The organism is Micromonospora sp. M42, assembly GCF_000568915.1.
GTDB lineage: Bacteria > Actinomycetota > Actinomycetes > Mycobacteriales > Micromonosporaceae > Micromonospora > Micromonospora chalcea.
Genome location: NZ_KK037233.1, coordinates 2,665,904 through 2,723,574 on the forward strand (window position 1 = coordinate 2,665,904; position 57,671 = coordinate 2,723,574).

Here is a 57,671-nt window from a genome sequence, read left to right on the forward strand (position 1 = left end):
CCCTCGGCCATCCGCTTGTCGGCGGCGGCGAGCCGGTCGTCGAGCCGGTAGATCTGGTACGCCTGCACGCCGCTGACCACCGCCAGCACGGCGGCCAGGGCCAGCGCCACCACCGCGAGCCGGCTGCGCCGGGGGGCGCGCTCCGGCGGACCGAGCGGCGCGCCGAAGCCGGAGACCTGCTGACCCGGGTACGCCGCCGGCTGGCCGGGATAGGACGGCGCGGACACCGGCTGGCCCGGATAGGCGGGCGCGGAGACCGGCCGGCCCGGGTAGGACGAGCCGGAGCCGGACGGGGCGCCGGAGTGCCGGTCCGCGTACGGCGACGAGGCCTGGCCCGGGAACGACTGTGACCCGGCGGGCGCCTGGCCCGGGTAGGCCGGGGCGGACTGGGCCGGTGCCGAGCCGAAGGAGGACTGCCCCGGCTGGGCCGACGGCGTGCCGTAGGAGGACTGACCCGGCTGGGCCGGCGCGCCGCCGAACGACGACGGGCCCGGCTGGGACGGCGCGGCGCCGAACGACGGCTGGGACGGCGCGGGCGGGGTCGCGACACCCGACGACGCGGAGTAGGCGGCCGACGGCGACGCCCCGGCCGCGTCGGCGCGGCCCGGGTAACCGGCGGACGGCTGCGCGGTCGCCCGCGCCGGATGACCCGCGCCCGAGGACGGGGCGGGGTAGCTCGTGCCCGAGGACGCCGGGTAGCTCCCCCCGGACGATCCCGGGTAGCTCGCGCCCGGCGACGTGGTCGGGTAGCCCGCGCCCGGCGACGTGGCCGGGTAGCCCGTGCCCGGCGCCGCGTGGCCTCCGGTGCCGGCGCCGCTCCACGACGCGCCGACACCGCCCGCGGTCGACCCGGGCACGGTCGACCCGGACAGTGGAGCCGGACCGCCGGGCGGGTCGAAGCGTGGCGGCAGCGGGCCCGGCCGATCGGCCGTCGGGTCACCGCCCTGCCCCGGCACGCCGTCGCCGGTTCCGTACCCGCCTGTCATGCTCGACCGTCCTCCCCGTCGGCTTCGCCGACGCCCCCGACCGCTGTCGTCCGGCCCTGTGCGCCGCTCGCGGCTCGATGGACCGTACCGGCGGAAACGGGCTTTGTCTCCCCCGCTGTCCGACCCTCTCACGGCCCCGCAACCCGGTTCGTTCCGGACACCTGACGGACACCGCGCCGACACGCGCCGGACCGGCTGCGCACACCGGATCGTCCGGCCTACTAGGGTTGTCAGGTGACCGACGAACCACCCCTGCGCCGTCGGGCCGCCGAAAGCCGTACGGGAGAGGTCTCCGCCGATCCGACGTCGGCCCTGCCGGAGCCGGCGGACGCGGGGACCGAGACCGAGCCGGGCGCGGCCGTCCCCCTGACCGCGCCGCGCGACGGCACGCCCGCCCCGGTGGCCACACCGGCCGAGTTGAACGAGGTCGTGGCCCGTTTCGCGGGCGGCACCGGCCCGGTGGCCCTGGACGCCGAACGCGCCTCCGGCTACCGCTACAGCCAGCGCGCCTACCTGGTGCAGTTGCGCCGCGTCGGCGCCGGCACCGCGCTCATCGACCCGCTGCCGCTGCCCGACCTGTCCGCCCTCGACGAGGCGATCGCCGAGACCGAGTGGGTGCTGCACGCGGCCAGCCAGGACCTCGCCTGCCTGGCCGAGCTGGGCCTGCGCCCGCGCCGGCTGTTCGACACCGAACTGGCCGCCCGGCTGGCGGGATTCGAGCGGGTCGGCCTGGCCGCGCTGACCGAACAGCTGCTCGGGTTCAGCCTGGAGAAGCACCACTCCGCCGCGGACTGGTCCAGCCGGCCGCTGCCGGAGTCCTGGCTGACGTACGCGGCGCTGGACGTCGAACTGCTGGTGGACCTGCGCGACGCGCTGGACGAGGAGCTGGGGCGGCAGGGCAAGTCCGGCTGGGCGGCGGAGGAGTTCGACGCGCTGGTGCGCAACGGCGCCCGTCCGCCGCGCGTGCGCGCCGAGCCGTGGCGGCGCACGTCCGGCATCCACCGGGTACGCGGCGCGCGCGCCCAGGCCCGGGTGCGGTCCCTCTGGTACGCGCGGGACCAGATCGCCGCCCGCCGGGACGCCGCGCCGGGCCGGGTGCTGCCCGACTCGGCCATCGTGGCCGCCGCCGAGCTGGACCCGAAGGACGAGAAGACGCTGCTCACGCTCCCCGTTTCGGTGGGCGCTCGGTGCGCGGCCTGGCGCGTCCCTGGCTGGCGCGCCTCGACGATGCGCGCAATTTGCCGGACGAACGCGCTGCCGATGAGCCGGACGTTGGAGGGGCCACCGCCGCCGCACCGCTGGGCGAGCGCGAACCGGTGGCGCCGCGTCGGCTGAACCGGTCCCGGGAGGTGTGGTCGTCACCGCCGGGGCGCACTGCTGCCGGCGGAGACCTGATCGCGCGGTACTCGATCCGCCGGCTGGCGTGGCAGCCACCCGCGGAGATCACCGACGACACCGTGGCGGAGGCGCTGCGCGCCTTCGGCGCCCGCGAGTGGCAAATCGGGCTTCTGCTGCCCGCTCTTACCGAGGCGCTGCGGACCCCCCAGCAGTAACGTCGGTGGCAGGTGTGAGGTGGGCCACGCGAGGGGTGGTGCCACGTTTGGTTACTGGCGAGTAGCATCCGGGGAAATGCCCGTGCCGAGGGAGGCTCCAAGTGCCCCGTGAAGTCCGGGATGTCGTCTTCGTCGACGGCGTCCGTACCCCGTTCGGCAAGGCGGGTGGGATGTACGCCAACACCCGCGCCGACGATCTGGTGATCCGCTGCATCCGCGAGCTGATGCGCCGCAACCCGCAACTGCCGCCGGAGAAGGTGGAGGAGGTGGCGATCGCCGCCACCACCCAGATCGGTGACCAGGGCCTGACCATCGGCCGTACCGCCGCCCTGCTGGCCGGCCTGCCCAAGACCGTGCCCGGCTTCGCCATCGACCGGATGTGCGCCGGCGCGATGACCGCCGTCACCACGGTGGCCAGCGGCATCGCCATGGGCGCGTACGACGTGGCAATCGCCGGCGGCGTCGAGCACATGGGCCGCCACCCGATGGGCGAGGGCGTCGACCCCAACCCGCGCATCGTCGCGGAGAAGCTCGTCGACCCGTCCGCCCTGGTGATGGGCTCCACCGCGGAGAACCTGCACGACCGCGTCCCGCACATCACCAAGGAGCGCACCGACGCGTTCGCGCTGGCGTCGCAGCAGAAGACCGCCAAGGCGTACGCCAACGGCAAGCTCCAGGGTGACCTGGTGCCGGTGGCGACCCGCGACCCGGAGGCGGGCTGGGGCCTGGCCACCGTGGACGAGGCGCCCCGCGACACCTCCATGGAGAAGCTGGCGAGCCTGAAGACCCCGTTCCGGCCGCACGGCAAGGTCACCGCCGGTAACGCGGCCGGCCTGAACGACGGCGCCACCGCCGCGCTGCTGGTGGCCGAGGAGACCGCCCGTGAGCTGGGCCTGCCGGTCGGCATGCGCCTGGTGTCGTTCGGCTTCGTCGGCGTCGAGCCCGAGGTGATGGGCGTCGGCCCGATCCCGTCGACCGAGAAGGCGCTGCGCATCGCCGGCCTGAGCATCGACGACATCGGCCTGTTCGAGCTGAACGAGGCGTTCGCGGTGCAGGTGCTCGCCTTCCTGGACCACTTCGGCATCGCCGACGACGACCCGCGGGTCAACCAGTGGGGCGGCGCGATCGCCATCGGCCACCCGCTCGCGTCCTCCGGCGTCCGGCTGATGACCCAGCTCGCCCGCCAGTTCGCCGAGCACCCCGAGGTCCGCTACGGCCTCACCGCCATGTGCATCGGCATCGGCATGGGCGGCACCGTGATCTGGGAGAACCCGCACTGGGAGGGCAACAAGTGAGCGCGCTCGCCGCACCGAACGAGGTCGTCACCAAGGCGCTGCTGCGCCAGGTGGCGGTACCCGGGCTGGACCGGCCCGCCGCCCTCATCACGCTCGACAACGGCTTCGACCACACCAAGCCGAACAGCTTCGGCCCGGGCGGTCTGACCAGCCTGGACGAGGCGATCACCGCCGCGCTCGCGGCGGAGCCGGCGTTCATCGCGGTCACCGGCAAGCCGTACATCTTCTGCGTGGGCGCGGACATCACCAGCCTGCCCGCGCTGGAGAACCGGGAGCAGGCGCTGGAGATCGGGCGGCTCGGCCACCGGGTCTTCGCCCGGCTCAAGGACAGCGCCGTCCCCACGTTCGCGTTCGTCAACGGCGCGGCGATGGGCGGCGGCCTGGAGCTGGCGCTGCACTGCCACTACCGGACGCTGTCGGCGGGCGCGGCGGCCCTGGCGCTGCCCGAGGTCTCGCTCGGCCTGATCCCCGGCTGGGGCGGTACGCAGCTGCTGCCGAACCTGATCGGCATCCCGGCCGCCACCCAGGTGATCATCCAGAACCCGCTGATGCAGAACAAGATGCTCAAGCCGAAGCAGGCTGCCGAGATGGGCATCGCGGACGTGCTGCTGGAGCCGGCCGACTTCCTGGAGCGGTCGCTGGAGTGGGCCGCCGGCGTGGTCCGGGGCGAGGTCACGGTGACCCGTCCCGAGGTCGACAAGGACATGTGGGCGGGCGTGCTCTACTTCGCCCGGCAGACCCTGGACCAGCGGCTGCACGGCGCGGTCCCGTCCGCGTACAAGGCGCTGGACCTGCTGGAAACGGCGAAGGACGCCGACTTCGCCACCGGCACCGCGGCGGAGGACGAGGCCCTCGCGGACCTGGTCTTCTCCGAGGAGCTGCGCAGCGGCCTGTACGCCTTCGACCTGGTGCAGCGACGGGCCAAGCGCCCGGCCGGCGCGCCGGACAAGGGCCTGGCCCGCCCGGTCACCAAGGTGGGCATCGTCGGCGCCGGTCTGATGGCCAGCCAGCTCGCGCTGCTGTTCGCCCGGCGGCTGCAGGTGCCGGTCGTCATGACCGACCTGGACCAGTCCCGGGTGGACAAGGGTGTCGGCTACGTGCACACCCAGATCGAGAAGGCCGTCAGCAAGGGCCGGATGGACAAGGGCACCGCCGCCAAGCTGTACGGCCTGGTCAGCGGCTCGGTCGACAAGTCCGTGTTCGCCGACGCCGACTTCGTCATCGAGGCCGTGTTCGAGGACCTGGGCGTCAAGAAGCAGGTCTGGGCCGAGCTGGAGAAGATCGTCAAGCCGGAGGCGGTGCTCGCCACCAACACCAGCTCGCTGTCCATCACCGAGATGGCCGCCGAGCTGGAGCACCCGGAGCGGGTGGTCGGCTTCCACTTCTTCAACCCGGTCGCGGTGCTGCCGCTGCTGGAGATCGTCCGCGGCGAGCGGACCGACGACGCCACGCTGGCCACCGCGTTCGCTGTCGGCAAGCAGCTCAAGAAGTCGTCGGTGCTGGTGAAGGACGCCCCGGCGTTCGTGGTGAACCGGCTGCTGACCCGCTTCCTCGGCACCGTGTTCGCGGCCGTCGACCAGGGCACCCCGCTGGACGTGGCGAACAGCGCGCTGGACCCGCTGGGCCTGCCCATGCGTCCGCTGGCGCTGCTGCAGCTCGTCGGCCCGGCCGTGGCGTACCACGTCGGCGGCACCCTGCACGAGGCGTTCCCGGACCGGTTCGGGGTCAGCGAGAACCTCAAGCGGATCGCCGACTCGGGCAAGCCGATCGTGGTCGACGACCAGATCAACGACGAGGTGGCGAAGCTGCTGGTGGTCGGCGACGAGCCGCTCACCGGCGAGCAGGTCCGGCAGAACGCGCTGGACGCGTTGGCGCAGGAGATCCGGCTCATGCTCGACGAGGGCGTCGTCGCCGAGGCGCAGGACATCGACCTGTGCATGATTCTCGGCGCCGGCTGGCCGTTCCACCTGGGCGGCGTGACGCCGTACCTGGACCGGACCGGCACCTCCGAGCGGGTGACCGGCAAGCGGTTCCTGCCGCGCGGCGTGGCCAGCCTGCGCTGACCGATACCGCATCGATCGCGGTGGTCGGGCTGTCCGAGACGGACGCCCGGCCACCGCGATCGGCGTTTCGCGGGCAGGTCACGGGTCGGATGCGGTTTCGTCCCACCGGCCTTCCACGGACAGCGGCATGTCGGTGCTCCTGGCTACGATCACGCCTTCAGTTTTCTCACAGGAGCTGCCTACATGTCCCAGCCGCCGTCCAATCCCTACCCCGGCCACTACCCGCCGCCCCAGCACCAGCCCGGCGGCTTCCAGCCGCCCCCAGCAGCCGCAGTACGGCGGTGGCTACCCGCAGGCTCCGCAGCAGCCCCAGTACGGCGCTGACTACCCGCAGATCCCGCAGCAGCCCCAGTACGGCAACCAGTTCGGCGCGCCGGTCCCGCCGAAGAAGTCCGGCGTCGGCAAGATCCTGCTGATCGTCCTCGCGGTGGTCCTGGTGCTCTGCGTCGGTGGCGGCATCGTCACCTGGCTCGTCACCAAGGACACCGTCGGCGAGGTGGTCACCGCCACCAAGACCCGGGTGGTCGAGCCGCAGACGCTCGGCGGCCGGCCGAAGGTCACCGACCCTCAGCTGCAGAACGCCGCGACGCAGATGAAGGCCTCGCTCAGCAAGGACGTGCCGGACGCGACGAGCACGGCCGGCGCCTTCTACGGCAACCCGGAGAAGAAAGACCTGGTCATGATCGTCGCCGTGTCCGGCGTCATGGCCGACCCGAAGAAGGAACTGGACGACGCCGCCACGGCGGTCACGCCGGACCTGGCCACCAAGGACTTCAAGACGGTCGACCCGGGCCCGCTTGGCGGCGACGCCAAGTGCTCCGACGGCAAGGCCTCGGGTGAGCAGGTGGCCGTCTGCATCTGGGCCGACCGGGGCAGCCTCGGCATGGTGGTCGTCTACTTCAAGTCCGCGGCCGAGCTCCAGAAGGAGTTCGTCACGATGCGCGGCGAGATCGAGAAGCAGGGCTGACACCGCTACGCACCGGGCCCCCGCCGCGACGGCGGGGGCCCGGTGTCGTTTCCGGATCAGGCGGACTCGGCCCGTTCGGCAGGGCTCCGGCAGACGCAGAACTCGTTGCCCTCGGGGTCGGCCAGCACCACCCAGCCGCTGCCGTCCGGCCGGCGCCGGTCGGCCACCAGCGTGGCGCCGAGGTCACGCAGCCGCGCCACCTCCTCGTCGCGGGTGCCCTCGGCCGCGTGCAGGTCGATGTGGAACGCGCCCTTGCCGTGCCGCTCGCCCACCCGGACGAACAACAGGTCGGGGCCGTCGCCGGCGGGCGCGGCGAGGACCGCCTCCGGGTCGTCCGGGTGGTCGTCGTCGGCGAGCCGGCGGTCGAGCACCCGGGCCCACCATCCGGCGAGGGTGTACGGGTCGTCGGACTCGACTGTCACGCAATGGAACTGTGCACTCATCGGTGCTTCCTCCTGTGGGGTACGCGCCCCGGCGGAGTGGGAACGTCAGCGGGGAACGCGGGGCGCGGGACGGTTCACGAAAGACATCGACCACACCCCCTTCCACCTCATCGGGCTGACCGGTTGATCATTCCACCGCCCTCCGGCGCCGGCAACCCCGCCCCGCCGCAAGGAAGGGCCCCTTGTTAACACCTGCGTGTTAACAAGGGGCCCTTCCTCTACCGGAGGCGTTAAGAAGGTGCCCTTCCTTACGGGCCGACGAACACCGCCTTCGCGCGCCAGTCGACGCCGTCGATCGCCGGGCCGCTGCGCACGGTGAACGTCGCGGCCGGCACGCCGTTCACCCAGTCGGTGGCGGCCAGGTCACCGGTGTTGCGGTTGACCTTGTAGAGCGTGCCGCCGGAGACGAAGACCGCGCCCGCGTCGGCGAACCCGCTCGCCCCGGACACCGTGAACCGGTCGGCGCCGACGACGCCGCTGTCCGGGGTGAACCAGCGCCAGAACAGTCCGTTCTGCCCGTTGAGCGTGTAGTAAAGCCGCCCGCCGGAGAAGAACATGCCGGTCACGTTCGGGATCTCGGCGTAGAAGCCGGTGGTCGCGCCGACGTACGTCTGCCCGGTCGGCCCGGAGTTGGTGATCACGTTGTCCCAGTACGGGTCGTGGTACGGGTCCACCAGTTCCGGCGTGCCGAACGTGGTGCCGTTGAACGTACGCCGCCACAGCGCGCCGTCGGCGCCGTAGAACACCGTCCCGCCGACCCAGAACGCGTTGCGCGCGCCCGCCCAGACGGTGCCGTCCGGGTCGGTCACCGGGTCCGGCGCGCCGACCGTGCTCTGCCCGTCGTACGAGCGCACCTGCACCGGCGAGCTGGCCGGGGCGGGCGGGGGCCCGGTCTTGACGATCTCGACGGCGTTCACCAGCGGGTTCTCCCGCACGTGGCGGAACTCCACGTCGATCGAGCCGTCGCTGACCACCGTGAACTCCCGCATGGTGCCCACGTTGTGCCCGGCGGTGGCGGACAGGTCGAGGTCGTCGAGGACGACAGCACCCTCCAGCGCCACGTCGAAGATCCGCGTGCCGGCGTTGGCGGTGCCCGCGTACCGGTTGGCCATGTAGAGCCGCACGTGCACCTCGGTGCCGTTGGGCACCGGGAACTGCCAGGTCATCTCCGCACCGCCGGACGGGTCGTACCGCTCGTGGTTGTAGAGCTCGACCGGGGTGCCGGCCGGCACCGTCGAGTCCAGGCTCGCGGCGGTGGTGTAGCTGGAGACGCTGCTGCCGGTGTTGTGGTACGGGCTGGGGCTGGAGCTGGTGTCGGCCGCCCAGTCCGGCCCGCCGTCGGTGGCGGCGACGGACGAGCCGCCGGCGTTCACCCGGTACAGCACGTTCGTCGGCTGCGGCAGGCCCGCCTGGTAGACGTTGCCGGGCAGGGTGGCCGTGGTGGTGGGGTGCACCGCCGTCCCGCCGGCCAGCGGGAAGAACGCGATCCGCTCCCGGCGGTACTGGAAGTTGCCGATCCACAGCGTGTCGCCGCCGACCCAGAGCCCGGTCGGCGTGACGAGCATCTCGGAGGCGCCGATGCCGCGCGGGTGGCGGCCGGGGTTCCAGGACAGCGGCAGGCCGTTGGCCGGGTCGAGCGCGGCGATGCTGGCCCGGCCGACCGCGCCGGCCCGGGCGTTGTCGGTGCCGGTGGTGTTGTTGAGCCAGCGGAGGTGGCCGCCGACGTAGACCGCCTCTTCGCTGATGCCGACGGACAGGAACGTGTCGCCGCCGCTGTAGTCGACCCAGGTCGGCTGGAGAGCGGAGCCGGTCGCGCCGGCCTCCCAGCGGGCCGCGGTGTCGCAGAGCGTTCCGCTGTACGGCGCGCCGGTGGTGACCACCACGAAGTAGCTGTTGTCCGGGGAGAACGCGACGTCACGGACGTACGAGTCGAAGGACTGCCACTTGCAGCGCGGCGTGTAGCGGGCCGTGTTCCAGTCCGCGACGGTGGCGGCGGTGGCACCCAGGTCGATCTTGACGATCTGGTCGTGCAGCACCCCGTCGGCCTTCTTGAAGTTGCCGATGACGACGAGCTGCGTGCCGTCCGGGGAGACGGCGAGCTTCTCCGCGCCGACGCCGGCCTTGGCGCCGCTGACCCCGTCCCAGTTGTGGTTCTCGGTCAGCGTGGTGGTGAGGTAGCTGTCCACGGCGCCGGTGGTGGCGTTGAGCGACGCCAGTCCGCCGCGCGGGTTGGGGTTGCCGGCCGTGGTGAAGATGCCGCCGACCAGCAGCCGGTTGCCGACCAGCGCGATGTCCTTGATGAGCCCGTTGAACGCGGGCGGCGCGAAGCTGGTGACGACCGCCCCGGTGTTGACGTCGAGCAGGGCCACCTTGCGCCGGGTCACGCCGTTGACGGTGTTGAACTTGCCGGCGACGAAGACCGTGTTCGCCGTGGGCCCGCCCGTGACCGCTGTCACCTCGTTGTCGAGCGTGGGCGCGAACGCGGTGTCCACCGCGCCGGTGGCCTTGTCGAACGCGAGCAGGTAGTCGCGGGGGATGTCGACGTCGGAGTTGCGGTTCTGCACACGGGTGAAGGAGCCGCCCGCGATGATCTTCGTACCGGCGTCGTGGATCGCGTCGACCGAGCCGTCCTGGACGTCGGGCGAGGCCGTGGAGGGGACGGTGTGGACCACTTTGTCGTGGCCGGGCGCGGCGGCGGCCGCGGGCGTGGCCGGAGAGAGGCCGACGACGGTGAGGGCGCCGGCGGTGAGGACCGCGAGAAGACGGCGGCGGCGCGGGGCCGAGAGGTGGGTCACGGGCAGCTCCGGTGGGTGAGCAGGGTGAGGCGTCGCTGCGCTTACTCTCCGTTGATCACCGCTCCGCGTCCAGCGTGAGCCGAGCATTCTGCCCGACCACCGTGCCGCCGGGGGCCGACCACCGCCGGGTCCGGCCAGGACAGCCGAGGCTGTCCGCACGAAAAGGTGAGGCCGCCTCACCGGCTGGACGGGTCGGGATGGGCGGTCAGGTGGCCGCGGGCGGGTCGGCCGACGGAAGCGTGACGGTCACCTCCAGGCCGCCACCGGGCTGGGCGACCGCCTTCACCGTGCCGCCGTGCGCGTCGCAGACGGCCCGCACGATCGACAGACCGAGCCCGGAGCCGCGAGCACCGGTGCGTTCCTGGCCGCCGCGCCGGAACGGCTCGAACAGCCCGGGTACGTCGGCGGGGGCGACCTCGAAGCCGGTGTTCCCCACCACCAGCCAGGACCGCTGCCCGTCGGTGCCGGTGCGCACCCAGATCCGCCCGTGCAGGTGGTTGTAGCGGACCGCGTTCTCCACCAGGTTGCCGGCCAGCCGGTCGAGCAGCCCCGGGTCACCGACCACCGGCGCCGGACGCAGCGACGTGTGCACCTTCAGGCCGATCCGCTCGACCTCCCGGGACACCGCGGACAGCGCGTTGGCGGTGCCGACGGCGAGGTCCGACTCCGCGCGCCGGGCCAGCCGCCGGCCGGTCTGGGCCTCGCTGCGGGCCAGCACCAGCAGCGCGTCGACCAGGCCGTTGGCCCGCTCCGAGGCGTCCCGCACCACCCCGGCCATGCGGCGGTACTCGGCGAGGTCGGCGTCGTCGTCGCTGAGCGTCACGTCGATTTCGGTACGCATCACCGCGAGCGGCGTCCGCAGCTCGTGCGAGGCGTTCGCGACGAACCGTTTCTGTGCCTCGAACGCGCCGCTGATCCGGTCCAGCATCGCGTCGAACGTCTCGGCCAGCTCGGCCACCTCGTCGTCGGCGCCGGACCAGCCGATCCGCTCGTCGAGCGTGGCCTCGCCGAGCCGGCGCGCGGTGGCTGTCACCTGGTGCAGCGGGCGCAGCGCCCGGCCGGCCACCAGGTACGCCCCGGCCACCCCGACGACGCTGATCGCCACGAGCGCGAGCAGCCCCTTGACCAGCAGTTCCTGCGACGCCGCGTCGACCAGTTGCCGCTGCCACTGCCCGGCGTCGAGGGTACGGCCGTCGGTGAGCACCACTGTGGTGCCGGGCAGCAGCTCGTCGGTGGGGCGCAGCGCGTCGCGGACCAGCAGCCAGGCCAGCAGCACCAGGATCGCCCCGGCGCCGACCAGCAGGACGCCGTTGAGCAGGGTCAGCCGCAGCCGCAGCGTCGGCCGCACCCGCCGGGTGCCCACGCTCACTGCGTGCGGCCGATCCGGTAGCCCGCCCCGACCACCGTGTCGATGAGCGGCGGGTCGCCCAGCTTCTTGCGCAGCGTCATCACGGTGACCCGGACGATCGTGGTGAACGGGTCGGTGTTGGCGTCCCAGACCCGTTCCAGCAGCTCCTCGCTGGACACCACCGCGCCGCGCGCCTTGAGCAGCTCGGCGAGCACGCCGAACTCCTTGTTGGTGAGGTCGAGCGGCACGCCACCACGGGTGACCACCCGCCGGGCCGGGTCGAGCACCAGGTCGGCCACCTCCAGCACCGGCGGCGCGGCCGGGGTGGCCCGGCGCCCGAGCGCCTGCACCCGCGCCACCAGCTCGTCGAACGCGAACGGCTTGGCCAGGTAGTCGTCGGCGCCGAGCTGCAGCCCCTCCACCCGGTCGGCGACGGTGCCGCTCGCGGTGAGCATCAGCACCCGGGTCAGCGCGCCGGAGGCGGCCAGATCGGCGCAGATCTGGTCGCCGTGCACACCCGGCAGGTCGCGGTCCAGGATCACCACGTCGTACCGGGTGACGAACGCCGCCTCGTGGCCGGCGTCGCCGTCGTACGCGACGTCCACCGCCATCCCGCGCTTGCGCAGCCCGCGCGCGATCGCGTCGGCGAGGTTGCGCTCGTCCTCGACCACCAGTACCCGCATCCCGGCCTCCCGCCTCGTGACCTCTGACAACCTAGTGCCGCCGGCCAAGCGTGTCGCCGGAGGAGCTGCTCCGGCGGCGCATGATCCGCCCGCCGTCCACCGGGTCGATCTTCCGCACCTGCGCGGATTTCTGTGACTGTCAGTGAGATTGGCGACGGCGCGCCGCTGCGTCACTCACTGTCACCGACGGTTGCTCCTCCACGCGAGACTGCCGCCGAGTCAGAAGCCGTTGACCTGCAGATATGCCAATTCGGCCGTCGGGATCTGCGATGCCCTTCCGTCGACTTTGCTCTGCAGCCCGATACGCACTTGTTGCGGTGAGTCACCGTTGCGTCGATGGCTGCAGAGCAAAGTCGGCGCAGGGTGAACCCCGGGAGCTCGCGTCACGGTTACCTTCGGTGACGAAAGTGCAGTCAGTTGGGCCGCCCCATCGACTCGCTACGCCCCTGATCACACCGGGCCCGGCGAGCAGGCGGACCCTCCCGCGCGGCTGGCCCGAACCCACTGGCCGACCGGTCCAGCGCGGGGCCCGCACCCACCGCCGTTGCACAAAACCTTCGGGTACGCGATGCTCAGCGGCAATGATCGACAAGCACGCGGTCGAGGCACCCGATCCACGCCGGGCGGCACCCCGATGACCGGCCGCGACATCGCGTACCGCCGGTTCCGTTTCCCGGCGGACCGGGACGTGGGCCTCGCCGACGGGCTCACCGCGGGGCCGGACGGGCTGGCGCTCGACGGCGCGCCCGGCCGCCTGACCCACACCGATCCGCACTCCGGGACCACCGCCGAGTACGCCGCCGGGAGCTGGACCTCCCCGGTGACGCCGCTCGGCTTCGCCGCCGTCGAGCTGGTGCCCTCCTGGACCGCGCACACGCCGCCCGGCTGCTGGCTGCGCGTGGAGCTGCGCGGCTGGGCCGGCGACGCGGCCTCCACCGGCTGGTACGAGCTGGGCCACTGGGCCGCCGACGACAGCGCGGTGCACCGGGCGTCCGTACCCGGGCAGGCGGACGACCGGGCGCGGGTGGCCGCCGACACGCTGCGGGTGACCGGCGCGACGGTGACCGGCTGGCAGGTGCGGGTGACGCTGCTGCGCCGCCTCGACGCGGCGGACGGCCCGGCGCTGCGCACGATCGGCGTGGTCGCCTCCACCGACCCGCCCGGCGTCGGACAACGAGCCGTCGCAAGAACCGATGCCGGCGCGGGCGGCGCGCGAGGGCGGGTGCTGGACGTGCCGCGCTACGCGCAGCGGCTGCACGCCACCGGGGAGACCCGCTGGGGCGGTGGCGGTGACTCCTGGTGCAGTCCCACCTGCGTGTCGATGGTGCTCGACTTCTGGGGCGCGGGCCCCACCCCGGACCGGTACGCCTGGGTGACGCCGCCCGGCCCCCGCCCGCGGGTGGTGCACGCCGCCCGGCACTGCTTCGACCACGCGTACGCCGGAGCGGGGAACTGGCCGTTCAACACCGCGTACGCGGCGACGCACGGGGTGGACGCGTTCGTCACCCGGCTGCGTTCGCTGGCCGAGGCGGAACTGTTCGTGGCCGCCGGCATCCCGCTGATCGTCTCGGCGGCGTTCGCCGCCGGGCAGGTGCCGGGGCTGGACTACGACACCCGGGGGCACCTCATCGTGCTGGTCGGCTTCACCGCCGACGGCGATCCGGTGCTGAACGACCCGTACGCGCCGGACGACGAGCGGGTCCGCCGCACCGTGCCGCGCGCGCCGTTCGAGCGCGCCTGGCAGGTGGGCAGCGGCGGCATCGCGTACGTGCTGCGGCCCGAGTCGACGCCCCTGCCGCCGCCACCGGCGCAGGCCAACTGGTGATCAGCGTCCGGCCGGCCAGATCGCCATGCCGCCGGTCGGGCGCAGGCACACCAGCTGCGTACCCGTGTCCGCGCACTCGGACCAGGCGCCGGGCAGGATCCCCCGGATCCGCACCTGTCCGGCCGCCACGTCCAGCGCGCCGACGAGCGTCCGGTCCTCGGTGAGCGTGCGCAGCCCGAGCAGCGGCCCGGACGGGAGGTCGTTGCCCGAGACGCGCCAGCGGCCCAGCCGGGCCAGCACCCGGCCGGTCGGCGGGTCCAGCGCCGACAGTTCCAGCTCCTCCCCGACCCCGCGCTCGGCGGCGATCAGCCGGTCGCCGACCGGTCCCATCCCGAGCCACCGCTCGTCGGTCCAGGCCGGGCGGCCGGTGGCCGGATCGAGGGCCTGCGCGCCGCCCACCTGGTTGCGCAGGCACACCATCCCGGCGCAGTCGGCGAACCAGAGTCCGGCGCGGGAGCCGACCGGCAGGCTCCACCGTTCCTCGAGCCGGTCCAGCCCGTACCCGGTGACCGAGCCCCGGGCGTCCTCGACCAGCAGCAGATCGGCCACCACCTGGGCGTACCGGTAGGCGGCACGGCCGGCCGCGGGCGCCACCCGGCCGGTGTGCGCGACGGTGCCCGCGTCCGCGTCGTACACGGTCACCCGGCCCTGCGGGGTGACCAGGACGAGCTGTGTCACCCCGTGGTCGTCGCGGCGGTACCCCACCTCCTGGCCCGGTACGGGCAGCGTCCACCGCACCGCGCCGGAGGCCGGGTCCACGGCCCGTACGGTGCCCGCGCCGGGCGGGCGGGGGTTCTCCAGCAGCAGCCCCGTAGGGTACGTAGACGTGATCCAAGTGAATCGGCCATACATACCCGAAAATCGTGATAATTCGCGTGGTTGGTTAAGAAGATAGTGTGGTCCCTGTGACGTAATTATCAAACTATGGGAAGGCTCTGAAAGTAGGTTGCTGCACCAATGATAGATATGATGGTGACCTTGTCTTTATTTGTGGGGGGGAGCGAAAAGCACATTTCGGGCGGGGGTTCTCCAGCAGCAGCCCGCCGGAGGCGGTCGGACCGGGTATCCGGGATGCCGCCAGCGCAGCGTGCCGGTCGCCGGGTCGAGCATCGCCGACACCGAGTCACCGTCCCCGGCCGGGCTGCTCGTCACCAGCAGTCCCCCGGCCACGGTGGTGAGGCCGAGCACGTGGTCGCCGTCGGTCAGCGCGAACCGCCACGCCGGTTCCCCGCCGGGCAGCCGGTACGCGGCGACCACCCGCCCGCCCCGGCCGGTCGCGCCGGGGCCGTCGGCCACCACCACCCGGTCCGGCCGGACCACGAACGCCGCGCCCTGCGGGGCGGGAATCCGGATCGGCACGGGCCGGCGCGGCGGCCCGGCGGCAGCGTGCACGACGAGCAGCACCAGTACGCCGAGCAGCGCCACCCGGACCGCCGGGCCGGGCGGCCGGCGGGGCGGCGCGGGTTCCGGCTCGTCGGCGGACTCGCCGTGCCGCATCTCGCCCAGTTCGATCACCGGGCTCACGGCAGCCGCCGCACCACGTAGTCACCTGCGGGCCTGCGGCAGACCAGCAGCGTCACGCCGGTCGTGCAGTCGGTCCCGGTGATCACTCCCCTGATCGGGGGCGGACCGCCGGACAGGTCCATCTCGGCCAGGAGCTGCCGGCCGCCGCCCAGCAGCCGGGTGGCCAGCAGCGGGCCGCCGGACCCGTGCTGCGGGGCCAGGGTCCAGCCGCCCAGCTCGGCGATCAGACGCCCGTCGGCCTGGCCGAGCACCGCCAGGCCGCCAGCGCCGATCGCGGTGTCGCCGACGAGCAGCCGGTCGTCGCGCGCCGCCACGACGCGCGCCCACCGGTCCACGCTCCAGCGCACGGCGCCGGTCGCCGGGTCGAGCGCTGTCATCCCGGCGCCCGGCCGGACGGCGCAGAGCAGGGCACCGCACCTGTCGACGTTGTCGACGAGCTTCTGTTCGACGGTCCAGCGCGGTCGCAGCGTGTCCAGGTCGTACGCCTCGATGAGCCCGCCGCCGATCTCCAGCAGCAGCCCGGCCACGGTCATCACGTGGCGCGGGCCGGGCGGTCGAACCGGGTGCAGGTCCCGGGCCGCGACCCGCGCGCCGGTGCGCGCGTCCACGACCACCACCTGCCCGGTGGCCGGCCACAACAGCATGCGTTCCGTCCCGGAGCCGTAATCGAACCCCAGCATGCCCGTCGAGGGCAGCGTCCACATCGTCCTTCCGTCGGCCGGGTCGACCCGGGTGATCGACGGGCGGGGGTCGGACGCGGCGGACTGCGACAGCAGCACCCGGCCGACCGCGAACGCGACGCCGCGCCGGCGCCAGACGTCCACGCCGGTGGCCGCGTCGTACGTCACCGTCTCCCAGTCCTCGTCGCCGCCGGCCGGGCCGGCCACCATCACCCGGCCGTCCTGCTCCCACACCGACACGGCGGTGCCGATGCCGGGCAGCGGACTGCGCCACAGTTCCCGCCCTTCGCGGTAGGCGACGATCTCCCGCCCGTCACCGCGGTTCGGCCGCACCACGTACACCACGTCGCCGGAGACGAACACGGCCGAGCCCAGGCCGCCGGGCAGCGTCCACTCCGCCGGTCCTCGCGGCGGCGCGGCGGCGGTGAGCGTGAGCAGCGCCAGCAGCAGGAGCGCCAGGGTGCGGGCCGGCCGGCCGACGCTGCGCGGCGGGCGGGGGGGCCGCCGGGGGCGGAGCGTCGTGACGCAACTCCCCCAGATCGATGACGGTCACGACCATCCTCTCCCGCGCGCCCGGCCGCCGTCCGGCCGTGACCGGCATTGCCACAATTCGCCTGTACGATGGCGCGTCGTGGCCGTGCCCGTGGTGGACCCCTCGTTGAACCCCTCGTCCGTCGAGACGGACGCCGTCGTGGCCGATCCGCCGCGCCGTGCCCGTCGCCGGCCGGCCCGCGCCGATCTGCTGGCCATCGGAGCCTATGTGCTGCTCGGTGTTCTCGTCTGCCTCAACTACTGGGGCGACGTGGAGCACCGGGTCTCCTCGCACCTGCCGACCGACCACAGCTGGTTCGAGTGGCTGTTCGCGCACGGCGCGTACTCGGTGCAGCACCTGGAGAACCCGCTGTTCACCACCCGGCAGAACGCGCCGGACGGGGTGAACATGATGGCGAACACCTCGCTGCTCGGGGTGACGCTGCCGCTTGCGCCACTGACCCTGCTGCTCGGCCCGCAGGTGATGTACGCGCTCTACCTGGGCGCGGCGCTGTCGGCGACCGCCGCCACGTCGTACTGGGTGCTGTCGCGGCACCTGGTCCGGTCCCGGGCCGCCGCGTTCGCCGGTGGCGCGTTCCTCGGCTTCGCGCCGGGCATCGTCCACCACGCGAACGGCCAGCCCAACTTCGTGTCGAACTTCCTGCTGCCGCTGATCGTGGCGCGGGTGCTGCGGCTGGGCGAGCCGGGGCGGTGGCGGCGCAACGGGCTGGCGCTCGGGCTGCTGGTGGCGTACCAGGTCTTCATCAACGAGGAGATGCTGCTGCTCACCGCGCTGGCCTGCCTGGTCGTCGTGGTGGCGTACGCGGTGCAGCGGCCCCGGGCGGCCCGCGAGCGGGCCGGGTCGTTCCTGGCCGCGCTCGGGCTCGGCGGCGGGCTGGCGCTGCTGCTGACCGCGTACCCGATCTGGTTCCAGTTCAACGGGCCGCAGTCCTACCGCGGATTGCAGGGCGGCGTCTTCCACAACTGGGGCGAGGACCTGGTGGCCTTCGTCACGTTCGCCCGGGACACGATCGCCGGTGACGAGGCGGTGGAGAAGACCATCGGGCTGACCGAGCAGAACACCTGGTTCGGCTGGCCGCTGGTGCTGGTGGCGCTGGGCGCGCTGGTGCTGCTGGTCCGCCGGTCGGTGCCGGCCCGGATCCTGGCCGTGCTGGTGGTCGTCTTCACGATCGCCTCGATCGGCCCGGTGGTGCGGTTCAACGGTGTGGAGACCGACGTCGACGGGCCGTGGGCGTACATTCCGGACGACCTGCCGCTGGTCGAGATGATGATGCCGACCCGGTTGAGCCTGGTCGTGGTGGCCGCCGTGGGTGTGCTGCTCGCCCTGGCGTGGGACGCGCTGGCCGGTGCCGGCCGTCCGCCGGTGCCCGCCCCCCGCGCCGCCGCCGACGACAGCACGGACGGCGACGGCGACGGGACGGCCGCGCGCGACACGCGCCGCCGGGTGCTGCGGCTGGCCGGGTACGCCGCGATCGTGGCCGCCCTGGTGCCGCTGATCCCGCGTCCGCTGCCGGCGGAACACATCGACCCGCCGCCGCGCTTCATCACCGCCGGTGGCTGGCGGCCGTACGTGCCGGAGGGCCGCACGCTGGTGCCGGTGCCGATCCCGAGCAACGTGCACGGGCTGCACACGCTGCGCTGGAGCGCGCTGACCGGGCACGAGTTCCCGATTCCGGGCGGCTACTTCATCGGCCCGAACGAGCGCGGTGAGGGTGTCTTCGGCGCGCCGAACCGCCCCACCAGCACGCTCATCTACTCCACGATGGACGCCAACGCGGTGCCGGAGATCACCGAGGAGAACCGCCGCCAGGCCGTGGACGACCTGCGCTTCTGGCGGGCGTCGGTGGTGGTGCTCGGGTCCGGTCCGCGCGAGGCGGTGCTGCGTGACCTGATGGCTGAGCTGCTCGGCCCGCCGCAGCGGGTGGACGACGTGTGGCTCTGGGACGTGCGCGACCGGGTCTGAGCCGGCGTCCCGGTCAGCCGGTCAGCGCCCGGACGTCCCACAGGTGCCCGCCGGGCACGTCCCGGCCGGGGCCGAGAAGTGCGTCCAGCGTGGCGCGTACCGGGTCGGCCGGCGTCGAGTCGGCCTGCACCAGCGCCGCCGCCCGCCAGTGCCGCAGGTCGGCGACCGCCTGCCGGCGTTCCGCGTCGCCGACCGGCGGCACCTGGCCGGTCTCGGCGGCCCGGCGCAGCAGCAGCGACGTGGCCGGTCCGGCGCGCCCCAGCGGGCGGCCGGGTCGTCCGCCGAGCGCGGCCGATGAAGTAGCCGCCCGCGTGTCGAACGCCAGCGCGTGCGCGCCGACCAGAACATGGCCGGGCTGACCGCCGCCCCGTTCACCGGCGGCACCGGCACCAGCGTGCGGCCCTGCGGCACGTACGCCTGCCAGCCGCCTCCGGACACGACGGCCGGGACCGGCGCGACCGGCACCGTGCGGATCGGGGTCGGCGTCAGCGGCAGCAGCGCGGCGGCGACCGCGCCGGCCCACGGCGCCCAGGCGCGCACGGCGCCGTGCCGGACCCGGTCGACTGCGAGCGCCAGCAGCACCCCGAGCACCGGTACGCACACCAGCGCGAAGCGCGCCGGCACCACCAGGTCCAGCAGCGGCGCCCCGGCGAGCAGGCGGTACGGGCCGGGCAGCCCGGTGTCGTCGCGGTTCACCACCACCGAGGCGCCGAGCGACAGCGCCGCGAACAGCAGGCCGCACGCGGCGAGCGCGCGTACCAGCGGCCGCCGCCACAGCCGTACCACGACGAGCAGCGCCAGCAGCGGCAGGAACGGGCCGAAGAACGAGTTCTGCTCGGTCGGGTTCGGCGACAGCAGCCCGGCCCGGTGGGCGTCCCCGGCGACGCTCTGCCGGGCGGAGGCGACGAACGAGACCAGGTCCAGCCGGTAGCCCCCGGTGTGGAACGGCATCCCCCGGTAGTGGCCCGGCCCGGCGAACTGGAACCACAGCGGGTACGCCAGCAGCACGCCCGCCACCAGCGCGCCGACGCCCAGCCGGCGGGCCACCACCGGCGCCAGGCGACGCGCGGCGGCCCGGTCGGCGAGCGCGTACGCCCCGGCGAACACCCCGGCGGCCAGCGCCAGGAAGACGAGCACCTCCTCGCCGAGGAACACCTGGTACGCGACGGCGAGCCCGAGCAGCACGCCGTCGCGGCGTACCCGGTCGGTGGCCGGGCGGAACACCAGCGCGAGGATCACCGGCACCAGGAACTGGGCGGCCATGTGCAGGTGCGCGCCGGCCTGCGCCACCATGCCCGGGGCGAAGCCGCAGACCAGGCCGCCCACCGCGGCGGCGGCCCGGGAGCGGACCAGCCGCCGGGCGAGCAGCGCGTACCAGGCGGTGGCGGTGCCGGCGAGGCTGATCGTCACGGCGACGAGGAACGCCGCCTGGGAGCCGAACGCGACGGTGACCGGGGTGAGCGGCACGCCCAGCCCGAGCACCGACGTGTTCGCCATCAGGTTCACCCCGTCCGGGGCGTTCAGCGCGGCGCTGTGCAGCGGGTTCTCGCCGCCGGTGACCGCGCGGGCGGCCCGGGCCAGCATCCACTCGAACAGGATCTGGTCGCCGGCCTGGTGGAACAGCCGTTCCGGGCGGCGCCACTGGTCGCTGGTGAGCAGCACCGCGAGCGCGAGGTAGCCGGCCACCACCAGCGCGTCGACCGGCCGGCGGCGGGGCGCGGGCGCGGGAGCGGGCTGCTCGGGTGCGGTCAGGCGGGCCGGCTGGTCAGTTTCCGCACGTCCCACAGCCACACGTCCAGCTCCTGCCGTCCGGGCCCGACCAGTTGCTCCACCGTGCGGCGCAGCGGCTCGGCGTTCTGCTCGGCCAGCGGCAGCACCACCACCGCCGCGTTCCAGTGCCGCAGCTCGTCCAGGTAGCGGCGGCGCTGCCGGTCGTCGAGCTTCGGCGTCCGGCCGGTGGACGACACCTCCCGCAGCATCTCGCCGATGCCGCTGGGCCGCCCGCCGAAGCGTCCCGGGTCTCCGGTGACGCCGTTGCGCGGGGCGAGGAAGTAGCCGCCGGGAATCTTGAAGTCGAGGTTGGTGCTGGCCGCCCAGCGCATCGGGTCGGTGTTGCCCATCGCCGGCACCGGCACGGACACGAGCGTCTGGTCCGGGCCGACGTACTGCCGCCACCGGTCGGCGGTGATGAACTTCGGCACCGGCTCCCGGGTGGTGACCCGCAACGGCATCGGCGCGATCGGCAGCAGCGCGAGGATCAGGCCGGCGGCGGTGAGCTTGCGGGCCGTCCGCCGGTCCACGCCCCGCAGCGCCCAGGCGCGGCGCACCGCGTACGCGAGCAGGATCGCCACCGTCACGCTGGTGATCAGGCCGAAGCGGGTGGGCACCACGGCGTCCAGCAGCGGCAGCCGCACCAGGAACTCCCACGGCCCGGTGACGAGTTCCCGGTCCCACCAGGAGATCCGCTCGCCGAGGGAGAGCACGGCGAAGAACAGCCCGGTCGCGGCCAGCGCCCGGACGATCACGTCGCGCCGCAGCCAGATCACGATGCCCACGGCAATCAGCGACAGGCTCCAGCCGAAGAACGCGTTCTCTTCCGAGTAGTTCGGGGCGAGGTTGACGTTGGCGCGCTCGTTGCCGCCGAACGTGGGCGAGCCGGGGGCGAAGTACGCGGCGATGTCGTTGCCGTAGTCGCGTACCGCGTCGCTGAGCCCGTGGTACGCCATCGGGCCGGCGAACTGCACATACAGCGGGTACGCCAGCAGCGCGCCGGCCAGCGCCGCGCAGACCGCCAGCCCGGCGCCGAGCGGACGCCACGCGGTCGTCCACCGCTCGCGCTGCTGCACCACCACGGCGATCAGGAACACGCCCAGCGCGAGCGCGGTGAAGAGCAGGATCTCCTCGTTGATGAACGCCTGCGCGGTGACCAGCAGCGCCAGCAGCACGCCGTCGCGCACCGGCCGGGTCGAGCGGGTCAGCACCAGCACCCGCCACACGATGAACGGCAGCAGGAACTGGCTGATGATGTTCGGATGCCAGTTGGCGTGCGACAGCATGGCCGGCGAGAACCCGCAGAACCAGGCCGCCACGGCGGCGGCCGGGCGGTGCCGGATCACGTGCCGGGACAGCACCCGGTACCAGGCGGCGGCGGTGCCGGCCAGGCCGAGCGTGACCAGCGTGACGAAGGAGACCGCCGGTCCGAACAGGAGGGTCAACGGCACCATCGGGATGCCCAGCGCCAGGATGGCGGTGTTCGCCATCAGGTTGACGCCGTCGGGGTAGTTGAACTGCTCGGTGAAGAACGGGAACTCGCCGTGCAGCACCACCCGTACCGAGTGGGCCAGGAAGAACTGCACCTGCGCCGGGTCGCTGCTGTAGAGCGCGGCGACCCGCCCGGCCGGGTCGGCCCAGATGCCGCTGGTCACCCAGATCGCGGCGAGCAGGAATCCGCCGTACACGATGAGGTCGATCCGGCGGCGGGTCCACCGCCACCGGCGCACGCGCCGCGCGCCCGGCGTGGCCGGCGCCTCGGGCTCGGCCGGCGGTTGCGGAGGTGTCGTGGTCGCCGGCTCCGGCTCGGCGACGGTGACCGGTGGTGGATCAAGGGTGACGGAGCGGTGGCCCGTCGGGGCGGCGGCGTCCGGCGTCGAGGCGCCGCGGGTCTCGGCAGGCGTCACAATCGGCGGAGTCTACCGGAGCCGGATATTGATACCCGAATCGCCCGTCACGTTCCGCAGTGGTCACTCGACCGAAAGGGTGAGCCGGGCGCGGCCGGGTGGCGGGCCGTCTCGTACCATGTGGGCTTCCGACCGACGACCGGCGAGGGGATCAGGGTGCTTTCAGCCCGCCGAAGCGCTACGACGGGCACCGCGCTGGCAGCTCTGCTGCTGGTCACCGCGGGTTGCGGACCGATCGCGGACCGGAAGCCGGCGGATCTGCGGGTCGGCTACGACAGCCTGGACGGCAACCTCGCGGTGTGGCCGCCGCGCGGCAGCCTGGCCGGCGACGCGGCGGCGACCGCCGCGATCACCACAGCGGTACGCGAGTGGCGCTCCCCGGTGGACGACCGGGTACACGTGCCCACCTCCGGCATCCTCTTCTCCGGTCAGGTGGCCGGCTCCGCGCTGGCGCTGGTCGCCGCCGATGTGCCCGGTGACGCCGCCTCCTGGCTGCTGCAACTCGACCGGGACGGGCAGCGCTGGCGGGTGGCCCACGCCACCGAGTACACCGATCCCGGCTACCTGGTCTACTCCGACGTGCTGCCGGTGCGCGACCCGGACGGCCGCCGCTACCTCACCTCGGCCCGCGTCGCACGCCTGCTCGGCCCCGACGGCAAGGCCGTCGCCAGCACCGACGGCGTCACCGAGCCGGTCGCCGTGCCGGACTGCCGGGCCGTCGAGCTGACCGCGGCGCTGCGGCCCACGACGTCACTGCCGCGCGGCAAGGCCGCGGACCGCGTCCTCGACCTGGGTACGGCCACCGAAGCGCCCCGCTACCCCCTGGTACGCGACGACACGGGCGCCGGGAAGCGCGCGCTGACCGGGCTGGACACCTGCGTGCTGGCCGGTGAGCGGGGCCCGTTCGGCAGTGTGCCGCGCCGCATCGGCGACCGGGACGCGCCCCGTTCCGCGCCGGAGTCCTGGCCGATGGCGAAGATCGCCACCCGTTCGCTCGGTTCGGTGGCGCTCGGCGACGGGGAGCCGGGCGAGTTGGAACAGTTGAGCTGGGACAGTCCCAGCGGGACGATGACCGCGGTGGTCTACCGGCCCGCGGACGGCGGCACGCCGGTGGTCTCCCCCGCCGACCGGTCCACCACGCTCCAGGCGTACCACCTGCCGATGCCCGGCCGGCCGCTGGCGGTGCTGAGCTGGCGTACGGGCGAGGTGTCGTTCTCCGCCCCGCCCGGCACCACCCGCCTGGTGGACCGTCCCGGCCTGGTGGTCGTCGAGCACACCGACCAGCGGCAGACGTTCAGCCTGGCCGGCACCGAGAAGACCTGGTACCGATCCCTCCCCACCCCGTAACCCCCGCTCTCCCGCCCCGCCGCCCGCCCCGTCGATCATGAACTTGACGGCGACAAACCGGACACCAATCCCCGCCAACCTCATGATCACCCGGCTGGCTCGGTGATCAAGGAGTTTGTGTCACCCGGGAGGCTCTCCACGCACCCAAACTCCTTGGTCAACAGGGCAGGCCAGGGCGGGGCCAGGGCTGGAGGGACTCGGCGATCTTGCACTGAGGGCCCCGCCGATCAGGGCAAAACCGGCAACCTCGGGGTCGGAAGTGCAAGATCGACGGGTTTAGGGCGGGCTGAGGTGAGGGTGAGGGTGAGGGCTAAGCGACGGGCTAAGGGTGGGTCAGCTGCATGCCTACGTAGGGGGTTCGGGCCGGGCCGGGGCGGGAGGTGCCGTCGGGGCGCCAACCGTGGCGGGTGTAGAACGCGCGGGCCCGGGTGTTGCGCTCCCACACCTCCAGCACGCCCAGCGCCAACCCCTCGTCCGCCAGGTGACGCACGAACAGCGCGTGCAGCGCGCCACCCACGCCTCGACCCCAGAGTCCCGGATCGACGTGGATCTGGTAGAGCTGCGCGGTCGTCCGCGGATCCAGGTCGGACGAGTGCGGCGGACCCATGGCCAGCACCCCGGCCAGGACACCGTCCACGATGGCGACTCGCACCTGCTTGCGCGCCGAGGTGATTGCCGCCGCCCAGCCCTCCCGCTGCTCCCGGGCCAGCTCCGGAGTGAGGATCTCCTCGGTCGGCAACCCACCGGCCCCGTAGTAGGCGACCCGCGCCCGGCTGTGCAACTCGACGATCCCCGAAAGATCCCCGAGCCCGGCCTCCCGAATCTCCACCGCCCCTCCCTCGACACAAGACATCCAGCGATCTTGCGGTTGCGGCCCTCCCTTATCGGGCGAAGCCGACATCAGGAGGGCAGCAAGTGCAAGATCGACGCGGGCGGGCGGGCGCGACGGAGAGCGGGGTCAGCTCTGGGCTCGGGCTCCGTTCGCGGCCGGGTCGACCGGGGCGGCGTCGAGGCTGGAGATCCAGCCGGTGACGTCGCGTGCCACGTCCTGCGCGGTCAGCCGCAGGTCGGCCAGGATCTGGGCGCGGCTGCCGTGCGGGTGCCAGTCGGCCGGTACGCCCATGTCCTTGACCGGCACCCGGACGTCCGCGTCGCGCATCGCCTGCGCCAGCGCGGAGCCGACGCCGCCGATGCGCACGCCGTCCTCCACGGTGACCACGAGCCGGTGCCCGGCGGCCAGCTCGACCAGTTCGGCCGGCACCGGGCGCACCCAGCGCGGGTCGACCACAGTCACGCCGTACCCCTGCTCGGCGACCCGGGCGGCGACCTCGACACCGAGGCCGGCGAACGAGCCGACCGCCACCAGCAGCACGTCGGTACGCGCCGACTCGGCCAGCACGTCGACCGGGCCGACCCGGCGTACGGCCGGCAGGTCGGCGGCGACGGTGCCGGTCGGGAAGCGCAGGATGGTCGGGCCGTCGTCCACGGCGATCGCCTCGCGCAGCTCCTCACGCAGCGTGGCCGAGTCGCGGGGCGCGGCGATCCGCAGGCCGGGCACCACGCCGAAGACCGACATGTCCCAGATGCCGTAGTGGCTGGGCCCGTCGGGGCCGGTGATGCCGGCGCGGTCCAGCACGAACGTGACGGGCAGCTTGTGCATCGCCACGTCCAGCAGGACCTGGTCGAACGCGCGGTTGAGGAACGTGGCGTAGACCGCCACCACCGGGTGCAACCCGCCCATGGCGAGGCCGGCGGCGGAGGTGGCCGCGTGCTGCTCGGCGATGCCCACGTCGTAGACCCGCTCCGGGTACTTGCGGGCCAACGTGGCGATGCCGGTGGGCTCGGCCATGGCGGCGGTGATGCCGACCACGTCGGGCCGCTCGTCGGCGATCGCGACCAGCTCGTCGGCGAAGACGTTGGTCCACTTCACCGACGGCACGGCGAGCAGCTTGCCGGTCTCAGCGTCGAACGCGCCGGGGCCGTGCAGGCAGTCGGCCTCGTCGTCCTCGGCGGGACGGTAGCCGTAGCCCTTGCGGGTGACCGCGTGCACGATCACCGGGCCGCCGAAGTTCTTGGCCGCGCGCAGCGCCGCCTCGACGGCCGGCACGTCGTGGCCGTCGACCGGGCCGACGTACTTGATGCCGAGGTCCTCGAACATGGCCTGCGGGGCGACCGCGTCCTTGATGCCCTTCTTGACCGCGTGCAGCACCTCGTACATCGGCTTGCCGACGAACGGGGTGTTGCCCAGCGCGTCCTTGACGGTGTCGAGCACCTTCTCGTAGCCGGGGTTGAGCCGCAGCGACGACAGGTGGTCGGCGAGGCCGCCGATGGTCGGCGAGTAGGACCGGCCGTTGTCGTTCACGACGATCACCAGCGGGTTGCCGGCGGTGGCGATGTTGTTCAGCGCCTCCCAGCACATGCCGCCGGTGAGCGCGCCGTCGCCGACCACGGCCACCACTGAGCGCTTCTCGCCGCGCAGCGCATACGCCTTGGCCAGGCCGTCGGCGTACGACAGGGCGGTGGAGGCGTGCGAGTTCTCGATCAGGTCGTGCTCGCTCTCCGCCTGGCTGGGGTAGCCGGAGAGGCCACCGCGCTGGCGGAGCTTGTCGAAGCCCTCCTGCCGGCCGGTGAGGATCTTGTGTACGTACGCCTGGTGGCCGGTGTCGAAGAGGAGCCGGTCGCGGGGGGAGTCGAAGACCCGGTGCATCGCCAGGGTCAGCTCGACCACACCCAGGTTGGGGCCGACGTGGCCGCCGGTGCGGGAGACCTTGGCGATCAGGAAGTCACGGATCTCGGCGGCGAGGATGTCCAGCTGCTCGGCGGTCATCCGCTTCACGTCCTGCGGGCCGCGGACGGTGCCCAGCAGCCGACCGTGGTTGGCCGTGCCCTCTTCAACACTCATGACCGGAGAGTCTATCGGCCGCGCGACAGTCCGCAGCCCGGCCGTGTATCGACCCAGGTCAGGCGTCGACCACCAGCCGCCGGGGCGCGGGTGGGCGCGGCGCGGCGGCGGACGGGCCGGCCGGCGTCCAGGAGCCGAGCACGGTGGCCCGGGACGCGCCGGTCACCGACGGCACCGCGCCCGGCAGGCCGTGCCAGGACAGCCAGCCGAGCAGCGCGAACGCGTACGCCTCCTTGGCCTGGGCGGGTACGCCCAGCTCGTCGGTGGTGCGCAGCCGCCAGCGTCCCGCGCCCAGCGCGGCCAGCCGCGCCCGGAGTGTGGGATTGCGCACTCCCCCGCCGGCGGCCACCACCTCGGTGACCCGGTGCCGGTCGCAGGCGTCGGCCACCGTGCGGGCGGTCAGCTCGGTGAGCGTGGCCAGCACGTCGTCGGCGGCCACCGGCTCGCCGAGCGCGGCCAGCGCCGCGTCCAGGTAGCCGCCGTGGAACAGCTCCTTGCCTGTCGACTTGGGCGGCGGCGCGGCGTAGTACGGCTCGGCGAGCAGCCGGGCCAGCAGCGCCTCGTGCACCCGCCCGGCCGCGGCCCGCGCTCCGTCGACGTCGCAGGGCCGGTCCAGGAAGCGCCGGGCGGCGGCGTCCAGCAGCGCGTTGGCCGGGCCCACGTCGTACCCGAGGACGGGCGCGCCGGGCGCGACCACGGTGAGGTTCGCGATCCCGCCGAGATTCAACGCCGCACGTGGGCCGGCAGCCGGGTCGAGCAGCAGCGCGTCGAACGCCGGGACCAGCGGCGCGCCCTGGCCGCCGGCCGCCACGTCCGCCGAGCGCAGGTCGTGCAGCACGGGTACGCCCACCCGGGCGGCCACCCGGGCCGGCGCGCCGAGCTGGAGCGTGCCGCGAACCCGGCCCGCCTCGACCCAGTGGAAGACCGTCTGCCCGGGCGACACGACCGCGTCGGCAGCGCCCCCGGCCAGCTCGACGCCGGCCGCCGCCGCCTCGGCGAACACCTCGCCGAGGCGGTTGTCCAGCCGGCAGACCGCCTCGATGGTGGTGGCCGCCGGGGGCAGCAGCGCGCCGATCTCGGCCCGCAGGTCGTCCGGGTACGCCAGTTCGCGGTGCCCGAGCGGCCGCAGCCGCAGCGTGTCGCCGTCGGCGGTGAACTCGGCGGCCACCACGTCCACGCCGTCGTAGGACGTGCCCGACATCAGCCCGACGATGCGCAAGGAAGGGCCCCTTCTTAACGGATCCGGTAGTAAAAGGGCCCCTTGTTAACGCGCGGGGCCGGGGCCGTGCGCGGGCAGGAACAGGCCGACCAGCTCCGCGTGCTGGGTCATCGGGAACAGGTCGTACCCGCGCAACTCGGCCAGCCGCCACCCCGCCTCGCGGAACGTGCGGACGTCCCGGGCGAAGGCGGCCGGGTCGCACGCCACGTACGCGACCGCGCGCGGCCCGGCGGCCACCACGTCGCGGACCACCGGCGCGCCCGCGCCGGAGCGCGGCGGGTCGAGCACCACCAGGTCGACCGGGCCGGTGATCCGGCGCCGGGCCAGCGCGGTCTCCACCCGCGCCGCGACCACCTCGACGCCGCGCAGGTCGGCGAGGTTCTCCCGGGCCGCGGCCACGCCGTCCGGCGCGGACTCGACGAGCGTCACCCGGGCCCCGTCGACCCGTTCGGCGAGCGCGGCGGCGAACAGCCCGGCGCCGCCGTACAGGTCCCAGGCCGTCTCGCCCGGTTGCGGGTCGAGCAGGTCGAGCACCGCGCCGGTCAGCGCGTCCGCCGCCGCCGGGTGGACCTGCCAGAACCCGGAGGCGGGCAGCGTGAAGGACCGCCCGGCCGCCGTCTCCCGGACCCGCTCCGGCCCGCTCACCGCCGTCGGAACCCCCTCGGCGTACGCGACCACGGCGACGTCCCCGCCGGTGCTGGCGACGGTCTCCACCGCGTCGGCGTCGGGCCAGCGGGCGCCGGTCGGCGGGAGCACCGGCAGCTCCTGGATCGCCGGGTGCGCGATCAGGCACCGCTCGATCGGCACCACCTCGTGCGAGCGGTGCTTGAGCAGCCCGGCCCGCCCGGCCGCGTCGACCGCGTACCGGACCCGGGAACGCCAGCCCAGCGGCCCGCCGGGCAGCGCCTCGACGCGTACGCCGAGCGCGTCGATCTGCTCCGCGGTGAGGCCGCCCAGCCGGGTGAGCTGCTCGCGCACCACGGCGAGCTTCCAGTCGAGCTGGGCGGCGGGGGCGACGTGCTGGAGGTCGCAGCCGCCGCACCGGCCCGGCCGGGCGTACGGGCACGGCGGGGCGACCCGGTCCGGTGCGGCGTCCAGGATCTCCACCGCGTCGGCGCGGGCGAAGCCCCGGTGCAGCTCGGTCACCTCGGCGATCACCCGCTCGCCGGGCAGCGCGTGCCGGACGAAGACCACCTGCCCGCCGACGCGGGCCACGCAGTGCCCGCCCGGCGCGACCGCGTCGACTGTCAGCTCGACCCGCTCGGCCTCCTCCAATCCGGGGCGTTCCGCCGTCGGCACCGGACCGGGACGCTCGTCGGCGCTCACGGCCGCTCCTCCCGCTCGGCGGAGGGCGCGGACGGCGTGGAGGGCGCGGACGGCGCGGACGGGGTGGACGCCACCGGCGGCGGCAGCGTGCTCTGCGGCGCCACCCGGGGGCCGCGCGCCGGACCCCGGCTGAGCGTGGCGTCCAGGCGGTCCAGGTTCTTGCTGGCGGTGGAGGCGAGCTGCCAGGGCACGCTCGTCACCATCACGCCCGGCTCGAACAGCAGCCGCCCCTTGAGCCGCAGCGCGCTCTGGTTGTGCAGCAGGTTCTCCCACCAGCGCCCCACCACGTACTCGGGAATGAAGACGGTGACCACGTCGCGCGGCGACTCCCGGCGCACCGACGCGACGAAGTTGAGGATCGGCCGGGTGATCTCCCGGTACGGGGAGTCGATCACGGTGAGCGGCACCGGCAGCTCGCGGCGCTCCCAGTCGGCCTGCAGTTCCCGGGTGTCCTGCTCGTCCACGTTCACGGTGACCGCGGTGAGCGTGTCCGGCCGGGTCGCCCGGGCGTACGCGACCGCCCGCAGCGTCGGCTTGTGCAGCTTGCTGACCAGCACGATGGCGTGGTTGCGGGCGGGCAGCACGCCCCGCTGCTCGGTCGGCTCCAGCTCCTCCGCGACCCGGTCGTAGTGCCGGCGGATGCCGAGCATCACCACGTACATCACCGCCATCGCGACGATCGCGATCCACGCCCCGAGCAGGAACTTCGTGGCCAGCACGATGACCAGCACCACGCCGGTCATCACCATGCCGAACGTGTTGATCGCCCGGGAGCGCAGCATCCGGCGGCGCGCCTCCGGGTCCCGCTCGTTGCGAAGGTGCCGGTTCCAGTGCCGGATCATGCCGGCCTGGGAGAGCGTGAACGAGACGAACACCCCGACGATGTAGAGCTGGATGAGCTTGGTCACCTCGGCCTGGAAGCCGATGATCAGCACCACCGCGAAGACGGCCAGGAACAGGATGCCGTTGGAGAACGCCAGCCGGTCGCCTCGGGTGTGCAGCTGGCGCGGCAGGTAGCGGTCCTGCGCGAGGATCGAGCCGAGCACCGGGAAGCCGTTGAAGGCGGTGTTGGCGGCCAGGAACAGGATCAGCGCGGTCATCCCGGCGACCACGTAGAGCAGCACCGAGCCGCCGCCGAACACGGTCTCCCCGAGCTGCACGGTCACCGTCTTCTGCACGTAGTCGACCGGGCCGGAGACGATCTGCGTCCTCGGGTCCTCGACGAACTGCAGGCCGGTGAGCCGGGACAGCCAGATGATGCCGACCAGCATGGTGACCGCGATGCCGCCGAGCAGCAGCAGCGTGGTCGCCGCGTTCTTCGACTTCGGGGCCTTGAAGGCGGGTACGCCGTTGGAGATCGCCTCCACGCCGGTGAGCGCCGCGCAGCCCGACGAGAACGTGCGCAGCAGCAGGAACACCAGCGCGAACCCGGTGACGCTGTGCTCGGCCTGGATCTCCAGGCCGGCGCTCGGCGCGCGCAGGTCGTCGCCGAGCACGAAGACGCGGACCAGCCCCGTCAGCAGCATGCCGCCGATGACGATCACGAAGCCGTACGTGGGGATGGCGAAGGCGGTGCCGGACTCGCGCAGGCCGCGCAGGTTGATCGCGGTGAGCAGCACCACCGCGCTGACCGCGATGAGCACCTTGTGGGTGGCCACGAACGGCACCACCGAGCCGAGGTTCGCCACGCCGGAGGAGACCGAGACGGCGACGGTGAGCACGTAGTCGACGAGCAGCGCGCTCGCCACCGCCAGGCCGGCCTTGGGGCCGAGGTTGACCGTCGCGACCTCGTAGTCGCCGCCGCCGGAGGGGTAGGCGTGCACGTTCTGCCGGTAGCTCGCCACCACGGTGAGCATGACCACGACGACCGCGAGCGCGACCCACGGCGAGAAGAAGAACGCCGAGGCGCCGGCGATGGACAGCGTCAGGAGGATCTCATCCGGCGCGTACGCCACGCTGGAGAGCGCGTCGGAGGCGAAGACCGGCAACGCGATCCGCTTCGGCAGCAGCGTGTGCTGCAGGCGGTCGGACCGGAACGGTCGACCGAGGAGGAGTCGCTTCAGCAGCGAGGTGGGTCGGGCCACAACCGCCAAGCGTACGACCACCGGATCCGGGGCGCAGGGGTGGTCGATCTCCCCCGCGTGCGTCCGCGCGGTACGGTTCGGTCCCCCGTCCGGCAGGGGGACGTGGCAGGCTCGCAGGCGACGGGTCGGCGGGCGGCGCCGTGGGAGGAGCGGACACCGTGCATGTGGTGATCATGGGCTGCGGCCGGGTCGGGTCGACCCTGGCCCACAGCCTGGAGTCGCGCGGCCACTCGGTGGCGGTGATCGACCAGGACGCGGACGCGTTCCGCCGTCTCGGGCCGGACTTCGCCGGCATCACCGTGACCGGCGCGGGCTTCGACGGCGAGGTGCTGCGCCAGGCCGGCATCGAGCGGGCCGACGCGTTCGCGGCGGTCTCCAGCGGTGACAACTCCAACATCATCTCGGCCCGGCTGGCGCGGGAGACGTTCGGCGTGTCCCGGGTCGCGGCCCGCATCTACGACCAGCGCCGGGCGCAGGTCTACGAGCGGCTGGGCATCCCCACCGTGGCGACCGTCCGGTGGACGGCCGACCGGATGCTGCGCCACCTGGTCCCCGAGGGCAACGTGGAGATCTTCCGCGACCCGACCAGCACCGTGTCGATCATGGAGGTGCCGGTGCACAAGGACTGGATCGGCCGGCCGCTGCGGCAGCTGGAGCAGGCCGCCGGCGCCCGGGTGGCCTACCTGAACCGGTTCGGCATCGGCACCCTGCCCACCGCCTCCACCGTGGTGCAGGAGGGCGACCAGGTCTTCATGCTGGTGACCGACGACATCAACGGCCCGGTCACGTCGGTGGCGGCGGCGCCGCCGGAAGGGGGGCACTGAGCCATGCGGATCGCCATCGCCGGCGCCGGCAACGTGGGCCGCTCGATCGCCCAGGAGCTGATCGACAACGGCCACCAGGTGATGCTGATCGAGCGGCAGCCGAAGATGCTGCGGCCCGACCGGGTGCCCGCCGCCGACTGGGTGCTCGCCGACGCGTGCGAGCTGGCCAGCCTGGAGGAGGCCGACGTGGCCGGGTGCGACGTGGTCGTCGCGGCCACCGGCGACGACAAGGTCAACCTCGTGGTGTCGCTGCTGGCCAAGACCGAGTTCGCGGTGCCCCGCGTGGTGGCCCGGGTCAACCGGGCGGAGAACGAGTGGCTGTTCACCGAGCAGTGGGGCGTCGACGTCGCGGTCAGCAAGCCGCGCGTGATGGCGGCGCTGGTCGAGGAGGCGGTCACCGTCGGCGACCTGGTCCGGCTGATGACGTTCCGGCAGGGCGAGGCGAACCTGGTCGAGATCACCCTGCCGCCGACCGCGCCCTACGTGGGGCAGGCGATCCACGCGGTGCCGATCCCCCGGGACGCGGCGCTGGTGGCGATCGTGCGCGGCAAGCGGGTGCTGGTCCCCACCCCGGACGACCCGATCGAGGCCGGCGACGAGCTGGTGTTCGTCTGCACCGCCGCGGTGGAGGACGACGTACGCGCGGTGATCCTCGGCCCGGCCAGCGCGGACCGCCACCGTTCCTGAAGCGGCCTCAGGCGCCCGGCAGCGGGGTGGGCGCGCCCTCCCGGGTGACCCGGCGGACCACCCAGACGGTGATCAGCAACAGCAGCGCGTACGGCGGGTAGCCCAGCGCGAGCCGGGCCACGCCCAGCGCGGTGTCCTGGTGGGCCAGGTAGAGCCCGGCCTGTACGCCGACCTTGGCCAGCCACACCACGCCCCACAGCACGGTGAGCTGGGTGAAGGTGCGGACCAGCCTGGGGTCGTCGCGCCACTCGGAGCGGCCCTTGGCGACCAGCACCGACCAGATCCAGCCGACCAGCGGCTGCCGGATCGCGGCCGAGAGCAGCAGCGCCAGGCCGTAGCCGATGCCGTAGAGGATGCCGGGCAGGTAGAAGTCGCGCTCGTCGCCGGTACGCAGGGCCAGCAGCGCGCCGATGCCGACGCCGAACAGGCCGTTCACCGCGTGCCGCACCGGCTTGCGCTGGGCCAGCCGCAGGCCGGCGATCAGCAGCGCCACCGCCACCGAGGCGTACACGGCGGGGCGCAGCTCGCCGATCACGTTGGCGACCACGAAGACCACCACCGGGATGCTCGACTCGACCAGCCCGCGCCATCCGCCGAGCTGGTCGGCCATCTGCTCGGCGAGGCTGGGCAGCCGCTCCTCGTCCTGCGGGCCGAGACCCGACGGGGTGTGCTGCTGTCCGGTCGTCACTTCGGCGACTCCAGCTCGTAGTACGGGTTGTAGATCACCTTGCGGTCGTCACGCACCGCCACCCGGCCGCGCGCGGTCAGGTGCCGGCCCGGCTCGATACCGGCGATGTGCCGACGGCCCAGCCAGACCAGCGTGACGACGTCGGTGCCGTCGTAGAGGTCCGCCTCCAGCGTGGGCAGGTTCGTCCGCGGCGTGTAGACGACGGTGCGCAGCCGCCCGGCCACCGACACCACCTGGCCCCTGTTGCACTGGCGGGCCGGCGTGCCGCCGGACTCGGCGCTCTCCCGGCGCAGCTCCTGCGCCTCGATCTCGGCCTCGCTGGCGGTGAGCCGGTGCAGGAGCCGCCGCAGCGACCCCCGGCTCTCGTCGGTCGTCATGACCTCCGCGTCACCCTCTCCACAGCGGGGCCCCGCTGGTGGCGGAACCGTCCCGCCAGCGTACGCCGACACGGCCCGCCGGCGGGAGCGCCGTGGTACGCGTACCGCCGCCCGGGACGCCGGCACGCCGCGGGCCCGGCGCCGTTCGACGCCGGGCCCGGGCACGTGTGGATCAGACCTCCTGCTGCTCGGCGGCGGCCTGCTGCTCGGCGACCTCGCGGGGCAGCCGCAGCGGCAGCGGCTCGCGCACCGGCTTGGCCTCCTGCCCGCGGTCGACCACCAGGCCGTCCAGGCAGGCCGTCAGCGGCCCGGCGGTGGCCGCCTCGGTGGCCGCGAGGCCCTGGAAGACGCCGCGCACCATCCAGCGCGGGCCGTCGATGCCGACGAAGCGCAGGTCGGTCGGGCCGTCCGGGGTACGCACCCGGGCGCGCAGCTCGGGACCGCGCTCCCCGTCGACCTCCTGGACGGTGGCGCCGTCGGCGACGAGCGACTGGCGGATCTCCTCGCGCACCTCGTCCCAGATGCCCTCGGAGCGGGGCGCGGCGAAGACGCCGAGCTGCAGCGCGCTCTGCCCGTGCACCAGCACCACCTGCTGGATCACGCCCTGCGGGTCGGCCTGGACGCGCACCTCCACGTCCGGCACCGCCGGGATCTGGAGGCTGCCCAGGTCGAGCCGGGGCGCGTCGGGGGCCTCGCTGACGTCGTACGGTCCGCGGTCCGGCGCCGACGGGGTCTCCTCGGCGTCGAGGACCCCATTGTCACGCGCCTCGTCGGCCCGCTTCCGGGAGAAGATCACTGCGCCCACCCTCCGCTGTTCGCACTCACCCTGCCACCTCTTCGCTCTGCCCGCCGGACGGCGCCGGGACCAGGCCGGCGTGCCCGCCGGTGGACCCGTGCCCGCCCGTGCCACGCCGGGACGCGGGCAGCTCGGCCACCGGCCGGAACTCGGCCCGGGCGACCCGCTGGACCACCAGTTGCGCGATGCGGTCGCCCCGGCTGATCTTGGCTGGCATGTCCCGATCGTGGTTGATCAGGTTGACCAGGATCTCACCCCGGTAGCCGGCGTCGACCGTACCGGGCGCGTTGAGCACCGTCACGCCGAGCCTCGCCGCCAGACCGGATCGGGGGTGGACCAGCCCGACGTACCCGTCGGGCAGCGCCACCGACACGCCGGTGGGCACCAGGGCCCGGCCGCCGGGGGGCAGCTCGACGTCCGCGGCGGCCACCAGGTCCGCGCCGGCGTCACCGGGATGGGCGTACGCCGGCAGCGGCAGCTCCGGGTCGAGCAGTCGCACGGGCACGGGTACGACGTCTGTCACGGTCATCCTCTTCCGTCCGGTCCTGCGGGGGTGCCCTGTCATCCTGCCGGTTGCCGGGCCCGCGACGCGCCGTACCCTCGTCAGTGTGCGTCAGTCGTCATCTCCGGCCGCGCCGCCGGCCACCGCCGCGCCGTACGCGGAGCGCCTCGGTCTGCCCTGGTGGGCCTGGCCGCTCGGACTGCCGCGGCCGCGCTGCTCGCGTCGAACTGTGGATGGGCGCGACCGGCGTCCGCGCCTGGCTGCCGTTCGTGCTGCTAATCCCCGCAAACGGTGGCCGCCCTGTGGTGGCTGGGCCGGATCCGGGTCGAGGTGCGCGACGGCGAGCGGCGGGTGGACGACGCCCACCTCCCGGTGCGGTACGTCGCGGACGTGGTGCCGCTGGACGCGGCCGGCCGGCGCGAGGTGCTCGGCGTCGGCTCCGACCCGCTGGCCTTCGTGGTGCAGCGTCCGTGGATCGACGGCGCCGTGCAGGTGGTGCTGGACGACCCGGAGGACCCGACCCCGTTCTGGGTGGTCAGCACCCGGCACCCGGTCCAGTTGGCGGTCGCCGTCCTGGCCGCCCGCGACGCGGCCTGATCCGACGCCGCCCCGAGGCGGCCTGACCCGACGCCGCCCGCGAACGGCCGGTCCGCCGCCGGTCAGGACGGCTTGTCCGGCAGTGCCCGGGCGGTCCCCGCAGGTCCTTGCCAGTTGCTCGCCGAGCCGCGGGTGGCCGACGGTTGAGGTAGCCGGCCACGGCGGCGCCGGTCAGGAACGGCCCGAGCGTGGTGAGGTTGCGCCCGAATCGGCGCATCAGACTGTCCCGCAGCTCGCGGCGGGCGGCGGTGCCGAGCACCGCGCTCACTCCGACGCCCGGCATCATCGGGTTGACCCCGCGCTGGGTGGCCCAGGACTGCACCAGCGACACCGCGCGGCCGGTGCCGCCGGCCGGCAGCGGCACCCGGTGGACCTCGTGCAGCTCGCCGATGAGTTTCAGCTCGATCGCCACCACCGCGACCGTCTCGGCGGCCAGCAGGACGGGGGCGGAGAGCAGCGTGGGCGTCACCGCCCACTCGACGGCTGCCACTCCGCCGCCGGCCGCGCCGACCCCGGCGGTGGCCCGGGACGCGTTGCGGACCAGCCGGTCGGCGAGCGCGTCGTCGTCCAGGCCGGGGAAGTGCCGCCGCAGCGTGGCGAGGTCGCGGATCGGCACGTGCGGGGCGATCTCGGCGACCGTGTCGGTCATCCAGCGCACCGCCGCCCGCGGCTTGAACAGGTCGGTGATCCCCCGGGCGCGGGCCTGCCCGACCAGCCGGGTCAGCAGTTGCCGCCGGCGGGCCGGGGCGATGTCGTCGGCGGTCAGGGCGGCGACCGTCGCGCCGAGTTCCCCGGCGTCCGCGCCCGGCTCACCGGACGTCGAACCGGAGCCGGTAGTGGCCGCCGTCGCGGCGAGTTCGGTGGAGGCCGGCGGCACGGTCGAGCCGCCAGGTGCGGGCACGGCGGAGCCGGTCGGTGTCGCATCCGGCCCGGTCGGCGCCGGTCTCGCCGCTGGAGCCGGGGTCCGGTCGGCGCCGGTCCCCTCGCTGCGCTCGCTCACCCGTCCGCCCTCCTTGCTCCGCGCGGCGTGGCAGCCGCCCGTAACGAGTCAAGCAGCAACCGGCCACCGGCGCACGGCGGCGGCTCGAACAGCGGCGGCCCCGTCGAGGAGGCCGCCGCCGGTGTCCCCGGTCGGGATCAGACGCACTCGCGGCAGATCAGGTCGCCGTTGCGCTCGACCGCCAGCTGGCTGCGGTGGTGGACCAGGAAGCAGCGGGCGCACCGGAACTCGTCCTGCTGCATCGGAAGGACCTTGACCGTGAGCTCCTCGTCGGCCAGGTCGGCGCCGGGCAGCTCGAAGCTCTCGGCCACCTCGGCCTCGTCGACGTCCACGGCGCCCGACTGTGAGTCGACCCGCCGGGCCTTGAGCTCTTCGAGGCTGTCCTCGCCGAGGTCGACCTCGTCGCGACGCGGGGCGTCGTAGTCGGTGGCCATCGGTTTCACTCTCCAATATCGATATTGTCGCTGCCGGTTGTAACGCCGGACGACGCCGTTTCGGTTCCCCTGACCGGCCACCATCTCTGTCGGGCACCCGACCCGACGAGCGGTGGGCCGGGCTCGCCGGTGCGAAATGCCCCCGGTGAGCGCGGAACCTTACCCCCCCTGTGGGCGAGGCATGTATACCGCCCTCGCGGGGGAGATGTACGCCTCGGCGCCCGAAGTTGTTCCCAATGTGACTCAGGCGACACGAAGATAGGGGTAGTCCTACCGGTTCACCGCGTGGCGCGCCGGTATGTCGGACTGTTTCCACGCCTGAGCCGGACAACGGTTAACCTCAGCGGCGTACTGGACGGCCGACCGGTCGCGGCCCGACCGCGTCGCCCGCCACCACCCAATCACTGTCCGGGGAGCGCCCAGGATGAGTTTTGCGCGAGTGCGGGCACTCGTTGTCGTCGGACTGCTGGCGGTCGTCGCCCTGGTCGTCGTGGTCGTCGCCGTGTTGAAGGACAGTCAGGGCACAGCCGGTACGGCGGCCGCCTGCCCGGACGGCTGGCCGCTGGTCGACCTGCGGCTGCGGGAGCAGAAGGACGTCAAGATCAACGTCTACAACGCCACCGACGAGGCCGGCCGGGCCGGCAGCGTCGCGGACGACTTCCGCAACCGCAAGTTCCAGGTCAAGAAGGTCGGCAACGAGAAGAAGGCGTTCGACGGCGTGGCCGAGTTGCGGTTCGGGCCCAACGCCGTGGGGTCGGCGCACCTGCTGCGCGCGTACTTCCTGAACGAGGCCAGCCAGAAGTTCGACGCGAACCGCAAGGACGACGTGGTCGACGTGGTCCTGGGCAACCAGTTCCAGCAGCTCGCCACCACCACCGAGGTCAACCAGTCGCTCGGCGACCTGGGCGCCCCGCAGGCGCCGCCGGAGACCTGCCCGAAGCCGGTCGAGAAGTAGGCGGCCGGCGGCCCGACGACGCAGGGCGGTCCTCCTCCGGGAGGGCCGCCCTGTCGCGTGTGCGGGGCAGGTCACGGCCCGCCGGAGGCGTCCAGGTCGACCAGCCGGGCGTGCAGCGGCCCGTGCAGCGCCGGCGGCGCGGCGAGCACCAGGTCCGGTCCGGCCGGGCGGCCGGACAGGCCGGTCACCAGCAGCCCGGCCTCCCGGGCGACCAGCCCGCCGGCGGCCAGGTCCCAGTCGGCCAGGCCCTTCTCGTAGTACGCATCCACCCGCCCCTCGGCGGCCAGGCAGAGGTCGAGCGCGGCGGCGCCCATCCGGCGGATGTCCCGGATGTGCGGGATCAGCTCCGTCACCACCCGCGCCTGGTGGGCCCGGCGGCCGGCGTCGTAGCCGAAGCCGGTGGCCACGAGCGCCTGGCCGAGATCGGTCGCGGTCGAGCCGCTCAGCCGCTGCCCGTCGCGCCAGGCGCCGCCGCCGAGCGTCGCGGTCCACTCCTCGCCGGTGACGACGTTGCGGACCACCCCGGCGACCACCTCGCCGGCCACCTCAGCGGCCAGCGAGACCGCGCAGTAGGGCAGCCCGTACAGGTAGTTGACGGTGCCGTCGATCGGGTCGAGGATCCAGCGCACCCCGTCGGCGCCGGCGGGGCCGGTCTCCCCCGCGCCGTACTCCTCGCCCAGCACCGCGTCGCCCGGCCGCCGCTGCCGCAGCGCGGCCAGCACCTGCCGCTCCACCGCCCGGTCGGCGGCGGTGACCACGTCGGTCACCGTGCTCTTCGTCGCGGCCACCGAGACACCCTCGACCCGCATCCGGTACGCGGTGGCGGCGGCCTCCCGGGCCACCTCGACCGCGATCGTGAGCAACTCCCGCGCCGTAGGCGTCGCGGTGATCATGTTTGTCCCCTTCCCGCACGATCGGGACCGGCCCACCCGTGCGCGGGTATCATCCTTACAAAGTCCACATTCTGCGCCGATTTCGGCGGGTCCCGGACCGCCGGTCCGCCGTGCGGCGCGGGATGATCGCGGCAGACGGCGTTACAATTTCACCCTGCCCACGCGCCACGGACCGCCAGCGACCGGACGGCCCGGGACACGGGGGTCCTCAACGACTCGCCCGGCACGGCCGTCCCATGCTGCGCCGGACGACCCGGCCGTGCTCGCTCTTTTCGCCTCCGGAAGGTCTTCGTGACAGATCCCCGCCAGACCGGCGCCGACGTTCGCTCGCTCACCGACACCCTGATCGCCCACGCGCAGAGCGCCGGCGGTCAGCTCACGTCGGCCCAGCTCGCGCGCACCGTCGAGTCCGCTGAGGTGACCCCGGCCCAGGCCAAGAAGATCCTCCGCGCGCTCTCCGAGGCGGGCGTGACGGTGGTGGTGGACGGCTCGGCGAGCACCCGCCGCCGCGTCGCCGCCGCCCGGTCCGCCACCCCGGCCTCCCGCGCGACCACCGCCAAGACCACGAAGAAGGCCGCCGCGCCCGCCCCGAAGCAGGCGCCGGCCGCCGAGGAGGCGCCCGCCGCCCCGGCCCCCAGGAAGGCGACCGCGCGCAAGGCCACCACGGCCGACGTCGCCAAGGCCGCCGCCCCGGCGAAGGCCACCAAGGCGACCCGCGCCACCAAGGCCACGGTGGCCGCCAAGACCGCCGCGGCGAAGCCGGGGAAGGCCGGCGGCAAGGCGGAGGGCCCCGAGGGCGAGATCGACCCGGAGGAGCTGGCCGCCGAGATCGAGGACGTGGTGGTCGAGGAGCCGGCCGAGCTGACCCAGGCCGCCGAGGCCGACGCGGCCAGCTCCGCCACCGACAACGACTTCGAGTGGGACGACGAGGAGTCCGAGGCGCTCAAGCAGGCGCGCCGGGACGCCGAGCTGACCGCCTCCGCCGACTCCGTGCGGGCGTACCTCAAGCAGATCGGCAAGGTTCCGCTGCTCAACGCCGAGCAGGAGGTCGAGCTGGCCAAGCGGATCGAGGCCGGCCTCTACGCCGCCGAGCGGCTGCGCGCCGCCGACGAGGGCGAGGAGAAGCTGGTCCGCGACCTGCAGCGCGACCTGATGTGGATCTCCCGGGACGGCGAGCGCGCCAAGAACCACCTGCTGGAGGCCAACCTCCGCCTGGTGGTCTCGCTGGCCAAGCGCTACACCGGTCGCGGGATGGCCTTCCTCGACCTCATCCAGGAAGGCAACCTCGGCCTCATCCGCGCCGTCGAGAAGTTCGACTACACCAAGGGCTACAAGTTCTCCACCTACGCCACCTGGTGGATCCGCCAGGCCATCACCCGCGCCATGGCCGACCAGGCCCGCACCATCCGCATCCCCGTGCACATGGTCGAGGTGATCAACAAGCTCGGCCGGATCCAGCGCGAGCTGCTCCAGGACCTGGGCCGCGAGCCCACCCCGGAGGAGCTGGCCAAGGAGATGGACATCACACCGGAGAAGGTGCTGGAGATCCAGCAGTACGCCCGGGAGCCCATCTCGCTCGACCAGACCATCGGTGACGAGGGTGACAGCCAGCTCGGCGACTTCATCGAGGACTCCGAGGCGGTCGTCGCCGTCGACGCGGTGTCGTTCTCGCTGCTGCAGGACCAGCTCCAGCAGGTCCTCCAGACGCTGTCCGAGCGTGAGGCGGGCGTGGTGCGCCTGCGCTTCGGCCTCACCGACGGTCAGCCGCGCACCCTGGACGAGATCGGCCAGGTGTACGGCGTGACCCGGGAACGCATCCGGCAGATCGAATCGAAGACCATGTCCAAGTTGCGGCACCCCTCGCGTTCCCAGGTGCTCCGCGACTACCTGGACTGACCGCGTACGTCAACAATTCGTGCCGGTTTGATCACCAGCCGTAGAACACTCATCAGTGATCGATCGGTTGCCTGTTTGTGATCGTTGACGTGGCACCCTTGGTGCACGGCACACTGTCCCCCACGCCATGTGTGACCTCGGTCCCCCGCGGGCACACAGGGAAGGCAGGGCCCGAGATGGGTGTTGCACGATAGGTGAGCAACCGAAGAGAGTGTTCATCGGTGACGACCAGAGGAGGAAGGCGATGACCCCGACCCTCACGCCGCCGCCCGAGACGGTGAGCCCCCCGGCCGCCGATGAACGGTGCGACCGCTGCAATGCTGCCGGCAAGCTCCGGATCACTCTGGCGGGTGGGAGTGAGCTGGTGTTCTGTGGGCACCACGCGAACAAGTACGCGGAGGATCTCGTGAAGATCACCGTGCGCTACGCGTCGGACCCGGAGTTCAGCTGGCGTGGCGCCGATCTCATGGCGAACTGAGGTCCGACAGGAATCCACATCACGACATAACCGGCCGGAGGCACCCACACGGGTCGCCTCCGGCCGGTTTTTCGTGCCGGTGCCGCCTGCGCCGCCCGGTGTTAAGAAGGGGCCCCTGCTCTACCGGAGGCGTTAACAGGGGGCCCTTCCTTACAGGGTCTGCACGGTGGCGATGCGCTCTTCGAGCTGCTCGATCGTCGCCTGCGCGCTGGGTGGGCCGCCGCAGATCCGGCGCAGCTCGGCGTGGATCTTGCCGTGCGGCTGGCCGGTGTGGTGGTGCCGGGCGGCCACCAGAGCGTTCAGCTGCCGCCGTAGCGCCACCCGGCGCTGGGCGGCACTCATCGGTGGGGGCGCCGCCGCCGGGGCCGCAGCGGCCGGCTCAGCGGTCCGCTGGGCGGCCCGGCGCTTCTGCGCGGCGAGCTGCTCGGCCTGCCGCTTGGTCAGCAGCAGCGAGACCTGGTCGGCGGTGAGCAGACCGGGCAGGCCGAGATATTCCTCCTCCTCCGGCGTACCGGCCTGGGCGGCGGTGCCGAACGACGCGCCGTCGAAGATGACCTGGTCCAGCTCGGCGGTCGCGGAGAGCGCGGCGAAGCGCTTCTCCAGCTCGCCACTGGCGCCGTCGTCGCGCTGGGCGCGCTCCAGCAGGTCGTCGTCGAAGCCCTCGCGGTCCTTCGGCTTGCCGAGCACGTGGTCCCGCTCGGCCTCCATCTCGCTCGCCAGCCCCAGCAGGTGCGGCACGCTGGGCAGGAACACCGACGCGGTCTCGCCGGGACGGCGGGCCCGGACGAACCGGCCGATCGCCTGCGCGAAGTACAGCGGGGTGCTGGCGCTCGTCGCGTACACGCCGACCGCGAGCCGGGGGATGTCGACGCCCTCGGACACCATCCGCACCGCTACCAGCCACCGTTGCTGCGAGGCGGCGAACGTCGCGATCCGCGCGGACGCGCCCTGGTCGTCGGAGAGCACCACGGCGGCCTTCTCACCGGTCACCTGCTCCAGCAGCTTCGCGTACGCGCGGGCCACCTGCTGGTCGCTGGCGATGACCAGGCCACCCGCGTCGGGCATGCCGTTGTCGCGCAGCACGCTGAGCCGGGCGTCGGCGGCGCGCAGCACCTGCGGCATCCAGTCGCCGGCCGGGTCCAGCGCGGTACGCCACGCCTGGGCGATCAGGTCCTGCGTCATCGGCTCGCCGAGGCGGGCCGCCAGCTCCTCACCGGCGTTGGTGCGCCACCGGGTCTCCCCCGAGTACGCCAGGAACAGCACCGGCCGGACCACGCCCTCGCGCAGCGCGTCGGAGTAGCCGTAGACCGAGTCGGCGCGGGAGCGCAGCAGCCCGTCGCCGCCGCGCTCGTAGCTGACGAACGGGATCGGATTGTCGTCGGAGCGGAACGGCGTGCCGGTGAGCATCAGCCGGCGTACCGCGGGCTCGAAGGCCGCCTTGACGCCGTCGCCCCAGGTACGCGAGTCGCCGGCGTGGTGGATCTCGTCGAGGATGACCAGCGTGCGTCGGGTCATGGTGCGCCGCCGGTGCACCTGCGGCGCCATGCCCACCTGCGCGTACGTGACCACCGCGCCGTGGAAGTCGGCGGCGGAGTGCAGGTCGGCGTTGCGGAACGCGGCGTCGAGCTGGATGCCGACCCGGGCGGCGGCCTGCGCCCACTGGGTCTTCAGGTGCTCGGTCGGCGCGACCACGGTGACCGCCTCGACGGTGCCGTCGGCGAGCAGCTCGGCGGCGATGCGCAGCGCGAACGTGGTCTTACCGGCGCCGGGCGTGGCGACCGCTGTGAAGTCCTCGGTCCGGCGGCGCAGGTATTCCACGAGCGCCTTGCGTTGCCAGGCGCGCAGGGGCGGGAACGTGTCGAGCGCCGGCATCCGCGGTGGCACGCGTAGCTCCTCTCCGCCGCGGACGGCGGCGGGCCCGACCGGGGCCACGGGAGCCGCCGCCCATGAAAACGCCCTCGCGCATCCGGTGCCGCGAAGGCGGACTCAGCATAACCAGCGCGGGCCGTACGCCCCACTCGACGCCACGCCTGTCACATCCGCCCACCCCGGTGGGAAGCGGGTCAGGGCAGTGGTCCCCGGGTGCCGGTGCGCGGCGGCCGCAGCGTCGCCACCGGCGCGGACCAGCGCCGGCGCAGCGCGATCAGGCGCAGCCCGAACACGAGCAGGGCGGCGGCGGTGAGCGGCACGGCGGTCGCCTGTCCGGACGCCGACAGCAGCGCCACGGTGACCGCGCCGGCGAGCGCGGCGAGGGCGTAGATCTCCCGGCGCAGCACCACCGGGATCTCGCCGGTGAGCAGGTCGCGGCCCAGCCCGCCACCGATCGCGGTGAGCATGCCGATCATGCAGGCGCCGACCGGCGGCACGGCGGCGTCGAGGGCCTTGAGCGTGCCGATGACGGTGAACAGGCCGAGGCCGGCGGCGTCGAGCACCAGCACCGTGGTGCGCAGCCGGGCGAGCTGCGGGTGAAGCCAGAACACGGCGGCGGCGGTGACGGACGCGGTGGCGGCGTACCGCCAGTCGGCGAACGCCAGCGGGGGCACCTCGTCGATCGCCAGGTCACGGAAGATTCCTCCGCCGAGCGCGGCGACCACGCCGACGAAGACGACGCCGAACAGGTCGAGCCGTTTCGCCACCGCCGCGGAGGCGCCGGAGGCGGCGAAGACCGCCACGCCGGTGAGGTCGGCGACAAGCAGGGCGGTGGAGGTGGTCACCGCCGCAGGTTACGTCGAGGGGCGGCGGAGCCGCCCGCTGTCACTCGGCGTACGAGTCGTAGATCTCCTTGCACTTCGGGCACACCGGCGAGCCGGGCTTGGCCGCCTTGGTGACCGGGAACGTCTCGCCGCAGAGCGCGACCACGAAGGTGCCCATGACGGCACTCTCAGCGATCTTCTCCTTACGGACGTAGTGGAACATCTCCGGACCAGTGTCCGCGTCCTTCAGCTCGGGACGCTCGAGAACCTCTGTGCTCACGACTCCACCTCCGGCGTTCCAGTTTTCCAGGTCGGTCCGTCCTGGTCCACCTGGGCCCCGGGCGGGAGCGGGCCGTACGGTAGCCGACGTGACCAACTTTCACATCAGTCTCGGTAGTGAGGTGGCCGACGCCCTGCGCGACGGCCGCCCGGTCGTGGCGTTGGAGAGCACGATCGTCTCGCACGGGCTGCCCCGGCCGGACAACCTGCGCGTGGCGCGCGAGATCGAGCAGGCGGTACGGGACGCGGGCGCGGTGCCGGCCACCATCGGCATGGTCGCCGGCGAGTTGCGGGTGGGGCTGGACGACGCCCAGCTCACCCGCCTCGCCACCGTCGACGGCGTGAGCAAGCTCTCGGTCCGCGACCTGGCCCCGGCGGCGGCCACCGGCGCGGACGGCGCCACCACGGTCGCGGCCACCAGCGCGGTCGCGGCGGCGGCCGGGATCGGCGTGTTCGCCACCGGCGGGCTCGGCGGCGTGCACCGGGAGGCGGCGCAGACGTTCGACGAGTCGGCGGACCTGGTCACGCTGGCCCGGACCCCGATCGCGGTGGTCTGCGCCGGGGTGAAGTCGATCCTCGACGTGGGCGCCACGCTGGAGCGGCTGGAGACGCTCGGGGTGGGCGTGGTCGGCTACCGCACCCGCCGCTTCCCCGGCTTCTACCTCACCGACGCCGGCTTCGACCTGGACTGGTCGGTCGAGTCGCCGGAGCAGGTGGCGGACGTGCTGGCCGCCCGCGCGGCGCACGGCGTGCACCACGGCGGCCTGGTGGTGGCCAACCCGCTGCCCGCCGACGAGCAGCTCGACCCGGCGCTGCACGACCGGACGCTCGCCGAAGGGCTGGCCGCGCTGGCCCGCGAGGGGATCACCGGCAAGGCGGTCACCCCGTTCCTGCTGTCGCACTTCCACTCGGCGACCGAGGGCGCCAGCCTGGCGGTGAACGTCCGGATCATCCTGCGCAACGCCGACCTCGCGGCCCGGATCGCGGTCGCCGCGGCGACCCGTCGCGCCCCATGAGCGCCACGCCGCGCATCGTCGTCGTCGGCGACGTGATCACCGACGTGCTCGCGGTGCTGTCCGGGCCGCTCGCGACCGGCTCGGACACCGCGGCCGGGATCCGGTTCAGCGGCGGCGGGCAGGCGGCGAACACCGCGGCCTGGCTCGCCGGGCAGGGCGCGGCGGTGACGCTGGTCGCCGCCGTCGGCGACGACGAGACCGGCCGGAACGGGTGGCCGAGCTGAATCGGATCGGTGTGGACTGCGGGGGAGCGGCACGAGGGCTACCCGACCGGCACCGTCATCGTGGCGCCCACGACGGGGAGCGCACGATGATCAGTCAGCGGGGCGCGAACCTGCGGCTGACCGCCGCGCACGTGGACGCGGCGCTGGCCGCCGCGCCCGACGCCGGGCATCTGCACCTGTCCGCGTACACCCTGTTGGACGTCGGGTCGCGCGGCGCCGGCCTGCGCGCGCTGGCCACGGCCCGCGAGCGCGGGCTGACCGTCAGCGTCGACGCGGCGTCCGCGGCGCCGCTGCGGCGCGTCGGCGGGGCGTTCCTGACCTGGGTACGCGACGTCGACCTGCTGCTGGTCAACACGGACGAGGCGACGGTGCTGGCCGGCGGGCTGGACCCGGCGGCGCAGGCGCGGGCGCTGACCGCGGTGGCGCACCGGGTGGTGGTCAAGCGCGGCGCGGCGGGCGCGGTGTGGGTGGAGCGCGGCGGTGTGGTGGAGTTCGCGCCGGCACCCGGGGTGGACGTGGTGGACGTGACCGGAGCCGGGGACGCGTTCGCGGCCGGGCTGCTCACCGCGTGGCTGGCCGGGGCCGACCCGCGTGCCGCGCTGGCCCGCGCCGGTGACCTGGGCGCGCTCGCCGTGACGACGGTGGGCGCCCGCCCGGCGCCCTGACGGCGGTGGCCGGTCCGGGCGGGTGCTCCGCCCGGGCCGGTCAGGGCTCGGCGTCGATGATCTTGTGCGGGTTCTCCTCGGCGGTGAGGGCGGTGGGTGCGGGCTCCTCGCGGCGCCGGTTCTGGAACCGGTTCGCCAGCCGGTGCTCCTCCTTGGGCGGACGGTCGTTGGCGAGCAGCACGGCGAGCCAGGGCACGAGCACCATGCCGAGCGCGCAGAGCGGCAGCCAGAGCCAGAGCAGCGGTGCCTTCGCGCCGACCAGGATCGCGCCCGCCACCAGACACGCGACCCGGATGGCCATCATCAGCACGTAACGCTTCTGCCGGCTGTTGAGCTGGTCGTCCTGGCTGCGCGGGGCGTCGGTGATCAGGATCGGCTGGTACGCCTGACGCTTCACCACGGACCTCCTACGAGGGGATACGGCCCATCCTGTCACTCCGGACGGATGATCGGCGAAATTCGTGACGAGCGGTCGCGTGTTACGTGGGTGGTACGCTTCGATCCGTGGCCAACCGGTTCAGCTTCACCGACGAGGCGCTGGCGAACCTGCGGGTCTACGACGTCACACCCGGGGAAGTCTGGGAGGCCCTGCACAGCAGGCACCGGGTCATCCGGCACCTCGGTGACGACGTGATGGTGGTCTACGCCACCGAGCACCGCGGCCGGCGACTCGCCGTGCTGCTGGCCGAGGCCGACGGCACCGACAACGACTGGGACATCCTCTCCGCCCGCGAACTGAGCGACGTCGAGGCCAAGCGCTACGACGAGGCGGTGCGGAACTCACGCCGACGAGGAGGCGGTCACGATGCACCGTGACGAGGCGACCAAGCGGTTCCACGCCGGGGGCGACACGTTCGCCGACCTGATCGACGACACGTCACCGGCCCAACTGCCCACCCCCGACACCGACGTGCCGATGGTCAGCCGGTCGGTCCGGCTGCCGCTGGAGACGTACGAGCGGGTCCGCGCCGCCGCCGACGCGCGCGGCATCGGCGTGACCACGCTGATGCGGCAGTGGATCGAGGCCGGCCTGGCCGACCTGGACGACTCGGCCACCGTCTCGCTGGCCGACGTACGCCGCGCGCTGGCCTCGCTGTCCCGCCCGACCGCCGCCTGACAACTCACGCCTCGGGGCCACCCTCGCCGAGCGCCTCCCGCCCGATCGGCGAGGCGGAGGACTCCGGCGGCCGGTGCCAGGCCCGGCGGGCGTCGGCGAACGCGACGAGCGCCAGCAGGACGGCCACCGCGCCGAGCGCGAACATCGCCGGCACGGCCACCAGCGCGGGCAGGAGCAGCACCAGGGCCAGCAGCCCGGCCAGCCGGGGGCGGGACACCCGGCCGAAGATCTCGTACTCGAACCGGGAGCGGGCGGCCAGGAACAGCGCCGGACCGCCCACCACGAAAACCAGCCAGTCGGGCCGGGCCGTGTCGTACGGGTGGGCGATGACCAACTCGTAGCCGACCGCCGCGCCGATCACCCCGAGCACCATGAACAGGTGGGTCTGCGCCGCCGACTCGGCCAGCCGTCCCGGCGTGCCGGCCGTCCGCAGCGCCTGCGCGAGCAGGTGACCGGCCCGGTAGAAGTAGATCCGCCAGAGCAACGCCGTGATCACGAACGAGATCGCGAACGCCACCGCGGCGTCGCCGGAGAACTCCTTCCCGCTGTAGGTCACGCCGATCACCAGGATCGACTCGCCGAGCGCGATGAGGAAGATCTGCTGGTAGCGCTCGGCGAGGTGCTCCCCGGCGACGAGCCACTGCCGGACCCGCGAGGCCCCGAGCCGGGGCAGCGGCCAGCCCAGGAGCGTGCCGAGATGGTCCACCGCCAGCGCGACGACCCACAGCGCCAGGCGCGGACCGGGCATCAGCGCGCCGGCGAGCCAGAGCGGGGCGCTGAATCCCGCCCAGGCGGCCAGCCGCAACGGGACCATGCGGCGCGGATGCCCCCGCAGCGCCACCGCGATCAGCAGCGGCCGGCCGACCATCACAGCGACGTACGCGAGCGCGAACGGCAGCGCCCGTTCCTCCAGCGCCCGGGGCAGCGTCACCCCCAGCACCAGGCTGCCGAACATGGTGCCGACCACCACGACCTGGATGACCGTGCGCTCCGGCTCGTACCGGCTGGTCACCCAGGTGGTGAGGGTCCAGACCTGCCAGAGCACCAGGAACAGCAGCAGGGTCCTGCCCACGTCGGCGGCCACCGCACCGGCCGAGCCGTCGAGCCCGTCGATCAGGCGCTGCGAGACCCGGGTCAGCGCGAACACGAAGACCAGGTCGAAGAAGAGCTCCAGGAAGGTGGCCCGGCCGGGGCTGGACGCGGTACGCAGCAGCGCCCCGCCCCGCTGCTCGGTCATCGTCCGCCCCCGTCCCCCGTCCTGGCAACAAACGACAGGGGCGGCGGGCCGGTTGCGGCGGCGGGCGGCGGATCAGCCCTTCGCGGCCTTCGCCTCCGCCTTCATCCGCTGCTTGAACTCGCGTACCCGGCGCAGCGACTCCGGATCGGTCACGTCCGCCACCGACCGGTGGGCGTCCGCGTCGCCGTAGTCACCCGCCGCCTCGCGCCAGCCGTCCGGGGTGACTCCGAACCGCTTCCCGAGCAGCGCGACGAAGATCTGCGCCTTCTGCCGGCCGAACCCGGGCAGCTCGCCGACCCGGCGCAGCAGCTCCCGCCCGTCGGCCACATCCGACCAGAGCCGGGCCGGGTCGCCGTCGTAGCGCTCGACGAGCATCCGGCACACCTCCTGCACGCGGGCCGCCATCGCCTTCGGGAAGCGGTGCAGCGCCGGCGGCCGGGCGAAGAGCTCCACCAGCGCCTCCGGGTCGTACCCGGCCAGTTCCGCGGCGTCCGGCTCGTGGCCGAGCCGCTGCGCCAGCACGTACGGGGAGGAGAACGCCTTCTCCATCGGCACCTGCTGGTCCAGCACCATGCCGAGGAGCAGGGCCAGCGGGCTGCGCGCCAGAAGTTCGTTGGCCTGCGGGTCGATGGGCAGTGACAGCGTCATGGCGAACATGCTGTCACCCCGCATCGGCCGACGACGGGGACACGCGTACGGCACACAGGAGGAATACTTACGGATCCAGTACGGGAACGGGGGAACAGCCGGTGCCGTCCGTGGCCGATGAGTTGCTCGCCGCCTACGACACTCAGTTGCGGGCCTGGACACCGCCGGCCCTCGGCCCACTCGGAGTCGTCTTCGAGCAGGACGGACCCGTCGTACGGGCGCATTTCGGCACCCACGGCACGGTGGACCACCGTGACCTGCCCGGGGCCGGGCTGGGTGCCCTGATCCGGCGGCAGCAAGAAGCCTTCGCCGCAAGCGGCGAGCCGGTCGAGTGGAAGGTCCACGCGTACGATCCACCGCAGCTCGCCGAGCACCTCGTCGCCGCCCGATTCACCCCCGGCTGGGAACGTCACGTGCTGGTGGCTCCGATCGACTCCCTGCCCTCCGCACCGTTTCCGCTTCCCGTCGGACAGCGCGTCCGGGAGGTCACGTTCGGGGAGCACCCACTGCTGGCGCGGGTACAGGCGATGGCTGCGGCCTCCGGCCCGCACCGGACGACGCTGGCGCAGTCGGAGGCGGACGGCGACGCCATCGGCTGGTGCCGAAACCTGGCGGTGCGAGAACTCGACGGATGGGCTCTGGCAGCCGGCTGGGCCATCCTCGTCGACGGCACCGAGTTCGTCTCCATCGGCGGCATGACCTTGCCTGAGCCCGCATTCCTGCCCGGTTGGCGGGCCTGGATCGACCTGCGTACCCGGCACCCGGGGGATTCTCGTCCGCCGGATGGCTGCCGATGGCGATACGTTGTCGCGGAGGCCACCGGTGATCTCCGGGCGATGCTTCTCGGCGTGGGCTTCCATGATGTGACGACGGTCCGTTCCTACCACTGGTCTCCCCCGAACCCGCCGGCGCGGGAGCGTCCGGTGGTGCTGGTCTTCGACGATCCGCAGGGGGATGAGATCTGGGGGCGCTTCGCCTCTCAGTGGGAGTTCTCGGCCGCGACGCAGGCTCATCCTCGGCTGGTGGAGCCGCCGGAGTCGGTGGCCTGGCACCTCGCCGCGATCGAGGAGGACGAGGCAGGCATCGCGGCACTGGAGTCGATCGTCCAGTGCGGCCTGCGGGCCACCGTTCGCCCCGGCGAGCGCGTGTATGCCCTTCATCCGTTCGTCCAGGGATACCACTTCGACCCGCGACGGACCGGCGGGCCGGGGCAACCGCCTACGCCGCGCTGCGCCTTCCCGGACCGCGGCGACCACCGCCTTTTCACCACAGCCGACCTGCGGCTGGGCACGTTCGGCGACCCGTGGGGCCAATCGCTCTGCGTCTTCGGCGGTGATCTGCTCGCCGAGGTCGAGGCCGACCTCACCGCCCTGCTCGGAACCGTTCTCCGCCGTGAGGGCCGTCCCGTGGGCAACATCTGGAGTTTCGGCCCGGACGGGCACAGCGTCAGCGGCCCGTGAACGTCTCCCTGGGTTGCCGCTCTGGTCGGCGGTCGTGGGTGCCGACTCTCCGACAGGAGACATCGAGTGCCTGAACAAGCCGCGAGGAGCAAAGCGGTTACCCTCGGTGCGTCGTCCCAACGGAGGTTGCCGTGCCGAGTCTGGAGAGGCCCCGCGTCGAGTACCGCACGCCCGAAGATCTGGTCCGGGACGTCACGGCAGGGCTGGTGCGGATTCCCCCCTTTCAGCGCTCCTTCAAGTGGGAGGGATCGGACATCGTCCGGCTCTTCGACAGTCTGTTGCGCGGATTTCCAATCGGGAATCTGCTTCTCTGGCAACGCCCCGCACCGGCCCAGCGGCTCCAGGTGGGGCCGCTCGACATCGAGGCTCCCGAGGTAACCGCCGCCCTCTGGGTGGTGGACGGGCAGCAGCGCATCGTGTCCATCGTCGGCGCGCTGACCATGGCTGACCAAGCTGTCGATCCACGATTTCGCATCTACCTCGATCTCGACACCGGCGAATTTCACACCGCCGGCACCCGTCAACGGCCCCCACGTACCTGGGTGCCCGTCAGCTTCCTGCTCGACACCGCGGTCCTGCTCCGCTGGATGCGCGACAACTCGTGGCTGTCAGAGAGTCAGCTAGCGCTGGCCGACCAAGCCGCCAAAGCGATCCGCGAGTACCAGATCCCGACCTACGTGGTGCACTCCGCCGATGAGCACGCGCTGCTCGAGATCTTCACGCGGATGAACTCGACCGGCAAACGCCTGACCAAGTCCGAGGTCTTCCAGGCTCTGCATGCCGGCGCCGTCGGCGACGAGTTGAGCAGCCTGCACGAACTGGGTCAGGTTCCCGCCGTCCTGGGATTCGGCGCGCTTGACGATCGGTTGACCCTCCGCTGCGTCCTGGCGTACCGAGGTGGAGACATCTTCCGGGAGGACTTCCGCCAGGAGTTCGGGCCGCGGGACGACCCGGGCGAGACGCTGCGCGAGGTCGCCGCACGACTGCGTGAGGCCGTCGAATTCCTCCGCGGTACCTGCGGCATCCCACACATCAGGCTGCTGCCCTACTCCCACGTGCTGCCGATCCTGGTCCGTTTCATCCGCTTGCACGGCGTACCGGCCGGCCGGCCGGCGACTCTGCTTCGACGCTGGGTCTGGCGGAGCGCGGTCGCTGGAACGCGGGCCCGCGCAGTGAGCGTCGCGGACATCCGCAGCCAGGTCGAGGCGGTCGGCACCTCCACCGCGCAAGCTGCGGCAACGAACCTGCTGCGGCAGGTGCAGCAGTTCCCGGATTTCGTCGCGGAACTGGACAAGGTCCACTTCAATCACGCGATGGCGAAGCTCAACACGCTCGGGTTGCTCTCTGCCGAACCTCGCGACCCGTTCCGGGGCGAGATTCTGGACGTCAGCCGCCTGCTCGACCAAGGGAGCCCGTTGAGACCACTCCTGGCCGTCAGTGGACACGCTGGCGGAACGATCGCCAACCGGTTCATCCTGCCGCCCGGGGAACGCCCGTCACCGCAGCTCCTCGCGTCGGCTGAACCGGCCGTCGCCGCCAGCCACCTGATCGACGAGCAAGCGCAGGAACGATTGGCGCGCGAAGACTGGCCAGCCTTCCTCGAGCTACGCGGCAGGTCGTGCGAGCGGACCATCACCGAGCACGTCAACCGCATGGCCGAGTGGGGCGCGCGGGACGGCCGCGCGATGGCTGACATTCTCCGACCGGTCGCCTGACATGGCAGTCGTCACTGCCGAAGTACGGCTGCACGGTAGACAGGTAGGCGAGCTGAGGTTCCGGCAGGGCGGCTCGGAGTTCAGCTACGACGACGATCTCGCCTCGCCCCGGCACCAAGTGCTGGGGCAGGTCTTCGAGGACGATCCGCGGGCGATCCGGCGGGCGAGGGTGGGCCTGCCCGCCTGGTTCGCCAACCTCCTGCCGGAGGGTGCCCTCCGCCGCCAGATCGTCCGGGAACTGGGCGGGGGGAACATCGGCGACTTCACGCTGCTGCTACGTGTGGGCGGCAACCTGCCGGGGGCGGTGACGGTTCACGCCGATGTCGAGCCGGCGGATGACGTGATCTCCAACGCGCTGGATGAAGCGAACCATCCTCTGCGGCATTCCCTGGCAGGCGTGCAGCTCAAGTATTCGATCTCCGCAGACCGCCTGGCTGTTCCCGTGAGCGGGCAGGGTTCCTGGTGGATCGTGAAGCTGCCCGACCAGGGCCTGCGAAATCTTCCCGTCAACGAGTACCTCACGATGAGTTGGCTTCGCGCGGCTGACTTCCCGGTGCCGCCGGTGGACCTGATCCGGGCGGATGCCGTGAAGGGTCTCCCCGACGGAATGATCGATCCCGGTGACCTCGTCTACCTCATCCGGCGGTTCGACCGGTCGACCACCGGGCGTATCCACGTGGAGGACTTCGCCCAGGTTGCGGACATCGGGCCGATGTTCAAGTACAGCGAGTCGGGCGCGAGCTACGACACGTTGGCCGCAGCGATCCTCCAACTCACCGGAGAGGACGGCTACCTCGACTTCATCAGCCGCTTGGTCGCGATGCTGGTGGTCGGAAACACCGACGGGCACCTGAAGAACTGGGCCCTGATCTATCCGGACGGCCGCACGCCACGCCTGGCTCCGGTCTACGACTTCCACTCACTGTCGGTCTATTCCCGTTACCGCTGGTCGCCGTTGGCGCTCAGCCTCGGCGCCGAGACCGTCCCGGCGCTCATCGACCAGGAGCACTTCCACCGACTGGCGGACGGTGCAGGCGGTGATCCGGGCCGCACACTGGAGACGGTCGCCCGGACGGTGGACCGCCTCCGCGAGGCGTGGCACAGCGGCCTGATGAACGAGACTCATGCCCGTTTTCCGGCCCTGGCCGACCACTACTCCCAGCGGCTGACGAGCCTGCCGATCTGTCAGTCCGCTCACTGACGTGACGCGGCCCGGCGGACCCCTGGAGGTCCACCGGGCCGCGGCCCACGGTGTGGTCAGGTCACCCGTGTCATCAGTTGACGACGAAAAGCAGCCGGTTCGGCGAGCCCGAGCCCGGGCTGGTCACCTTGCCGGTGGTGGCGTTGCTGGTCAGGTAGCTGGCCACCTGAGCCGGGGTGTAGGAGGTGTTGGCGGACAGCACGAGCGCCGCCGCGCCGGCCACGTGCGGGGACGCCATCGAGGTGCCGCTGATCGAGTTGGTGGCGGTGTCGCTGGTCCGCCACGCCGAGGTGATCGACGAACCCGGGGCGAAGATGTCCACGCAGGAGCCGTAGTTGGAGTAGGAGGCACGGGCGTCGGTGCTGGTGGTGGCGCCCACCGTGATCGCCGCGGCGACCCGGGCCGGCGACGAGTTGCAGGCGTTGGCGCTGGAGTTGCCGGCCGCGAGCGCGTACGTGATGCCGGAGTTGATCGAGTTGGCCACCGCGTTGTCCAGCGTGGTGCTGGCGCCGCCGCCGAGGCTCATGTTGGCCACGGCCGGCTTCACCGCGTTCGAGGTGACCCAGTTGACGCCGCTGATCACGCCGGCGGTGGTGCCGCTGCCGGAGCAGTTGAGCACCTTGACGGCCACCAGGCGCACGCCCTTGGCCACGCCGTACTTGGTGCCGCCGACGGTGCCGGCGACGTGGGTGCCGTGGCCGTTGCAGTCGGTGTTGTTGGTGTCGACCGTGTTGGTGCCCCAGGTGGCCCGGCCGCCGAAGTCGCTGTGCGTGGTGCGGATGCCCGTGTCGATGATGTAGGCGCGCACGTTGCTGGCGGTGTTCGGGTAGGTGAAGGTGCTGTTCAGCGGCAGGTTGCGCTGGTCGATCCGGTCCAGGCCCCAGGTGGCCCCGGTCTGGGTGCCCTGGGTGGTCATGACGCGGTCCTGCTCGACGTACGCGACCGCCGGGTCGGCGGCGAGCCGGCGCGCCTGGGCGGCGGTCATCTTCGCGCTGTAGCCGGTGAGAGCGGAGCTCCACACCGTGCCGACGTTGCCGCCGTAGCGCTTGGCCAGGCCGGCGGCCCGGTCCGGAACGGCGGTACGGGCGGCGAGGGTGTTCGCGGTGCCGACCGCGTCGCCCTTGAGCACGACCACGTAGCTGCCGCTGACGGCGTCGGCGGCACCGGCGTACCGGATCTCCCCGGTGGGCGCGGCGAGAGCGGGCGTGGAGGCGGCGGCGGCGAAGGCCGCGGCGGCGGCCGTGACGGCGAGCGCACGCAGCGCGCGGCGCCGGGGAAGGGACACGTCGGGCATCGTCTGGCTCCCTACCGGGGCAGCCCGGTTTGTGGCCGGATCACCCCATCGACGGATGTTGGCAGGAATGCTAACCAGAGATCGACAAACATGAAAGAGATAGTTGCCGATAGATACGGTCCACGTTATGGATCGGCGGGTGCGCGCCACGCCGGACGGCGCCCGAGGCAGGATGAGCACGTGGACCGTCACGACATGCTGCTCTCCCCCGCCGGGGTCGACGCGCTGCGCACCGCGCTGACACTCGCCCGCTTCACCGCCAACGGGATCGCCGACCGCCTGGGCCCGCAGGGCACCGGCGGCGTGGCCCGCAACGACTACCGGGCCGCGCTGCGCGCCACCGAGGACCGGGACCGGCTGGCCACGCTGATCCGCGTCTTCATCTGCGACCAGACCGAGCCGGAGGCGGCGGTCGCCGACGCGCTGGCCCCGCTGGCGCTGGACGAGGCGCTGGCCGGGGGCATCGTCGAGCGGCACGGCGACGGCCTTCGCGCCGGAGTCGACCTGGAGCCGTACGGCGACGACTGGTGGGTGCTCGCCGACGTGCCCGCCAGCGCCCGGCCCGGCCGTCCGCTGCACGCCGAGCACGTGCTGGGCATCGGCGGCGCGACCCAGACGCTGATCTCGGCGGCCGTACGCCCGGTCGTGGACACCGCACTCGACCTCGGCACCGGCTCCGGCGTACAGGCGCTGCACCTGGGCACCCACGCCCGCCGGGTCACCGCCACCGACGTCTCCGAGCGGGCGCTGCGCTTCGCCGCCACCACCGCCGCCCTCAACGGACAGGACTGGGAACTGCTGCGCGGCGACATGGTCGCCCCGGTGGCCGGACGCCGCTTCGACCTGGTGGTCAGCAACCCGCCGTTCGTGGTCGGGCCGGGCACCACCACGCACGTCTACCGGGACTCCGGGCGGGTCGGCGACGCGATCGGCGCGGAACTGGCCGCCGCCGCGCCGGACCTGCTCACCGAGGGCGGCACCATGCAGTACCTGGCGAACTGGGTGCACGTCACCGGTGAGGACTGGGCCGAGCGGGTCACCGGCTGGTTCGCCGGCACCGGCCTGGACGCCTGGGTCATCCAGCGCGAGGTGGCCGACCCGATGGCGTACGTGAACCTCTGGCTGACCGACGTCGGCGAGAGCGCCGACCCGCAGCGGATGGCGGCCTGGCTGGACTGGTTCGACGCGCACAAGGTGGAGGCGATCGGTTTCGGCATCGTCTCGCTACGCCGCTCCGGCCACGCCCAGCCGGTCGTCCGGGTGGAGGACCTGCGCCAGCGGGTCGAGCCGCCGCTGGGCGACCGGATCGGCGAGTGGTTCACCAGGCAGGACTGGCTGCGCGCCCGGGACACCGAGGGCCTGCTCGCCGCCCGCTACCGCGCCGCCGAAGGGCTCCAGCTCCGGCAGGAGGCCACCATGGGCGACGACGGCTGGGCGGTGGACCGGCAGGTCCTGGCCATGCCGCGCGGGCTGCGCTGGTCGGAGGAGATCGACCCGCTGGTGCTCGCCCTGGTCGGCGGCGCGGACGGCCGGCTGCCGCTGCGCGACCAGCTCTCGCTGCTGGCCGCCGCGCACGACGTGGCGCCGGACGAGCTGGCCGAGGCGGCCGGGCCGATCGTGGCGCACCTGGTCGAGCGCGGCATCATCGAGCCGGTGACCGACTGATGCGGGCGGTGGTGCAGACGGTCGGCCGGGCCCGGGTGACAGTCGACGACGAGGTGACCGGTGAGATCACCGACGGGCTGCTGGTGCTGCTCGGCGTCACCCACACCGACACCCCGCAGGTGGCCGCCACGATGGCCCGCAAGCTGCACGAGCTGCGCGTCCTCGACGACGAACGCAGCGCCGCCGACGTCGGCGCGCCGCTGCTGGTGGTCAGCCAGTTCACGCTCTACGGCGACGCGCGCAAGGGCCGGCGGCCGAGCTGGACCGCCGCCGCTCCCGCCGAGGTGGCCGAACCCCTGGTGGACGCGGTGGTCGAACAGTTGCGCGCCCGGGGCGCGAAGGTGGAGACCGGCCGCTTCCGCGCCCACATGCTCGTGGAGAGCGTCAACGTCGGTCCCCGGACCCTCGTGCTCGACCTCTAGAAGAACAGCCCACGGCGGGACAGCGACTGCCGCAGCCAGCCGTCGAGCTGGGCGGCCCAGTCGGTCTGCTCCGCCGTGGCGTGGTCCACCGTGAACCGGCCGAAGGCGTCGCGGCCCTCGGTGAACAGACCGCCCCGCTTGTCCAGCTCCAGCACCACGTGCACCTGCTGCGGATCGGTGACGAAGGTGACCTCGAGCTGGTTCATCGCGCCCGCGTACTGCGGCGCCGGGTAGAACTCGATCTCCTGGTAGAAGGGCAACTGCTGGCGTACGCCGTAGATGTGCCCACGCTCGACGTCGGCGCGCGCGAAGCGGAAGCCCAGCCGCAGCAGCGCCTCCAGCAGCCGCTCGTGGGCGGGCAGCGGGTGCACCGACACGGCGTCCATGTCGCCCTTGTCCACCGCCCGGGCCACCTCCAGCTCGGTACGCAGACCCATCGTCATGCCGTGCAGGTGCTGGCCGTACAGGTCGGTTAGCGGGGTCTCCCAGGGCACCTGGTAGCGGAACGGCACGTCGTAGCGCTGCCCCGGCTCCAGCCGGAACGCGCCGGTCATCTGGGCGCGGCCGAACTCCTGGTTGACGTCGTACTCCGAATCGGAACTCTCCACCTCGACCCGGGTGACCAGACCGAGCGCGACGTAGCTCACGTCCACCGGGTGGTCGCCGCCGACCACCT

General features: G+C 73.2%; 48 protein-coding genes and 4 pseudogenes (1 of these 52 cut by a window edge). 22 read left to right on the plus strand and 30 right to left on the minus strand.

Annotated features, from left to right (window positions below; genetic code table 11):
• A pseudogene (locus tag MCBG_RS33010) lies at window positions 1–986 on the minus strand (hypothetical protein); the annotation flags it as partial.
• Window positions 987–1,220: 234 nt separating this feature from the next.
• On the opposite strand from MCBG_RS33010, the pseudogene MCBG_RS12000 reads away from it, so the two are divergent.
• The 4 genes and pseudogenes from MCBG_RS12000 to MCBG_RS12015 all read left to right on the plus strand — a co-directional run bounded on the left by MCBG_RS12000 (window position 1,221) and on the right by MCBG_RS12015 (window position 6,864).
• A pseudogene (locus tag MCBG_RS12000) lies at window positions 1,221–2,539 on the plus strand (HRDC domain-containing protein).
• A gap of 101 nt (window positions 2,540–2,640) precedes the next feature.
• Window positions 2,641–3,834 (plus strand): thiolase family protein, encoded by a 1,194-nt coding sequence (locus MCBG_RS12005; RefSeq protein WP_043325649.1) that lies wholly within the window; start codon window positions 2,641–2,643, stop codon window positions 3,832–3,834.
• Window positions 3,831–5,897 (plus strand): 3-hydroxyacyl-CoA dehydrogenase NAD-binding domain-containing protein, encoded by a 2,067-nt coding sequence (locus MCBG_RS12010; RefSeq protein ID WP_043325651.1) that lies wholly within the window; start codon window positions 3,831–3,833, stop codon window positions 5,895–5,897. Before MCBG_RS12005 ends, MCBG_RS12010 begins: the two co-directional genes overlap by 4 nt.
• Before the next feature lie 127 nt (window positions 5,898–6,024).
• Entirely contained in the window at window positions 6,025–6,864 is an 840-nt protein-coding gene (locus tag MCBG_RS12015; protein WP_223201196.1) for a hypothetical protein, read from the plus strand.
• Between the two features lie 56 nt (window positions 6,865–6,920).
• Here MCBG_RS12015 and MCBG_RS12020 read toward each other — a convergent pair whose 3' ends face one another.
• The 4 genes from MCBG_RS12020 to MCBG_RS12035 form a co-directional block, all read right to left on the minus strand.
• Entirely contained in the window at window positions 6,921–7,307 is a 387-nt protein-coding gene (locus MCBG_RS12020) for a VOC family protein (RefSeq protein WP_043325653.1), read from the minus strand.
• A 248-nt stretch (window positions 7,308–7,555) separates the two neighbouring features.
• A complete protein-coding gene (locus tag MCBG_RS12025; protein ID WP_043325654.1) occupies window positions 7,556–10,102 on the minus strand; it encodes a malectin domain-containing carbohydrate-binding protein in 2,547 nt (848 codons plus the stop codon).
• 205 nt (window positions 10,103–10,307) lie between these two features.
• Complete coding sequence (locus tag MCBG_RS12030) at window positions 10,308–11,465, minus strand: sensor histidine kinase (protein ID WP_176722869.1); 1,158 nt, start codon at window positions 11,463–11,465, stop codon at window positions 10,308–10,310.
• Window positions 11,466–11,467: 2 nt separating this feature from the next.
• On the minus strand, window positions 11,468–12,133 hold the full coding sequence (locus MCBG_RS12035; RefSeq protein WP_043325656.1) for a response regulator transcription factor: 666 nt from the start codon (window positions 12,131–12,133) through the stop codon (window positions 11,468–11,470).
• 634 nt (window positions 12,134–12,767) lie between these two features.
• On the opposite strand from MCBG_RS12035, the gene MCBG_RS12040 reads away from it, so the two are divergent.
• A complete protein-coding gene (locus MCBG_RS12040) occupies window positions 12,768–13,958 on the plus strand; it encodes a C39 family peptidase (RefSeq protein WP_043325657.1) in 1,191 nt (396 codons plus the stop codon).
• On the opposite strand, the gene MCBG_RS12045 is transcribed toward MCBG_RS12040, so the two are convergent.
• The 3 genes from MCBG_RS12045 to MCBG_RS12055 form a co-directional block, all read right to left on the minus strand.
• A complete protein-coding gene (locus MCBG_RS12045; RefSeq protein WP_223201197.1) occupies window positions 13,959–14,810 on the minus strand; it encodes an outer membrane protein assembly factor BamB family protein in 852 nt (283 codons plus the stop codon). It lies immediately after the preceding gene.
• Between the two features lie 132 nt (window positions 14,811–14,942).
• Window positions 14,943–15,482, minus strand: a complete 540-nt coding sequence (locus MCBG_RS12050) for a PQQ-binding-like beta-propeller repeat protein (protein WP_043325659.1) — start codon at window positions 15,480–15,482, stop codon at window positions 14,943–14,945.
• Window positions 15,479–16,525 (minus strand): outer membrane protein assembly factor BamB family protein, encoded by a 1,047-nt coding sequence (locus MCBG_RS12055; RefSeq protein ID WP_369799300.1) that lies wholly within the window; start codon window positions 16,523–16,525, stop codon window positions 15,479–15,481. The genes MCBG_RS12050 and MCBG_RS12055 overlap by 4 nt, the downstream gene beginning before the upstream one ends.
• A 283-nt stretch (window positions 16,526–16,808) precedes the next feature.
• On the opposite strand from MCBG_RS12055, the gene MCBG_RS12060 reads away from it, so the two are divergent.
• Entirely contained in the window at window positions 16,809–18,677 is a 1,869-nt protein-coding gene (locus MCBG_RS12060; protein WP_181373762.1) for a hypothetical protein, read from the plus strand.
• Window positions 18,678–18,698: 21 nt separating this feature from the next.
• Here the strand turns inward: MCBG_RS12060 and MCBG_RS12065 are convergent, their stop codons facing one another.
• Both MCBG_RS12065 and MCBG_RS12070 read right to left on the minus strand, forming a co-directional pair.
• The gene (locus tag MCBG_RS12065) at window positions 18,699–20,462 is read right to left on the minus strand and encodes a hypothetical protein (protein WP_223201198.1); all 1,764 of its coding nucleotides are present in this window, start codon (window positions 20,460–20,462) and stop codon (window positions 18,699–18,701) included.
• Window positions 20,426–22,177 carry a glycosyltransferase family protein gene (locus MCBG_RS12070; RefSeq protein WP_223201441.1) on the minus strand — a complete coding sequence of 584 codons (1,752 nt, stop codon included), beginning with the start codon at window positions 22,175–22,177 and terminating at the stop codon, window positions 20,426–20,428. The genes MCBG_RS12065 and MCBG_RS12070 overlap by 37 nt, the downstream gene beginning before the upstream one ends.
• Window positions 22,178–22,510: 333 nt before the next feature.
• Between MCBG_RS12070 and MCBG_RS12075 the strand changes: the two genes are divergently transcribed.
• Entirely contained in the window at window positions 22,511–23,701 is a 1,191-nt protein-coding gene (locus MCBG_RS12075) for a hypothetical protein (RefSeq protein WP_043330528.1), read from the plus strand.
• A gap of 322 nt (window positions 23,702–24,023) precedes the next feature.
• Here the strand turns inward: MCBG_RS12075 and MCBG_RS12080 are convergent, their stop codons facing one another.
• The 5 genes from MCBG_RS12080 to MCBG_RS12100 form a co-directional block, all read right to left on the minus strand.
• A complete protein-coding gene (locus tag MCBG_RS12080; RefSeq protein WP_223201199.1) occupies window positions 24,024–24,530 on the minus strand; it encodes a GNAT family N-acetyltransferase in 507 nt (168 codons plus the stop codon).
• 129 nt (window positions 24,531–24,659) lie between these two features.
• Window positions 24,660–26,603, minus strand: coding sequence for a 1-deoxy-D-xylulose-5-phosphate synthase (gene dxs / locus MCBG_RS12085; protein WP_043325664.1), 1,944 nt, complete (start codon window positions 26,601–26,603; stop codon window positions 24,660–24,662).
• A gap of 58 nt (window positions 26,604–26,661) precedes the next feature.
• The gene (locus MCBG_RS12090; protein ID WP_043325665.1) at window positions 26,662–27,822 is read right to left on the minus strand and encodes an anhydro-N-acetylmuramic acid kinase; all 1,161 of its coding nucleotides are present in this window, start codon (window positions 27,820–27,822) and stop codon (window positions 26,662–26,664) included.
• 45 nt (window positions 27,823–27,867) lie between these two features.
• Window positions 27,868–29,148: a class I SAM-dependent RNA methyltransferase gene (locus tag MCBG_RS12095; protein ID WP_051611185.1), complete on the minus strand. Its 1,281-nt coding sequence runs from the start codon at window positions 29,146–29,148 to the stop codon at window positions 27,868–27,870.
• A complete protein-coding gene (locus MCBG_RS12100; protein ID WP_043325667.1) occupies window positions 29,145–31,232 on the minus strand; it encodes an APC family permease in 2,088 nt (695 codons plus the stop codon). The genes MCBG_RS12095 and MCBG_RS12100 overlap by 4 nt, the downstream gene beginning before the upstream one ends.
• A gap of 158 nt (window positions 31,233–31,390) precedes the next feature.
• On the opposite strand from MCBG_RS12100, the gene MCBG_RS12105 reads away from it, so the two are divergent.
• Window positions 31,391–32,056, plus strand: a complete 666-nt coding sequence (locus MCBG_RS12105; protein WP_043325668.1) for a potassium channel family protein — start codon at window positions 31,391–31,393, stop codon at window positions 32,054–32,056.
• 3 nt (window positions 32,057–32,059) lie between these two features.
• Window positions 32,060–32,743 carry a potassium channel family protein gene (locus MCBG_RS12110; protein ID WP_043325670.1) on the plus strand — a complete coding sequence of 228 codons (684 nt, stop codon included), beginning with the start codon at window positions 32,060–32,062 and terminating at the stop codon, window positions 32,741–32,743.
• A gap of 7 nt (window positions 32,744–32,750) precedes the next feature.
• On the opposite strand, the gene MCBG_RS12115 is transcribed toward MCBG_RS12110, so the two are convergent.
• The 4 genes from MCBG_RS12115 to dut all read right to left on the minus strand — a co-directional run bounded on the left by MCBG_RS12115 (window position 32,751) and on the right by dut (window position 35,127).
• The gene (locus MCBG_RS12115; protein WP_043325672.1) at window positions 32,751–33,431 is read right to left on the minus strand and encodes a DUF3159 domain-containing protein; all 681 of its coding nucleotides are present in this window, start codon (window positions 33,429–33,431) and stop codon (window positions 32,751–32,753) included.
• Window positions 33,428–33,808 carry an OB-fold nucleic acid binding domain-containing protein gene (locus tag MCBG_RS12120; protein ID WP_043325675.1) on the minus strand — a complete coding sequence of 127 codons (381 nt, stop codon included), beginning with the start codon at window positions 33,806–33,808 and terminating at the stop codon, window positions 33,428–33,430. Before MCBG_RS12120 ends, MCBG_RS12115 begins: the two co-directional genes overlap by 4 nt.
• Before the next feature lie 172 nt (window positions 33,809–33,980).
• Window positions 33,981–34,604, minus strand: coding sequence for a DUF3710 domain-containing protein (locus MCBG_RS12125; protein WP_043325677.1), 624 nt, complete (start codon window positions 34,602–34,604; stop codon window positions 33,981–33,983).
• 25 nt (window positions 34,605–34,629) lie between these two features.
• Window positions 34,630–35,127 (minus strand): dUTP diphosphatase, encoded by a 498-nt coding sequence (dut, locus tag MCBG_RS12130; protein WP_181373763.1) that lies wholly within the window; start codon window positions 35,125–35,127, stop codon window positions 34,630–34,632.
• Between the two features lie 85 nt (window positions 35,128–35,212).
• Between dut and MCBG_RS12135 the strand changes: the two are divergent.
• A pseudogene (locus MCBG_RS12135) lies at window positions 35,213–35,703 on the plus strand (DUF3093 domain-containing protein).
• Here MCBG_RS12135 and MCBG_RS12140 read toward each other — a convergent pair.
• On the minus strand, window positions 35,642–36,604 hold the full coding sequence (locus MCBG_RS12140) for a hypothetical protein (protein ID WP_369799301.1): 963 nt from the start codon (window positions 36,602–36,604) through the stop codon (window positions 35,642–35,644). The pseudogene MCBG_RS12135 and the gene MCBG_RS12140 overlap by 62 nt on opposite strands.
• A 236-nt stretch (window positions 36,605–36,840) precedes the next feature.
• Window positions 36,841–37,137, minus strand: coding sequence for a DUF4193 domain-containing protein (locus tag MCBG_RS12145; RefSeq protein ID WP_013284790.1), 297 nt, complete (start codon window positions 37,135–37,137; stop codon window positions 36,841–36,843).
• A 439-nt stretch (window positions 37,138–37,576) separates the two neighbouring features.
• On the opposite strand from MCBG_RS12145, the gene MCBG_RS12150 reads away from it, so the two are divergent.
• Complete coding sequence (locus MCBG_RS12150) at window positions 37,577–38,092, plus strand: LytR C-terminal domain-containing protein (RefSeq protein WP_181373764.1); 516 nt, start codon at window positions 37,577–37,579, stop codon at window positions 38,090–38,092.
• 71 nt (window positions 38,093–38,163) lie between these two features.
• On the opposite strand, the gene MCBG_RS12155 is transcribed toward MCBG_RS12150, so the two are convergent.
• The gene (locus MCBG_RS12155) at window positions 38,164–38,985 is read right to left on the minus strand and encodes an inositol monophosphatase family protein (protein ID WP_043325683.1); all 822 of its coding nucleotides are present in this window, start codon (window positions 38,983–38,985) and stop codon (window positions 38,164–38,166) included.
• 291 nt (window positions 38,986–39,276) lie between these two features.
• Here MCBG_RS12155 and MCBG_RS12160 point away from each other — a divergent pair, with 291 nt between their 5' ends.
• Window positions 39,277–40,881 carry an RNA polymerase sigma factor gene (locus MCBG_RS12160; RefSeq protein ID WP_043325685.1) on the plus strand — a complete coding sequence of 535 codons (1,605 nt, stop codon included), beginning with the start codon at window positions 39,277–39,279 and terminating at the stop codon, window positions 40,879–40,881.
• A gap of 244 nt (window positions 40,882–41,125) precedes the next feature.
• On the plus strand, window positions 41,126–41,359 hold the full coding sequence (locus MCBG_RS12165; protein WP_013284786.1) for a DUF7455 domain-containing protein: 234 nt from the start codon (window positions 41,126–41,128) through the stop codon (window positions 41,357–41,359).
• Window positions 41,360–41,509: 150 nt separating this feature from the next.
• Here MCBG_RS12165 and MCBG_RS12170 read toward each other — a convergent pair whose 3' ends face one another.
• The 3 genes from MCBG_RS12170 to MCBG_RS12180 all read right to left on the minus strand — a co-directional run bounded on the left by MCBG_RS12170 (window position 41,510) and on the right by MCBG_RS12180 (window position 44,332).
• Window positions 41,510–43,231, minus strand: a complete 1,722-nt coding sequence (locus MCBG_RS12170) for a DEAD/DEAH box helicase (RefSeq protein ID WP_043325686.1) — start codon at window positions 43,229–43,231, stop codon at window positions 41,510–41,512.
• Window positions 43,232–43,422: 191 nt separating this feature from the next.
• Complete coding sequence (locus MCBG_RS12175) at window positions 43,423–44,073, minus strand: trimeric intracellular cation channel family protein (RefSeq protein ID WP_043325688.1); 651 nt, start codon at window positions 44,071–44,073, stop codon at window positions 43,423–43,425.
• Window positions 44,074–44,113: 40 nt separating this feature from the next.
• Window positions 44,114–44,332, minus strand: a complete 219-nt coding sequence (locus tag MCBG_RS12180) for a DUF3039 domain-containing protein (protein WP_030502976.1) — start codon at window positions 44,330–44,332, stop codon at window positions 44,114–44,116.
• Between the two features lie 88 nt (window positions 44,333–44,420).
• Between MCBG_RS12180 and MCBG_RS12185 the strand changes: the two genes are divergently transcribed.
• Both MCBG_RS12185 and MCBG_RS12190 read left to right on the plus strand, forming a co-directional pair.
• Window positions 44,421–45,347, plus strand: coding sequence for a pseudouridine-5'-phosphate glycosidase (locus MCBG_RS12185; protein ID WP_043325690.1), 927 nt, complete (start codon window positions 44,421–44,423; stop codon window positions 45,345–45,347).
• Window positions 45,344–46,236, plus strand: a pseudogene (locus MCBG_RS12190) (carbohydrate kinase family protein). Before MCBG_RS12185 ends, MCBG_RS12190 begins: the two are co-directional and overlap by 4 nt.
• A gap of 40 nt (window positions 46,237–46,276) precedes the next feature.
• Here MCBG_RS12190 and MCBG_RS12195 read toward each other — a convergent pair.
• Window positions 46,277–46,633 (minus strand): DUF3099 domain-containing protein, encoded by a 357-nt coding sequence (locus MCBG_RS12195; RefSeq protein WP_013284780.1) that lies wholly within the window; start codon window positions 46,631–46,633, stop codon window positions 46,277–46,279.
• A 107-nt stretch (window positions 46,634–46,740) separates the two neighbouring features.
• Between MCBG_RS12195 and MCBG_RS12200 the strand changes: the two genes are divergently transcribed.
• Both MCBG_RS12200 and MCBG_RS12205 read left to right on the plus strand, forming a co-directional pair.
• Window positions 46,741–47,052 (plus strand): hypothetical protein, encoded by a 312-nt coding sequence (locus tag MCBG_RS12200; RefSeq protein ID WP_043325691.1) that lies wholly within the window; start codon window positions 46,741–46,743, stop codon window positions 47,050–47,052.
• A complete protein-coding gene (locus MCBG_RS12205; RefSeq protein ID WP_030502972.1) occupies window positions 47,042–47,353 on the plus strand; it encodes a hypothetical protein in 312 nt (103 codons plus the stop codon). The genes MCBG_RS12200 and MCBG_RS12205 overlap by 11 nt, the downstream gene beginning before the upstream one ends.
• A 4-nt stretch (window positions 47,354–47,357) precedes the next feature.
• Here MCBG_RS12205 and MCBG_RS12210 read toward each other — a convergent pair whose 3' ends face one another.
• Both MCBG_RS12210 and MCBG_RS12215 read right to left on the minus strand, forming a co-directional pair.
• Window positions 47,358–48,590, minus strand: a complete 1,233-nt coding sequence (locus tag MCBG_RS12210; protein ID WP_043325692.1) for a low temperature requirement protein A — start codon at window positions 48,588–48,590, stop codon at window positions 47,358–47,360.
• A 72-nt stretch (window positions 48,591–48,662) separates the two neighbouring features.
• On the minus strand, window positions 48,663–49,247 hold the full coding sequence (locus MCBG_RS12215) for an HhH-GPD-type base excision DNA repair protein (RefSeq protein ID WP_043325693.1): 585 nt from the start codon (window positions 49,245–49,247) through the stop codon (window positions 48,663–48,665).
• Between the two features lie 404 nt (window positions 49,248–49,651).
• Between MCBG_RS12215 and MCBG_RS12220 the strand changes: the two genes are divergently transcribed.
• The 3 genes from MCBG_RS12220 to MCBG_RS12230 all read left to right on the plus strand — a co-directional run bounded on the left by MCBG_RS12220 (window position 49,652) and on the right by MCBG_RS12230 (window position 53,614).
• Window positions 49,652–50,698 carry a DUF2716 domain-containing protein gene (locus MCBG_RS12220; protein WP_198033298.1) on the plus strand — a complete coding sequence of 349 codons (1,047 nt, stop codon included), beginning with the start codon at window positions 49,652–49,654 and terminating at the stop codon, window positions 50,696–50,698.
• A gap of 131 nt (window positions 50,699–50,829) precedes the next feature.
• Complete coding sequence (locus tag MCBG_RS12225) at window positions 50,830–52,413, plus strand: DUF262 domain-containing protein (protein ID WP_051611188.1); 1,584 nt, start codon at window positions 50,830–50,832, stop codon at window positions 52,411–52,413.
• 1 nt (window position 52,414) lies between these two features.
• Window positions 52,415–53,614, plus strand: a complete 1,200-nt coding sequence (locus MCBG_RS12230) for a type II toxin-antitoxin system HipA family toxin (RefSeq protein WP_043325695.1) — start codon at window positions 52,415–52,417, stop codon at window positions 53,612–53,614.
• 73 nt (window positions 53,615–53,687) lie between these two features.
• Here the strand turns inward: MCBG_RS12230 and MCBG_RS12235 are convergent, their stop codons facing one another.
• Window positions 53,688–54,908 carry a S8 family peptidase gene (locus tag MCBG_RS12235; protein ID WP_043325696.1) on the minus strand — a complete coding sequence of 407 codons (1,221 nt, stop codon included), beginning with the start codon at window positions 54,906–54,908 and terminating at the stop codon, window positions 53,688–53,690.
• Between the two features lie 180 nt (window positions 54,909–55,088).
• Here MCBG_RS12235 and MCBG_RS12240 point away from each other — a divergent pair, with 180 nt between their 5' ends.
• Together MCBG_RS12240 and dtd are read left to right on the plus strand one after the other, a co-directional pair.
• Complete coding sequence (locus MCBG_RS12240; RefSeq protein ID WP_043325698.1) at window positions 55,089–56,573, plus strand: DUF7782 domain-containing protein; 1,485 nt, start codon at window positions 55,089–55,091, stop codon at window positions 56,571–56,573.
• Window positions 56,573–56,995 carry a D-aminoacyl-tRNA deacylase gene (gene dtd, locus MCBG_RS12245; RefSeq protein ID WP_043325699.1) on the plus strand — a complete coding sequence of 141 codons (423 nt, stop codon included), beginning with the start codon at window positions 56,573–56,575 and terminating at the stop codon, window positions 56,993–56,995. The genes MCBG_RS12240 and dtd overlap by 1 nt, the downstream gene beginning before the upstream one ends.
• Here the strand turns inward: dtd and MCBG_RS12250 are convergent.
• Window positions 56,992–57,671: the 3' portion of a sporulation protein gene (locus MCBG_RS12250; protein WP_043330535.1), read on the minus strand. The gene runs 109 nt beyond the window's last position; only the last 680 of its 789 coding nucleotides appear in the window; the start codon falls outside the window, past its right edge — the gene reads right to left on this strand; its stop codon occupies window positions 56,992–56,994. The two genes, dtd and MCBG_RS12250, sit on opposite strands and share 4 nt — an antisense overlap.

Excerpts from the sequence above, each read along its gene's own strand:
- MCBG_RS12015 (WP_223201196.1), top strand. The coding sequence starts at position 6,025 with ATGTCGGTGCTCCTGGCTACGATCACGCCTTCAGTTTTCTCACAGGAG.
- MCBG_RS12020 (WP_043325653.1), bottom strand. The coding sequence starts at position 7,307 with ATGAGTGCACAGTTCCATTGCGTGACAGTCGAGTCCGACGACCCGTAC.
- MCBG_RS12035 (WP_043325656.1), bottom strand. The coding sequence starts at position 12,133 with ATGCGGGTACTGGTGGTCGAGGACGAGCGCAACCTCGCCGACGCGATC.
- MCBG_RS12040 (WP_043325657.1), top strand. The coding sequence starts at position 12,768 with ATGACCGGCCGCGACATCGCGTACCGCCGGTTCCGTTTCCCGGCGGAC.
- MCBG_RS12045 (WP_223201197.1), bottom strand. The coding sequence starts at position 14,810 with ATGTATGGCCGATTCACTTGGATCACGTCTACGTACCCTACGGGGCTG.
- dxs (WP_043325664.1), bottom strand. The coding sequence starts at position 26,603 with ATGAGTGTTGAAGAGGGCACGGCCAACCACGGTCGGCTGCTGGGCACC.
- MCBG_RS12110 (WP_043325670.1), top strand. The coding sequence starts at position 32,060 with ATGCGGATCGCCATCGCCGGCGCCGGCAACGTGGGCCGCTCGATCGCC.
- MCBG_RS12120 (WP_043325675.1), bottom strand. The coding sequence starts at position 33,808 with ATGACGACCGACGAGAGCCGGGGGTCGCTGCGGCGGCTCCTGCACCGG.
- MCBG_RS12145 (WP_013284790.1), bottom strand. The coding sequence starts at position 37,137 with ATGGCCACCGACTACGACGCCCCGCGTCGCGACGAGGTCGACCTCGGC.
- MCBG_RS12155 (WP_043325683.1), bottom strand. The coding sequence starts at position 38,985 with ATGATCACCGCGACGCCTACGGCGCGGGAGTTGCTCACGATCGCGGTC.
- MCBG_RS12165 (WP_013284786.1), top strand. The coding sequence starts at position 41,126 with ATGACCCCGACCCTCACGCCGCCGCCCGAGACGGTGAGCCCCCCGGCC.
- MCBG_RS12170 (WP_043325686.1), bottom strand. The coding sequence starts at position 43,231 with ATGCCGGCGCTCGACACGTTCCCGCCCCTGCGCGCCTGGCAACGCAAG.
- MCBG_RS12205 (WP_030502972.1), top strand. The coding sequence starts at position 47,042 with ATGCACCGTGACGAGGCGACCAAGCGGTTCCACGCCGGGGGCGACACG.
- MCBG_RS12210 (WP_043325692.1), bottom strand. The coding sequence starts at position 48,590 with ATGACCGAGCAGCGGGGCGGGGCGCTGCTGCGTACCGCGTCCAGCCCC.
- MCBG_RS12215 (WP_043325693.1), bottom strand. The coding sequence starts at position 49,247 with ATGTTCGCCATGACGCTGTCACTGCCCATCGACCCGCAGGCCAACGAA.
- MCBG_RS12230 (WP_043325695.1), top strand. The coding sequence starts at position 52,415 with ATGGCAGTCGTCACTGCCGAAGTACGGCTGCACGGTAGACAGGTAGGC.
- MCBG_RS12235 (WP_043325696.1), bottom strand. The coding sequence starts at position 54,908 with ATGCCCGACGTGTCCCTTCCCCGGCGCCGCGCGCTGCGTGCGCTCGCC.
- dtd (WP_043325699.1), top strand. The coding sequence starts at position 56,573 with ATGCGGGCGGTGGTGCAGACGGTCGGCCGGGCCCGGGTGACAGTCGAC.